We start from the raw sequence: 55,968 nt of genomic DNA, 5'->3' as shown, positions 1-55,968 counted from the left end.
CGCCGATCTGGTCGCCGTCGGTGACGACGCCGAGGATCTCCTCCTCGCCGTACTTGCCCTCGGTGAAGCGGGTGAAGCGGCCGTGTACGACGAGGTAGGCTTCGGTGACCGGCTGCCCGGCCTCGACCAGCACCTGGCCGGCCCGGACCTCACGCACCCGGAAGCGGGTCGCGACCTCCTTCAGCACGTCGAGGTCGGAGTAGCCGCGCAGGACCGGCAGTTCGGTGAGCGTCTGGGGGATGACCTTGATGTCGTCGGCGCCGTTCTGGTCGAACTGCACCCGGCCACGCCCCACCCGGAGCTGAAGACGCCGGTTGACGCGGTAGGTGCCGCCCTTGACGTCCACCCACGGCAGCATCTTCAGCAGCCATCGCGAGGAGATGGCCTGCATCTGGGGTTCGGACTTGGTGGTCGTCGCGAGCTGGCGCGCGGCCTGGGTGCTGAGACTGGTGAGCGGTCCGTCGGGGGCGGGGTCGTCGGCGGCGGGTCCGGTGACGCTCTCGGGTACGGACACTTAATCCCTCCCTGGAGGGTGATCAGGGGTGAGCGGAGTGGTCGATGACGACGGCAGCCTCTGGGCGCGACGACGGCGGCCTCGTGGCACGGGTGGGTCGTACGCGCCGCAGGGACAAGCCAAACAGCGCCGGTGGTGGGCCCGGTACGGCGTGAAGGGGGCGGCTTCACCACCTGCGTGGTGCAAACCCGCCCTCGAAGCGGAGGGCGCACGAGCCCGTCGTTTCACGCCGGTGGCGATCATCCCGACGGGCGGGCGCACGGGCGCGCGAGCCGCGGATCGCCCGTCCCGGCAGGCGCCGGGGGCGCACCAGGCTCAGGACAGGTCGTTCACCAGCACGGCCGCCCCGTCGAACCGGCCCGCCTTGAGATCCCGCAGCGCCTCGTCCGCCCGCGACAGCGGATACGTGTGCGTCGTGGCGTGCACCTGATGCTCCGCCGCGAGCGCCAGGAACTCACGGGCGTCCTCGCGGGTGTTGGAGGTGACGCTGCGCACCTGCTTCTCGTAGAAGAGCTCGCTCTCGTACGTCAGCGCCGGAATGTCGCTGAGGTGGATGCCCGCGATCGCCAGCGTTCCGCCCCGGTCGAGCGCCCGCAGCGCGACCGGCACCAGCTCACCGGCGGGCGCGAAGAGGATCGCGCTGTCCAGCGGCTCCGGCGGCATCTCGTGCGCGTCGCGGGCCGAGGCGGCACCGAGATCGAGCGCCAGCTTCCGCGCGGCCGCCCCGCGCGTGAGGACATGCACGGTGGCGCCTTCGGCCAGCGCCACCTGCGCGCACAGATGAGCGCTGCCTCCGAAGCCGTACAGCCCGAGCCGCCCGCCCGGCGGGAGCGCCGCCCGCCGCAGCGCGCGATGGCCGATGATCCCGGCGCACAGCAGCGGCGCGAGCGTCACATCGTCGACGCCGCCCGGCAGCCGGTGGGCGAACGCGGCCGGCACGGTCGTGTACTCGGCGTACCCGCCGTCGGCGTCCCAGCCGGTGTACGACGAGGCCGGGCACAGGTTCTCCGCGCCCCGCGCGCAGTAGCCGCACGTCCCGTCGGTCCGCCGCAGCCACGCCACCCCCACCCGCTCCCCGACGTCGAAGCCGCGCACCGCCGACCCGAACCCCGCCACCTCCCCGACGACCTCGTGTCCCGGAGTCACACCCTTCCGGTGCACCGGAAGGTCGCCCTCGGCGACATGCAGATCCGTACGGCACACCCCGCACGTCCGCACCCGCACCAGCAGCTCGTCGTCCCCCGGCACCGGTACCGGCTTCCCGGCCATCCGCAGCGGTCCCGCCTCGACCGGACCCGGCTCGAGAACCGACCACGCGCGCATCGTCCCGTCCGCCATGCCGAGTCCCGTCCGTCGACCGGTCGCCCCGCAACCCCAGTCTGGAACGGAACCGGGCATTCGGCGCGCGACCCGTCCGTCCGGTGACTAGCGTAAGAATCCGGACAACTCACCGAGCCGGGAGAGGGCCGCAGTCATGGCCGTGAAACCTGAAGGAACCCCCATCTGGGCCGACGCGATGTTCAGCGACATCGAGGGTGCCAAGAGCTTCTACGGCGACGTCCTGGGCTGGACGTTCGGCGAGCAGTCGTCGGAGTACGGCAACTACACCCAGGCCTACGCGGACGGCAAGGCCGCCGCCGCGGTCGTCCCGCCCATGCCGGGCCAGGAGGGCCAGTCGCAGTGGTGCCTCTACTTCGCCTCCCCCGACGCGACCGCCACCGCCGCCAAGATCCGTGAGAAAGGTGGCGAGATCCTTATGGAGCCGATGGCGGTCGGCGACTTCGGCAGCATGTGCCTGGCCCGCGACCCCGGTGGTGTCGTCTTCGGTGTCTGGCAGCCCGGCACCCACAAGGGCTTCGAGACGGAGATGGACCAGCCCGGTGCCTTCTGCTGGTCGGAGATCTTCACCCGCGAGCCGGAGAAGGCCGACGCCTTCTTCCCCGCAGTCTTCGGCTACGGGCAGCAGCAGATGGAAGACGCGGAGATGGACTTCCGGCTCTACACCCTCGGCAAGGAGAACATGGCCCTGGGCCGGATGAAGATGACGGAGGACTTCCCGAACGACATCCCGCCGTGGATCAACGTCTACTTCAACGTCCCCGACTGCGACGACGCCGTGGCCAAGGCCACCAAGCTCGGCGGGGTGCTGCGCTTCGGCCCGATGAGCAGCCCGTTCGGCCGGTTCGCCGCGCTGAGCGACCCACAGGGCGCGAACTTCTCGGTGATCGACACCACCACGACCGAGGGTGACATGCCCAAGCTCAGCGACGTCTCCTGACCGACGCCGCGACCGGGCGCCCGGCTCGCCCATGGCATGATCGGCACATGGGTGAACGTGTGGTGGCCGCGTGCGACGGGGCTTCGAAGGGAAACCCCGGGCCGGCGGGCTGGGCCTGGGTAGTCGCCGACGAGACGGAGACGCCGGCCCGCTGGGAGGCGGGCCCGCTCGGCAGGGCCACCAACAACGTCGCGGAACTCACCGCGCTGGAGCGCCTGCTGGCCGCGGTCGACCCCGGTGTGCCGCTGGAGATCCGCATGGACTCGCAGTACGCCATGAAGGCCGTCACCACCTGGCTGCCGGGATGGAAGCGCAACGGCTGGAAGACGTCGGCCGGCAAGCCGGTCGCCAACCAGGACCTGGTCGTACGCATCGACGAACTGCTCGACGGCCGCACCGTCGAGTTCCGCTACGTCCCGGCCCACCAGGTCGACGGTGACCCGCTGAACGACTTCGCGGACCGCGCCGCCAGCCAGGCGGCCACGGTGCAGGAGTCCGCCGGCAGCGAGCTCGGTTCACCTCAGCCGCCGCCCTCCCCGGACACCCCGCAGGCCAAGGCGCCGCGCCGCAAGTCCGCGGCGCCCCGGAAGAACGGCAGCTCATCGCGCACCATCAAGGCCAAGTTCCCCGGCCGCTGCCTCTGCGGTCGCGGCTACGCGGCGGGCGAGCCCATCGCCAAGAACGCTCAGGGCTGGGGCCACCCGGAGTGCCGTACCACCGAGGCCTGACCGACGGGTCGGCGGCTCAGGCCGCGTCGAAGGTGTAGTGCGGGGTGTGATCCAGCAGATCGGCCGGACGCACGTCGTTCCACGGCTTCATCGTGTCATTGAGGTCGATCACGTTCGGCGTCCCGGCCGCCGGCACATAGCGGGAGCCGGGGTGCCGCCGCTGCCAGTCCGCCCACAGCTTGTCGATGTAGGCGTGGTGCAGCCAGAACACCGGGTCGTTGGGCGACACACCGGTCGCCATCTGCCCGCCGACCCAGACATGGACCCGGTTGTGCAGATTGACGCCGCGCCAGCCTTCGAGGTGGTTGCGGAAACCGTCCGACCCGCTGTTCCAGGGCGCCATGTCGTACGTCGGCATGGCCAGCACGGACTCCACCTCGGCCCGGGTGGGCAGTTCCCGTACGGCGGTGCCGAGCGAGCGGCGCAGAAACGTGCGGCCGTCGACGCGCACATTGATCGGCCAGTTGCCGGTCGACGCCGCGAACGGCCCGTCCATCACCTGTCCGTCGCGACTGCGCCCGGTGCCGCCGAGGAAGTCGGGCGCCCACAGCGAGGAGCCTATGGAGCGGTCGGTGCTCCAGTCCCAGTACGGCAGCCCGACCGAGGCGTCCACCTCCTGCAACGCCCGCTCGAAGTCGAGCAGGAATCTGCGGTGCCAGGGCAGGAACGACGGTGAACGGTGGCCGGTGCGCTCGCCGTTGTCGGTGTCGCCGACGATGAAGCCGTTGTGCGTCGTGACGAAGGTGTCGTAGCGGCCATTGCGCTTCAACTCCAGGAGGGCGGCGACGAATCGGCGCTTCTCGTCGGCGGTCAGGGCGGCCTGGTTCTTGCGGACGGTCATGTTCGGAAGTGCTCCAAAGTGCGGGTGCGGCTGATCAGTTGGCGGGGAAGGGCAGGAGTGCGGCGCCCTGGAGTTCGTCCACGGCGGCGCGGGCGGCGGCGCGCGGGGTGGGCACCGGGTCGTAGTGGCTGACGACGCTGATCCAGCTGCCGTCGGCGTTGCGCATCACATGCAGCTCGACCCCGTCGACGGACACGGCATAACCGCCGCCGTGATGCTCGTGACCGCCGCCCGAGGCCGGTCGGCCCTGTATCCGGCGGCCCTTGTAGACCTCGTCGAAGGACGTCGGCGCGTGGTGGTCGTGCCCCGATGCGGGCACCGCGGGGGCGAGGGCCGTCTGGACACCGGCGGCGGTGGCGAGGGCGGCCGCGGCGGTGAGCGCACGGCGACGGCTGAGTTCCGGCATGCGGACCTCCTGGGTTCGTTCGGTCGTTCGTTCGGTTGCTGGCTCCGTATGCCTATCGGGCCGGATGAGAGCGGGAGAAATCGGCCGACAGTGGTTGGCTCCGATCCGGACAAGTGCCCACATGTCGTGCAAGGTTGAACAAAGATGATCTTGCTGTGGCGACCCCCGCAAACCCCCGGAACGGGAAATTCCTTCTCCTGGGGGCCGGGTTCCCGGTGGTCCTTGGCTGACGGAGGTGGCGGCAGTGGTGCACCTCACCCGCTGAAACTGGCGTGATCCGAAACGTCGCGGGACGGCGGCCCCGCCCTGCTACTCTGCGGAACCGAAATGTCCGTAATGGGTTATTGGTGGAGATGCGTGTGAAGGTCGTCTGTGCCGGCGGCGGGCCTGCCGGTCTGTATCTGTCGATCCTGCTCAAACTGCGGGACCCGTCCCACGACATCACCGTCCACGAACGCAACCCCGAGGGGTCCACCTATGGCTGGGGCGTCACGTACTGGCGCGGCCTGCTCGACACACTGCACGAGCACGACCCCGAGTCGGCAAGGGCCATCGAGACGAGCTCGGTCCGCTGGCACGAGGGCGTCGCGCACGTACGGGAGCTGACGACCCGCCAACCCGGCGACGAGGGACACGGCATCGGCCGCCACCGGCTGCTGGAGATCCTCGCCGAACGCGCCCGCTCACTGGGCGTACGTCTGGAGTTCGAGCACGGCATCACACCCGAGGACCTGCCCGCCGCCGACCTGGTCGTGGCGGCCGACGGCGTCCACAGCGCCCTGCGCACCCGGCATGCGGGCCACTTCGGCACGGAGATCGGCACCGGCCGCAACCACTATCTCTGGCTCGGCACCAGCAAGGTCTTCGACGCCTTCACCTTCGCCTTCGTCGAGACCGACCACGGCTGGATCTGGTGCTACGGCTACGGCTACGGCCCCGAGTCGAGCACCTGCGTCGTCGAATGCGCCCCCGAGACCTGGACCGGCCTCGGCCTCGACACCGCGAACGACGCAGACGGACTGGCCCTGCTGGAGAAGCTGTTCGCCGACGTCCTCGACGGCCATCCCCTCATCGGCCGCTCCTCCGGCGACGGCGGCTCACGGTGGCTGAACTTCCGCACCCTCACCAACCGCACCTGGCACCGCGACAACCTGGTCCTGATCGGCGACGCCGCCCACACCACCCACTACTCCATCGGTGCCGGTACGACGCTCGCCATGGAGGACGCCATCGCCCTGGCCGGCGCCCTGCACGAAGAGCCCGCCCTGCCGGGTGCCTTCCGCCGCTACGAACAGGAGCGCAAGCAGGCCCTGTTGTCCGTCCAGAGCGCGGCCCGCCACAGCGCACGGTGGTACGAGAACCTGCCCCGCTACATCCATCTGCCCCCGCAGCAGATGTTCGCCCTGCTCGGCCAGCGCCACTCGCCCCTGCTGCCCCACGTCCCGCCCCAGCTCTACTACCGGCTCGACAAGGCGGCCACCCAATCGGAGGCGCTGCGCAGCCTCAAGCGTTGGCTCGGACCGAGACTCGCGCGCACCGTGCAGGCCAGGGCATCCCGCCGATAGGCCGAGCTCACCCGAACAACCGGTCGAGAAAGGCGTTGCCGAACACACGATGGGGGTCGAGCCGCTCCAGTACCCCGCCCGCCTCCTGCCAGACACCCTCCCCGAAGCTGCCGGGCACGACCGAGTCCAGCACCTCGTCGTCGCGCCACGCGGCCTCGTCCGTGTAGGCCCAGCCCTTCGACCACTCGACCCGCGTCATGGCGTACCCGCCGTCGAAGGTGCGCAGAGCGAACCGCTCCATCTCGCGCAGGAAGGCCTCCGCGAACGGCGTCCCGGGCAGCGTCAGGACGTTCAGCCACACGACCGTGTCCCACTCGGGACGGTCGTCGCGCCGCCGCAGCGCGGACAGCAGCGGAGCCCGCGCACCTTCCAGGCCGACGTCGGCCGGATCGTCGACGCCCGTCACCCGGATCTCCACCGACCCGTTCACCGGGAACCGTCCCCGGGTGGCGTACGCCGCGAGCCGCTCCCGGTAGAACGCGGTGAACTCGGCCACGACGCGCTGCACTTGCGCCCGGCCCGTCAGCACCGCACACCCGTTCGTCGCGATCCTGAGCGTCGTCGGCCGCAGGTACAGCAACGTGTTCTTGGAGGGCCCCCAGATGTCCGCCGACAGCGTAGCCACCAGTCCGAGCGCCGCCGCGTCGTACTGCGCGGTGCCGAGCACGGGCGCCAGATACCACGCCCCGTCCGAGACGATGCGCCCGACGAGGTCCGCCACCAAGGGCGGGATGCTGTCGGAGAAGGGGTAGTTGTACGGCCTCGTCACGTGCCGCGAGGTCAGCGGCCGGGTGGGGGAGACGCTCCAGACCTTCAGCCACGGGTGTTCGGTGAAGGCGAACCAGATCGCCTCGACGCGTCCGGCCCGGTCGAGGAAGCTCTCGAAGGTGCGTCCGCCGGTGCCGGGCGCGGCGAAGAGTTCGCCGGCCGGAATGTCCGTACGGCTGACGCACCGCAGGGCGGTGTTCGCGCCCAGGCGCAGCACGACCTCGGTGACCAGCGAGCGGCCGAGGTGGGTGAGCAGTGCGGCGCAGTCGGCCTCGTCACGGTCGTAGGTCCGCAGTGTGTATGCGCCGCCGGCCTCGTCCCAGACGACGGCCGTGAGCGACAGCACGAGATTGCTCAGCGAGCCGTACGTATGACCGAGCAGCCGCCGCTCGCCCCGCGCCGGTACGGCGGTGCCGTGCGCGTCGATGGCCAATGCGCCGCCCAGGGTGAGGTTGCCGGGCGCGGGGGTGGCGGTGAGGCCGAGGCCGTGTTCCTCCAGGTGGGTGAGGAGAACCTCCAGCGTGACGCCGGTGCCCGCGCGCACCGAGGTCGGCGACGCCAGGGACAGGCCGGTGAGATGGGAGGCGGTGTCGACCAGGAGGACCGGCGCCTGCGACGGTGTGCCCTGGGTGATCGTCAGGGGCGACCAGCCGTGCGAGGAACCCCGGGCGCGCACCCTCCAGCCGTGCCGCCAGGCCCAGTTGACGGCCGCGACCACCTGGTCCGGGCCGGTCGGGGCGCAGGCCCACAGTCCGTCCGCGGTGATCTCGCCGACCCAGTTGCGATACGCCGAGCGGTACAGCGCCACATCCGGCGGGAAGTCCGGCAACTCCTGTGCCGCGACGGCCGGATCGGCCGGGAGGAGGGTCGGTACGGCGGCGAGGGCGGCGGCGGTGCGCAGGAAGCCCCTGCGGCTGAAGTCGTCGATCACAGGCCCAAGCTAGGATCGGCCCGACAGCAACCGCTTGCCCATCCAGCTGATTCACTCTTGTGGGTGAAGGATTCACAGGTGGCGAGGCGGCGGGCCCCGCTCCGCGCAGGCGGATGGTCAATGACACACTGAGGCCATGGACGAGCGTGTAATCGGTAGGTCGGGTCAGCGGGCATCCGTCGTCGGTCTCGGTACGTGGCAGCTGGGCGCCGACTGGGGCGACGTGGACGACAAGGAAGCCCTTTCCGTACTGGAGGCGGCCGTCGAGTCGGGGGTGACCTTCTTCGACACGGCCGACGTGTACGGCGACGGGCGCAGCGAGCAGACCATCGCCGGCTTCCTGCGCGGCAGGCCCGAGCTGGACATCTTCGTGGCGACCAAGATGGGCCGCCGCGTCGATCAGATCCCCGAGAACTACGTCCTCGACAACTTCCGCGCCTGGAACGACCGTTCACGGCGCAACCTCGGGGTGGACCGCCTGGACCTGGTCCAGCTGCACTGCCCGCCGACGCCCGTCTACTCGTCCGACGAGGTGTTCGACGCCCTGGACACGATGGTCCAGCAGGAGCGCATCGCGGCGTACGGCGTCAGCGTGGAGACCTGCGCCGAGGCGCTCACCGCCATCGCCCGGCCGGGCGTGGCCAGCGTGCAGATCATTCTCAACGCCTTCCGCATGAAGCCCCTCCTCGAGGTGCTGCCCGCCGCCCAGGAGGCGGGCGTCGGCATCATCGCCCGTGTGCCGCTGGCCTCCGGCCTGCTGTCGGGCAAGTACACCAAGGACACCGTCTTCCCCGAGAACGACCACCGCACCTACAACCGGCACGGCGAGTCCTTCGACCAGGGCGAGACCTTCTCCGGCGTCGACTACGACTCCGGAGTGGAGGCGGCCGTCGAGTTCGCCGCCCTCGCCCCGGAGGGCTTCACCCCGGCTCAGCTGGCACTGCGCTGGATCATCCAGCAGCCGGGTGTGACCAGCGTGATCCCGGGAGCACGTACGCCCGAGCAGGCCCGCGCCAACGCGGCCGTCGCGACGCTGCCGGAGCTGTCCGAGGACACGCTCACCGCGATCCGGGACCTCTATGTCCGGCGGATCAAGGACCAGGTGGAGAGCCGCTGGTAGACGCGGCACGGCGCCGGGGGCGGACGTCCCGCCGCCCCCGGAACCCCGCCGTTTGAGCACTCGGCGGCGCGGTTACCCGTATCGCATGACCGAACACGACAGACGCACCGGGCGCGACGAGAGCGCGGAGGAGCGGGCCGACCGCATGTGGGGCGAGCTCCTCCAAGAGGTCCGCGTGGCCCAGATGGGCGTCCAGATCCTGTTCGGTTTCCTGCTCACCGTCGTGTTCACCACGAAGTACGACACCCTCTCGGAAGCCAACCAGACCATCTACATCGTGACGGTCGTCCTCGGTGCCTCCGCCACCGGCGCCCTGATCGGCCCCGTGTCCCTGCACCGGCTGGTGTCCGGCCGGCGGATCAAGCCGCAGGCGGTCGAGTGGGCCTCTCGGTTGACGTTCGTCGGCCTGCTTCTGCTGCTCGCCACGATGGCGGGCTCGCTCCTGCTGATCCTGCGCGTCGCCACGCACGACGACTATGTGCCCTGGCTGGTCGCCGGCGTGGTCGTCTGGTACCTGGTGTGCTGGTTCGCGCTGCCGCTGTGGGCACGCCGCCGCCACACGGAGTGAGCGGCGGCACTCCGCCCCGAGGCCGGCTACTCCTGCGACGCCGACCCGCCCCGCGCCCCCTGAAGTGCGGCGATGCATGTGGCGATGGCCTGCTGGAGGTCCTCCAGCTGCTGGACCATGTCGTCCTCGACGAACTCCTGCACATCGTCGAAGGTCAGCTCCTCGAAGACCTTCGTCGCCCGCTGCAGGCTGTTGTAGAACTTCGTCCGCCGCTCCTGCACCCGCAGCTCGGGGTCGGCCTCCACCGCCTCCACGACGAGGGACTTCATGGTGTCGTAGGCGTCGGAGGCCCACTCGCCGGTGTCCTCGTCGTCCTCCAGCTCGTCGATGAGCGACAGATGCCGCTCGGCCTCCTGACGCAGGTCGACGGGCGCGTCCACGGTCTGCCCGGCCGGGGTCTTGATCTGGCCGGACTCGGCGATCTGGCGGACGTAGCCGATCCGGTCGGCCGACCGGCTCTCCGTGACGACGGCCTTCTTCAGGTCGTCGGTGCGTACGACGTCCCGCGCCAACTCGGCCTGCAGGTCCGGGTCCTCGCGCACCCGGTCGAGCAGTGCCTGGCGGGCCGCGCGGGCGGTGGAGGGGTCGGCGAGGATCGCGGCGCGCAGCGCGGTGGGGTTCTCGGCGACCTCCAGGGCCTTGGTCGGGCGGATGCCCTCGGCCTCGGCGGCCTCGGCGATGGCGGTGCCGCGCTCGGACGTGGCGCTGTTGCGGGAGACGTAGTAGCCGAGCCACACGTCGGCGTCCGGCAGCTCCACCTCCTGGCCCGGCGCGAGGGCCTCGAAGTGCGGGACGAGACCGTCGTCGGCGGCCCGGTCCCAGGCCTTGTAGTAGCGCATGACGCGGTCGGGCGAGCACCCGGCGAGCTCCGCGAACTCCTTCGCGGACACCTTGGGCGTCTCGTCCGCGCCCTGGCCGCCGGGCCGGACACTGCGCGCCACCATCAGACCGAAGGCCCACCCCCCGGTCCGCGCGTAGACCCCGAACTCGCGCGCGTCCCGCGCGACGAGATCGGACAGCGGGGCCTGCGGGGACGTCTCGGGCGGGACGAACGCCAGTGTCACGGGTGACTCTCCTGTAGGGCTGCTCGGACGGCAGAAGTGCCGACCGGCAGCTTATGGCACCCGCGGACGACGCTCGCCGCTGTCCCCGCGTCGCCCCGTGCGGTCGGCGTGCGGTCAGCCGAGGGCGTTCCGCAGCGCGGGCAGCAGCGTTGTCTGCGCCCAGTCGAGATAGGGCAGCTGCTCCTCGCCCCCGATCTGCACCAGCGCGATCTCGGTGAATCCCGCCTCGGCGTACGGGCGCACGGCTTCGACGAAGGCGTCGGGGTCGTCGCCGCAAGGGATCGACGCGGCGACGTCGTCCGGCGTGACGAACTGCGTCGCCGCGTCGAAGGAATCCGGGTGCGGCAGCTCCGAGTTGACCTTCCAGCCGCTGCCGAACCAGCGGAACTGGGAGTGGGCGCGTTTGATCGCGGTGTCCCGGTCGGGGTCGTAGCAGATCGGCAGCTGTCCCACGCGCGGCTTGCCCTCGCCGCCGTGCCGGTCGAACGCGGCCAGCAGGCCCGCCTTGGGCTCCGTGGCGATCACCAGGTCGCCGAGCCGGCCCGCGAGTTCGCACGACTGGTCACCGGAGACGGCGATGCCGATCGGCGGCGGGTGGTCCGGCAGGTCCCACAGGCGGGCCGACTCCACGTCGAAGTGCGTGCCGCGGTGGTTCACATGGCCGCCCTGGAAGAGCGCCCGGATGATCTGCACCGCCTCCTCGAACCTCTCGTGCCGCACATCCACGGACGGCCAACCACCGCCCACGACATGCTCGTTGAGATTCTCGCCGGAGCCGAGACCCAGCCGGAAGCGGCCCTCGGACAGCAACTGCATCGTGGCCGCCTTCTGCGCCACCACGGCCGGGTGGTAGCGGAACGTCGGACACGTCACGTAGGTCATCAGCGGAATCCGCGACGTGGCCTGGGCGGCCGCACCCAGCACACTCCACGCGTACGGCGCGTGACCCTGGGAGTCCAGCCACGGAAAGTAGTGGTCCGAGGTCACGGAGAAGTCGAAGCCGACCTCCTCGGCGCGGACCAGATGGTCCACCAGCGCACGGGGGCCGGCCTGCTCGGTCATCATCGTGTATCCGATCTGCACCATATGCGCCGAGTCCCCTGGCTACGGGTGGTGAAAACGGGACGGACGGGACGGGATGCCGGGGTCCGGGTGCGAAACCCCTCGATCATCGCCCGGGTCTCGGGAGAGGATGCCGGTATGTCTGCGCGCCCGTTGCCTTCGAGCACCCCCGCCGCCCAGGGTGTCGACGCCTCCGGCGTCCTCGCCTTCCTCGACGCACTCGACGCCGCCCCCGCGATAGAGCCGCACAGCCTGATGATCCTGCGCCACGGCAGCCTGGTCGCCTCCGGCTGGTGGGCGCCGTACACCCCCGAACGCCCGCATCTGCTGTACTCGATCAGCAAGAGCTTCACCGCGACCGCCGCCGGACTCGCCGCCGCGGAGGGGCTGATACGGCTCGACGATCCGGTGATCTCGTACTTCCCCGAGTTCGAGGCCGACATCACCGATCCACGCAGCCGCGCGATGCTGGTGCGGCATGTGGCGTCGATGGCGAGCGGCCACGATAGCGACACCATCTTCGAGGCACGCAAGCGCGACAGCGAGGACCTCGTGCGCGGCTTCCTCCAGGTACCGCCGCCCCGCGACCCGGGCACCGTCTTCGCGTACAACCAGCCCGCCACCTTCACGCTCTCCGCCATCGTCCAGCGCGCGAGCGGTGTGTCACTGACCGAGTATCTGCGGCCGCGCCTGCTGGATCCGCTCGGCATCGGCGACGTCGCCTGGCTGAAGGACCGCAGCGGCAGGGAGCTCGGCTTCAGCGGACTGCACGCCACCACCGACGCCGTCGCCCGGCTCGGCCGGCTCTATCTGCAGGGCGGGGTGTGGGAGGGCGAGCGGCTGCTGCCCGAGTGGTGGGTGACGGAGGCGACGCGCGCGCAGATCTCGAACTCTGAGGTCATGCCCGGGGACGACTGGCAACGGGGCTACGGCTTCAAGTTCTGGATGTCCCGGCACGGCTATCGCGGCGACGGCGCGTTCGGCCAGTTCTGTGTGGTGCTGCCCGAGCACGACGCCGTGATCGCGACGACCGCGGACACCTGGGACATGCAGGGCCTGCTGAACCTGGTCTGGGAGCATCTGCTGCCCGCGTTCCGGCAAGCACCGCTGACCGGCGGCGAGGAGGCGGACGCGGCCCTTGCGGAGCGCCTCGCCGGCCTGGCGCTGTCGCCCGCGTCCGGTGAGCCGGCACCTGCCGAGCGGGCCCGGTCCTGGTCCGCCGAGGCGTTCACCCCGGACGGCGGTCGCTGCGAGCAGCTGCCCAAGCTGACCGCCGTCGACCTCGCGCCGGACGGGGACGGCTGGACGCTGACACTCACCGAGGACGGCCACCGGCTTCCGCTGAGGCTCGGGGGCGCCGGCTGGACGGTCACCGAGGATCCGGTGCCCACCGCGGTGAGCGGCGGCTGGACCGACCCGGACACCCTCGTCGTGGACGTCGCCTTCCTGGAGACCCCGCACCATCTGGCCGTGACCTGCTCGCTCAAGGACCGTACGTTCACGGCCCGCTGGCGCACGGACCCGCTGCACGGACTGCCGCTGCGGGCGATGGGCGCACCCCGGGCGTCGGCCTGACTCAGTCCCCGGGAACCCGGAAGGTCCGCAGGAACAGGTCCAGGGCCTCCTGGTTCCCGGGGTCGTCCCAGTCTTCCTCCGGGGTGGTCCAGCGCAGTGAGTAGCCGCGGTGTTCGTCGATGAGGAAGCCGCGGCCGAAGGTACGGAAGCGGGTGCCGTCGTCCTTGTCGGAGACCCACTCCATGTCGGCGGCCTCGTATCCCTGGTACGTGGTCGCCTCGATGTCGCCGATCCGCTGGAAGCCGGTGCGCTCCTCCAGGTCGGGCTGGACGTCGTCGCGCCAGACGGCGACGGGGTCCGGGCCCAGGGCCTCGCTGTAGGTGACGGTCAGCCTGCGGTCGTCGCCGTCGGCACCGAAGAAGACGCGGTACGCCACGTCCGAGGCACGGCTGGTGGCCAGTGGCTTCCAGCCCTCGGGCAGGGCGACGGAGAATCCGTCCGGTGACTTGTACGTGTGGTAGCCGCCGGGCAGGCCCGGGTTCGAGGCGGACGCGGTGGGGCTTCCCGGATCCGTCGCTTCCGCGGTGGGGGACGCGCTGGGCGTGGACGAGGGGCCCTTGCCGGTCGGTGCGCCGGCGGAGGCGGACGGGCTGGGTGCCGTGCCCGTCGCCGACGAATCCGCGTCGTCGCCGCGGCTGTTGGTCACCACGAGGACGGCGGCCGCGACGGTGACCACGGCCAGGGCCGTGCCGAAGACCAAGGCGCGTCTGCCCCAGACGGGTCCGACGGCGCAGCGGCCGCGCACCCGGGGGCGCGCCATCGCCTGGGTCGCCGCCTCGGGGTCCTCGTTGAGGACGCGCGTGAACGCCTCGCGGATCACCGGTCTGCTCAGCCGCTCCCGGGAGTCCTTGCGCAGCAGCCCCTGCACCGCCTGGGTGAGCGGTCCGGCGCGCACCGGGGCGCGCAGCGGGAGCCGGTCCACTCCCTTCAACGTGGCCTCGGGACGGTCCCGTTCGCGGTACGGCGGACGCCCCTCGACCATCGTGTAGAGGATCGCGCCGAGCGCCCACATGTCGGACGCCGGCCCGATGCGCTCGTCGCGGGCCTGTTCCGGCGAGGCGTACGACGGCGCGGCCACGCGCGGCGCGAGGGTCGCACCGGCCAGTCCGAAGCCGGTGACCACGACGGACCCGTCGCCGCCGACGAACACCTGCCCCGGGCTCAGCTCGCCGTGCGTGATGCCGGCGACGTGCGCGGCCTCCAGCACATCGAGCAGTTCGAGACCGATGCGCGCGGCCCGCACGTAGTTGAACGAGCCCTGCTGGGCGATGAGTGCGCCCAGGGGCGTGCCGTCGATCCACTCGGTGACGATCCACAGGCTTCCGGACTCCTCGACGGCGTCCAGCACGGCGGCGACCCGGCCCGGGCGCAGCAGCCCGATCCGTTCGGACGTACGCAGGAGGCGCGAGGTGGCCCGGCGCCGGTCGTCCGGGCTCGAATCGTCGGGGAGCCCGATCTGGGTGAGGAGGCACGGGCGTTCGGTTTCCATGTCCTCGCCGTAGTAGCTGACGCGGTTCGTCTCGCGATGGACGACATCGACGAGCCGATACCTCGCGGCGACCAACTCGGCTGTGGAGACGCGCGCCTTGACCATGGCCATCCCTCGCTGAACCCGGGCTCTCATTTCTCACAGGAAGTACGAGAGGCATGACGGGAAGCGTTCAACGAAAACCCCAACTAAAGGGCGCCACTTTTCATTTGCATTCTGACGCAGGAGTAAGTTCGGGAAAAGCGCAGGGAAATTGAGTATGAATCCTTCAGCGGAGGCCGGAATCGGCTGCCCAGCGCAGCACGTCCGAAGTCGCCGCGTTGCCTCCGCACACCACCAGCCCGAGACGGGCGCCGTCCCCGACCCGCTCCAGGACCTGACGGGCCGCGGGCAGCAGACAGCCGGCCGCCGGCTCGGTCCACACCTTGGCATGCTCGGCGAGATCGAGCACGCCCCGCACCGCCTCCCGGTCCGGCACCACGAGCACCTCGTCGACCAGCTCGGACACATGGTCGTACGTCAACTGCGACACGGCCGGCGCGCTCAACGTGGACACGATCGACGACAGGGCCACCGGCACCGGCCCTCCCGCCGCCAGCGCCCGGGACATGGCCTCGGCGCCCTCGGTCTCCACGCCCCAGATCCGCAGGTCCGGACGGCGGGCCCGCAGGGCCACCGCGACACCGGCGATGAGCCCACCGCCCCCGACGCTCACGATCACGTCCGTAAGCTCACCGGCGTCGTCGGCCAGCTCCAGCCCGACGGTGCCCTGTCCGGCGATCACCAGGGCGTCGTCGAAGGGATGGACGAGTGTCAGTCCTTCGTCCCGCAGCCGGGTGACGAGCGAGAACGCGCTGTCCATGCCGTCGGTCAGCCGCACCGCCGCTCCGGCGTCCTCGACGATCCGGATGGAGCGGGCGGGCGCCGAACGCGGCATCACGACCGTCGCCTTCACATCGAGGACGGCGGCCGTCATCGCCAGGGCGATGCCGTGGTTGCCCCCGCTGACCGCCACGACCCCGGCGGCCCGCTGGGCCTCGCTCAGCGACAGCAGCTTCGCCGTCGCGCCGCGGGCCTTGAACGACCCGGTGCGCTGGAGGAGTTCGAGCTTCGCCGTGACCGGAACACCGAGCAGGGCCGTGAGGCCGGGGCTGGGCACGGTCGGGGTGTGCACGACGTGTCCGGCGATGAGGCCGGCCGCGGCTTCGACGTCCGAGATCCCGATCAAGGCAGTCACCTCTCCGGCGCGGGGCGGGGATCCGCGCCGTTCGGCACCCTGACGTGGGAGACGTCGCCGGTCAACCCGGTTTCGCCAAGGCGGCGAAAGACACCGCCGGACGGGTGCGGCGCGCTCTCACAGATCGCGCCGCACGAGGAAGTCCAGCAGCGACCGCAGTTCCTCGGTGGGCCCCTCCTGCAACGGTACGTCCGCCAGGGCCGCCTCGACGGCGGCCACATGACGCCGTGCCTCCGCCAGCGCGGCCGTGCGGCCGCCCGCCTCCTCGATCAGCGCGGCCACCTCGCCGGGGTCGGCGGGCGACTCCAGCAGCGTGGAGAGCCGTCCGGCCGCGGGGGAGTCGAGGGCGGCGAGCACGGGATAGGTCTTCTTGCGCTCCCGTAGATCGCCGTACACCGGCTTGCCGGTGACGGCCGGGTCACCCCAGATGCCCAGCAGATCGTCCATGATCTGGAAGGCGATGCCCAGATGCCGGCCCGTGCGGTCGAGGGCGGAGACCGTCGCGGGCGGCGCACCGCCGAGCAGGGCGCCCAGCGCGGCCGCGCAGCCCAGCAGGGCGCCCGTCTTGTGCTCCGCCATCGCCCGGTACTCCTCGGGCCGCACCCGCTCCGGCCCCGTCCAGGGACGCGTGGCGAACAGGAGGTCGTCCGCCTGTCCGCGGACGAGGTCCTGCAGCGCCACCGACAGCAGCCGTACGGCATCGGGGCCCGCCGGTGCCGCCGCGAGCGTCTCGACGGCCAGGGCGAACAGCGCGTCGCCCGCGAGAACGGCGGGGCCCGTGCCGTACGCCTTCCACACCGTGGGGCGCCGACGCCGTGCCTCGTCGCCGTCCATGATGTCGTCGTGCAGCAGCGAGAAGGCGTGCACCAGCTCCACCGCGACCGCCCCGGGCACCGCGCTCCGGCCGGGCGCACCGGCCGCCTCGGCGGCGAGCACGGCCAGCGCCTGCCGTACGCCCTTCCCGCCGGAGCCGGCGGACGGCGTGCCGCCCACCTCGCACCAGCCGAAGGAGTACGCGGCCATCTCACCGACCCAGGGATGCGTCCGCCCCACCGCCTCCCGCAGCGCGGGCCGCACCAAGGCACGGCAGCGGTCCAGGACTTGGCGTGCGTCGGCCGGAGCGTGCCCCGACGAGGAGTGCGGGTGGCCGTCGCACGGAGCTACAGCCGACGAGGAGTGCTCGTGACCGTCACACGGAGCCGGTGCCGACGAGGCGCGCCGGTGGGTGTCCGACGGAGTCCGGAGCGCCGAAGGGACCGCCGTCATCGTCCGACCACCGCCCCCGCGCCCGCCATCGCACCCTCGCCGATGCCGAACTCCTCCTGTGCCCGCGCCACCATCTGCCGCGCGTGCCGCAGGCCGATCCGCTCCAACACCCCGGCCAGTTCGCTCAGTTCGGCGGCCGTCTCGGTACGGTCGCGCCCCAGCCGGGCCCGCGACTTGGCCAGCCCCAGCCGGGACAGCGCCTCCCCGCGCGGCTCACTCATCGCGCGGAACTCCGCGAGCGCCTGCTCGTACAGCTCCCGGGCCTCGGCGTAGCGCGCGGCGCGATAGAGGACGTTGCCGCGCATCTTGTGGTTGTAGGCCAGCGCGCTGGAGAGCTTCATCGCACGGCATGTGGTCTCCGCCTCGGACAGCAGCGCCAGGGCCCGCTCCACATCGCCGTCGCGCACCGAGACGATGTCCGCCAGTCCGCGCAGCGCCCAGGCGTGCCCGCGCCGGTCCTCGGCCCGCGCCGCGATCTCGGCCGCCTCCTCGAACAGGGCGTACGCCGTGTCGTACGAGCCCGTGTTGCGATGGATCTGGGCGATGCCCTCCAGCGCCCACACGGTGTGCCGAGCCTCGCCGCGCCGCCGTGCCTCGGCCAGCAGTTGCTCGTGCAGCCGGTGGACGGCCTCGTAGTCCCCCTGGATGCGCCCGGTCTCCGCCAGACCGGCCAGCGAGTAGCCGCGTACGACGACGTCGCCGCCCCGCTCGCCGAAGTCCGCCGCGAGCTGAAGGAGCCGCCTGGCCAGGGGGAACGCGCCGCGCTGCCGGGCCAGTGTGCCGCCGCTCCACAGGGCCCAGGCCATCGCCGCGGTGTCGCCGGCCTCGCGGGCGGCGCGATAGCTGGCCTTCCATGCCCGCTCCGCGTCACCGACCTGTCCCAGCCGGCGATGCGCCTCCGCGACAGCGAGTCCCGAACGCGCCGCCTCGCCGTGCTGCCCGGTCCGCTCGGCCGCTCTCAACTGCTCGGTACCGGCGGCCAGTACGTCGGTGAGCGACGAGTTCACGGACAGGGTGGTCAGGGCCCCCTGGTACTCCGGGGCGAAAGCCTTGCCGTACATCGATACCTCTCGATCGATATACACGCCGTGTCTACGCGCTGTGTATACATAGAGTGTATACGTGACGGGTATACATGGCGTGTATAGAGCTTTCAAAACCGGCCCCGGCCGGAAAGATCGGCCGGGGCCTCATCTGTTGTCGATCAAGACGTCGGCAAGACGGACAGGGTTGCCTGTGAGGCGCAGATCACCTCAGGGGCGGCGCTTCAGTGCTGCTGCGGCTTCTGCGGCGTCGCCTCGCTCGGGCGTACGACGACATAGCCCTGACCTTGCAGCATCAGCTGCACGGCCTCTCCGGATCCGCCGCGCAGCATCGAGCCGAGGGACTGCGAGCGGTGAAGTGAGGACTGCAGTCCGGCGGTCCAGCCGACAATCGCGTCCGTGTCGACGTACACCGGGTACTCGGGCGAGACGGGGATGACCAGAGGATTGCCGTCACAGACCAGCCCGAGCCGGCCCTGGCCGGTGAAGACGCTGTTGAACAGGCCGCCACCGGCGATGCCCGACCCCTTCACCGTCGCTATCCGGTACGACAACGTCGCGTCGAAGCACAGGACATTGCGGCCGTTGACCGTGAACTCGTCGCCGGGGTCGACGTCCACGATGAAGCAGTTCTGCGCCTCGTGCGCGAACCAGGCCTCCCCTTGCCCGCGCACCGCCATCAGCGGCAGCCCCTCACCGGTCACCGCCCGCTTGAGCATCCCGCCCACGCCCTGGCCCTTGCGCTCGAACTGGAGGTTGCCGCGGTAGGCGACCATCGCACCCTGGCGGGCGTGCATCTCGCCGTTCACCGCGTACTTGATGCACTTGGCGTTCTCTGTCGTCATGCCCGGCGCCGTGGCGGGCTGGACCATGTGCTCGCTGGAAAAGAGGTCACCCTTCATAGGGGCATCCTGTCCCGGACGGTCCCCTTCCGCCTAGATCGCGGCGTGTCGCCGGTCTCGGGCCGTCAGCCGCCGAAGAGTTGGGTCCAGTAGGTGCCCGCCGGGCCGCCGCCCGCGAAGCCGATGCCTATGTGGGTGAAGTCCCGCTTGAGGATGTTGGCGCGATGGCCCGGACTGTTCATCCAGCCCTCCACGACCTCGGCGGGGGAGCGCTGGCCGCACGCGATGTTCTCGCCGATCGTGCGCATACGGGAGCCCGCGGCGGCCGCCCGGTCCCAGGGCTGCGTGCCCTCGGGCGAAGTGTGGGAGTAGAAGGCCCGGACCGCCATGTCGGTGCTGTAGGCCCGCGCCGCGGTGGCGAGCGTGGGATCGATGGCAAGGGGGTGCAGGCCGGCCCGGGTCCGCTCCCGGTTGGTCAGTTCGACGACCTCGGCCGCGGTGCGGGACAGATCGCCCGGCGTGAGCGGCCTCGCCCATAGCGCCGTCCAGTATGTGTCGCCCGACGGGCCGCCCGTGACATACGCCAGGGCGGCCTGGGTGAAGGCCGGGTCGTGCAGGGTGCTGCGGGAGCCTTCGGTGCGCAGGCAGTACGAGACGAACTCGCTCGGGGTGCGGGGACCGGACACCAGCTGCTCGCCGACGGTCACGTAGGTGTACCCGGCGGCGGTGATGCGCTGGTACACGGAGACGCCGTCGGGGCCCTCGATGCCGAGCCGTCCCGCCGAGGCCATGGCGGCGGCGTGGGCCCGTGCGGCGGAGGCGAGCCGGGTGTCGAGGCTGACGGGCGGCGAACCCGCGCCCGCGCGGGCGGAGTTGACCAGGCCCAGGAAGCCGTCGGGATCGGGGGAAGGGGTGTGCGGTACGCCGACGGAGGACAGGGTGTGCATCGACGGTCGTGCGGTGGGCATCGGTGGCGCGGTGGGCGCGGGCGGGGCAGATGTCCGCCGGGCCGGGGCCGGCGTCGCGTCCTCGATCACGTCCACCCCGAAATCGCGCGCCAGCCCCGCGAGGCCGTCCGCGTACCCCTGCCCCAGGGCCCGCACCTTCCAGCCGCCGCCACGCCGGTAGAGCTCCGCGAGCAGCAGCAACGTCTCCTGCCGTGGCCGGGGAGGGGCGAACCGGGCGATCGGCCGGCCGCCGGAGTCGGTGACCTGCAGCGAAGGGGCGGGCAGCCGGCCCAGGGGAGTCCCGGGGTCGGCGGGGCTGACGACCACCGTGACCCGGGTCGCCCCGGGGCGCAGACGCGGCGGGTCGACCGTCAGAGTGTCGCCCTGGAGCCGGGCGCCCGGCGCGGACGGCTGGTTGTAGAACACGAAGTCGGCGTCGCCCCGGACCTTGCCGCTGTCGTCGGTGATGAGCGCCGACACGTCGAAGGGGCCGGGCACCCGGACGGTCACGCTGCCGCCCGGGAGGGGCAGATTGCCCCCGGGAACCAACTCGCTCATCGGGCCGTCCTGGTGGGTGGTTCGAGATCCGGTGGGGATGACCGGAGAACGCGCACCGGATCTCGAGGGTTCCCACCCGGCGCGCGCCCTCAGTTCGCGTCGAGGTCCAGCGGGTTCCCCGGTGCGATGTCCTCGTGCCGTTCGACGGGTGTGGCGGTCCGCCCCGGCTTCTTGGCACGCTTGCCGCAGAACACCGACTCCAGCGTGGTCAGCATCGTGTTGTGCACCGCGCCGTTGTTGGAGGCGTTGGCGAGCGCGGCGAAGGCGCGCTTGCCGTCCTTGGATGCGAACGCGTAGGAGTAGTAGCCCTGCACGGCGCCCGTGTGGCCGTAGACCGAGATCCCGCACGACAGATCGCGCCGCCTCAGCCCGAGCCCGTACGCCTGTGTGCTGCCCGCCGGCACCCACCGTTGCATCTGGGCCAGCTGCGCCCGGGAGGTCAGGCGGCCGCCGAGCAGCGCCGACAGGAAGGTGTTGAGGTCCCGGGTGCTGGAGATGACCGCGCCCGCGCTCTGCGCCCAGGACGCCGTCTGCTCGGTGGCGTCGACCAGTGCCGCGCCCGCGGTGTCCGGGGTGAGATAGCCGTGGGCGTGCCGGCCGGGGATCTTCGTGCCGGGGTGCACATAGAAGGTGTCGCCCAGGTTCAGCGGCTCGATGATCCGGTCGCGGTACTCCGTCGCCACGGAGTGCCCGGTCAGCTTCTCGATGAGCAGGCCGGCGACGACGAAATTGGTGTTGGAGTACGAGTACGCGCCGCCGGGCTTGGTGGTGCGCGGCTTGCTCAGGGAGCGGTTCACCAGCTGCCGGTAGGTGAAGACCTTCTTGCGGACCGCCTCGAAGCCGGGAACCGTCCGCGCGAACATCTCATTGGTGTAGTCGTGCAGGCCGCTGCGGTGGCTGAGCACATGGCGCACCGTGATGCGGTCGTCGGGCAGCAGCCCCGGCAGATAGCGGTTGACCGGGGCGTCGAGCTTCAGCTTCCTCTCATCCGCGAGTTGCAGCAGGACGACGGCCGAGAAGATCTTGGTGACACTGCCGATGCGGAACCGGTCGGCGTTGCTGAGCGCCCGTCCGGTCCGCCGGTCGGCGACGCCCACCGCCGCCCAGCGGACCGTGTCGCGGTCGTCGAGCCGCGCCATCGCACCGGGTGCGCCCTGCCGCCTCGCGGTGCGCAGCACGTTCCACAGGCCCGTGACATCCGGAGCGGCCGGCGCGCCCGCCGAGGCCTTGACCGTGGTGACGCCGGGTTCCTGGGGTGCGGCCTGTGCGGGGACCGCCAGGAGCGACACAAGGGCCGCCCCCACCGCCGTACCTCTGACCACCGCTGTTGAAAGCATCCGGATTCCTCCCGCTCGGGTCGATGTGCTGCTGATACGAGAACGATCATCTTGGTGCGGGGCAACCTTCTCGCATCGCGTCACATCGCCACAGACGACGCACAGTTGGACAGACGCCGATCACTGAGTGGGAGTCCTTCGGTGTTCCTTCAACTAATCCTGCTTCTTTTATTGACGGCGGAAATTAAGGGTCATAGGTTCCGCACATGTCTTCGACCCGCCGTGCCGAGACGTTCCCGGCGAACACGCCGGCCGCCTCGCAGATCTTCACCACGGTCCTCAGCCATGGGCCCCTCACCCGCCTGGAGGTGGCCCGGCGGGCGGGACTGTCCCCGGCCGCCGTCACCAAGGCGGTACGACCCCTCATAGAGGCCGGCTACCTGGTGGAGGACGTGGACGAGACGGCCCGCCCCACGCTCGGCCGGCCCGCCAACCCGGTGCGGGTCGACGGCGGACGGGCGTTGTTCATCGGCGTCAAGGTGACCGGCGACGAGATCATCGGCGTGCTCACCGACCTGTGCTGCCGGATCCGCGTCGCCCGGCACGCCCCGCTCCCGGACCCGGAACCCAAGGGCGTGCTGGCCTCGGTCACGGAGCTGGCGGGCGAACTGCTGGCGGAAGCCGGCGACTTGGGCATCCCGGTCCTCGGCCTCGGCGTCGCCGTCTCCGGAGACGTGGACCGTGGCGCGGGCGTCGTCCGCTACTCGCCGTTCCTGGAGTGGCGGGAGGTGCCCCTCGCCGAACTCGCCGCCGCGACCACCGGGCTGCCGGTCACCGTCGACAACGACGTCCGCGCCCTCACCGTCGCGGAGCAGTGGTTCGGCGCCGGTGTGGGGCTGTCCGACTTCGCCGTGGTGACCGTCGGCGCCGGCATCGGCTGCGGCCTCGTGGTGCACGGCCGGGTGGTGGCCGGTGCGCATGGCGTGGCGGGCGAGATCGGCCATGTGACCGTCGACCCGGCCGGGCCGCCCTGCCACTGCGGCAACCGCGGTTGTGTGGAGGCCATCGCGGGAGACGCGGCGATCCTGCGGCGGATCCGCGAGACCACCGGCCTCGAAGTCGCCGACACCGCCGAGGCCGTGGCGCTGGCCCACCAGGGGATCGCCGGGGCACGCGAAGCCTACGCCCGCGCGGGCGAGGCGATCGGCCGCGGTATCGCCACCGTGGCCAACCTGCTCGGCCCCGAGCGGGTGATCATCTCCGGCGAGGGCCTCGCCGCCCACGATCTGTTCGCCGAACAGATCCGCGACGCCTTCGCCGCGGCCGCGTTCGGCTCCGCCGACCGGTGCGACGTACAGACCCGCCCACTGCCCTTCGAGGAGTGGGCGCGCGGGGCCGCGGCCACCGCGATCCAGTCCTTCATCAGAGCCGACGACCAGCGCCAGAACCGCTGAACCAACCCAGGGAGGTACGACCCATGCGGTCATCCTCGTACTCCGTCATGCCCGCACGAGCCCTGAGAGCCACGGTGGTCCTGGCCCTCACCGCCGGTGCCATCGCCGCGGTCCCCGCGGCCCGGGCCGAGACCGCCACGCCCCCGGCCGCCCCGGCCACCACCACGGTGGCCGCCAAGCCGTACATGGGCTGGACGAGCTGGACCATGCAGTCGTCGAAGTACCCGGGCCTCAACCCGAAGGGCGACTACAGCTATCTGTCCGAGGCGAACATCGCCAAGCAGACCGACGCCATGGCCGCCAAGCTGAAGAAGTACGGCTACGAGTACGTCAACATAGACGCCGGCTGGTGGATGGACTGGTCCTGGAAGTCGCAGTTCGACGAGTACGGCCGGCAGAAGGCCGACCCGGTGCGCTTCCCCAGCGGTATGAAGGCCGTCGCCGACCGCATCCACTCCAAGGGCCTGAAGGCCGGCATCTACCTCCCGGTCGGCCTGGAGAAGGGGGCGTACAACGACGGCAAGAACCCGATCTGGAACGCCGAGGGCTGCACCACCGGCGACATCGTCTACGACGACCTGCGCACCACCAACGGCTGGGACAGCGCCTACAAGATCGATTTCTCGGACCCCTGCGCCCAGAAGTACATCGATTCCCAGGCCCAGATGTTCGCCGACTGGGGCTACGACTTCCTGAAGCTCGACGGCGTGGGCCCCGGCTCCTTCAAGAACGGCGACAACTACAACAACGTCGCCGATGTCGCCGCCTGGCAGAAGGCCATCGAGACCGCCGGCCGCCCGATCCACCTGGAGCTGTCCTGGTCCCTCGACTACGGGCACGTCGAGGACTGGAAGAAGTACTCCAACGGCTGGCGCATCGACACCGACGTCGAGTGCTACTGCAACACCCTGGTCACCTGGGAGAACTCGGTCGACGACCGCTGGGACGACGCCCCGGCCTGGACCGCGCACGCCGGCCCCGGCGGCTGGAACGACCTCGACTCCCTCAACGTCGGCAACGGCGAGATGGACGGCCTCACCAAGGCCGAGCGGCAGAGCTACGCCACCCTGTGGGCGATCGCCAAGTCCCCGCTGTTCACCGGTGACGACGTCACCAAGCTCGACTCCTACGGCCTTTCGCTGCTCACCAACCGCGAGGTCATCGCGATCAACCAGAGCAGCGCCCCGCCCGCCGAGCCCGTCACCGCATCCGACCCGCAGCAGGTCTGGGCCGCGAAGAACCCCGACGGCACCTACACCGTCGCGCTGTTCAACCTCTCCGACGCCCCCGCCTCGGTGACCGCCAGCTGGTCCGCCCTCGGCTTCAAGGGCAAGGCCGCGGTGCGCGACGTATGGAACAAGGAAGGCCTCGGCACCTACACCGACAAGATCATCCAGGCCCTGCCGGCCCACGGCTCCCGGCTCTTCACCGTCACCCCGCGCGGCACGGACCTCGCCTGGACCGGCTACGAGGCCGAGGCGGGCTCCAACACACTGAGCGGCAACGCCTCCGTGGCCGACTGCTCCGCCTGCTCCGACGGCCACAAGGTCGGCAACCTCTACACGGGCGGCAAGGTCACCGTCAACGATGTCGTGGTGGCCAAGGCCGGCACCTACCAGATCAAGGTCTCCTACGTCAGCGGTGACTCCCGTTCGGCCCTCGTCTCGGCCAACGGAGGCGGTGCCACTTCGCACAAATTCGCGTCCACCGGTGACTGGGGGACCGTCAACAGCGTCTACGTGCCGGTGAAGCTCAAGGCGGGGGCGAACACCATCACGTTCGACAGCGGCACCGGCTACGCGCCGGACCTCGACCGGATCGACGTTCAGAAGTCTCTCTGACCTTCCTCTGTGCGGGGCCCGGCCGTGCGCCGGGCCCCGCCCCAGCCGCCCCCGGAGCCGCACATGGACACCAGCACGAACGAGCCGAGCAGAAGATCCGTCCTCTCCCTGGCCACCACCGCCGGCCTCACCGCCGCCCTCGGCACCCTGCCCGCCTTCACCGCCTCCGCCGCGCCCGCCCGCCCCGCCGAGGTCCCGTTGCCCGCCGACGCCTCCCGCCACCGGCTCTGGTGGCAGGCACCCGGCGATGAAGGGTCCCTGATCGAACAGGGCCTGCCCGTCGGCAACGGCCGCATCGGAGCCCTCGCGAGCAACGACCCCGGCCGCGAACTGCTGCTCATCACCGACGCCACCATGTGGACCGGCGGCCTCAACGACACCCTCGACCAGGACGGCCAGTTCCCCTACGGCCGCGCCGACTTCGGCTCGTTCACACTGCTCGCCAAGCTCACCGTCGACATCCCCGACCACGACCTCGGCGCCGTGAGCGGCTACCGCCGCACCCTCGACCTCGCCCAGGGCCTGGTCACCAGCTCCTACGTCCGCTCCGGCGTCACCTACCGGCGCGAGATGTACGCCAGCCGGCCCGACGACGCCATCGTTGTGCACTTCACCCAGAGCGGCGGCGGCCGCTACACCGGCAGCATCACCCTCACCGGCACCCACGGCGAGCACCCCACCGCCGCCGAGTCCTTCGGCGCGACCCTCCCCAACGGCCTGCGCTACGGCGCCGCAGTCAAGGCCCGCGGCGACGGCGGCAAGGTCACCGTCCACGGCCCCCGCATTGACTTCTCCGGCTGCAAGAGCCTCACCGTGGTGGTCAGCGCCGGCACCAACTACGCGCCCGACGCCGAGGCCGGCTTCCGCGACCCCTCCCTCGACCCCGAGCGACTGGCCCGCACGAAGGCCCGCGCCGCCGCCGCGGAATCGGCCGACGCCCTGCGGCGCACCCACGTCGCCGACTACCGCGCCCTGTACGGACGGCTCGACCTCTCCCTCGGCACGTCCACGGCCGAGCAGCGCGAACTGGACACCTGGGAGCGTCTGCACGCCCGCACCCGCGATCCCGAACCCGACCCCGAGCTGGAGGCGGCCTACCTGCAGTTCGGCCGCTACCTGATGATCTGCGGCTCGCGCGACAGCCTGCCCCTGGGCCTCCAGGGCCTGTGGCTGGACGGCAACGACCCGGACTGGATGGGCGACTACCACACCGACATCAACATCCAGATGAACTACTGGATGGCCGACCGCACGGGCCTGTCCCCCTGTTTCGACGCCTTCACGGACTACTGCATCGCCCAGCTCCCGTCCTGGAACGACCTCACCCGCCGCCTGTTCAACGACCCCCGCAACCGCTACCGCAACTCCAGCGGCAAGAACGCCGGCTGGGCCGTCGCCTTCTCCACCAACCCCTTCGGTGGCAACGGCTGGTGGTGGCATCCGGCGGGGAACGCCTGGCTGTGCACCACCCTGTGGGAGCACTACGAGTACACCGGGTCACGCGAGTACCTGAAAAAGATCTACCCGCTCCTCAAGGGCGCGTGCGAGTTCTGGGAGGCGCGGCTGCTCACGATCACCCTCCCCGGCACCTCGAGAGAGGTGCTCGTGGACGACAGCGACTGGTCCCCGGAGCACGGCCCGCAGGACGCCAAGGGCATCACCTATGCTCAGGAAGTCGTGTGGACACTCTTCGGGAACTACTGCACCGCGGCCGCCGATCTCCGGCGGGACACCGACTACGCGGATACGATCGCCTCACTGCGCAGAAAGCTCTATCTGCCGCAGGTCAGCCCGACCACCGGCTGGCTGGAGGAGTGGATGTCGCCCGACAATCTAGGTGAGACCACGCACCGCCACCTGTCGCCGCTGATCAACCTGTTCCCCGGCGACCGTATCCGCCCGGACGGCTCCACCCCGGCCGACATCGTGGCCGGCGCCACCGCCCTGCTGGGCGCGCGGGGCATGGAGAGCTTCGGCTGGGCGAACGCCTGGCGGAGCCTGTGCTGGGCCCGCCTGAAGGATGCCGACAAGGCCTACCAGCTGGTCGTCAACAACCTCCGCCCGTCGACCGACGGCAGCAACGGTACGGCGTTCAACCTCTTCGACATCTACGAGGTGGAGCGCGGCCGGGGCATCTTCCAGATCGACGCCAACTTCGGTACGCCGGCCGCGATGGTGGAGATGCTGCTGTACTCCCGGCCGGGACACCTCGAACTGCTCCCGGCCCTCCCCGACGCCTGGGCCGCCACCGGCTTCGTCAAGGGCGTCCCCGCGCGAGGCGGCTTCGAGGTCGACCTGCGCTGGCGCGACGGGAAACCGACCGAGGCGCGGATCCACAGCGTCGGCGGCCGCACCACGACGGTCGCGTACGGCGACGTCTCGCGCACGGTGACCCTCGAGCGGGGCGCGTCCGTCACGCTGAAGGACTTCTCCTGATGAGGGCCGCGCTCCCGCTGGCCGCCGTCCTGCTGACGGTGGTCGCCTGCCAGTCCGCGCCCGCCGAGGCGACCGGCGACCCCAGCGGCGTCGTCACCTGGGGCGCCGGCGCCGATCGGATGAGCGAGGGCGTCGCCGGCCGCAGCTACCGGCTCGTCGTGCACACCAGCGTCGGCGGCACCGGCGTCCGGGTCCGGCTCTCCAACGCCTTCGGCGACCGGCCGATCACCTTCGACAGCGTCTACGCGGGCGTCCAGAAGCAGGGCGCCGAGCTGCGGGCGGGCAGCAACCGGCGCCTGGCCTTCGGCGGTGAGCGCTCGGTCACCGTGCCGGCGGGCGAGACCGTGTGGAGCGACCCGCTGCCCGGCCGGCTGCCCGCGGCGACCAACCTCGTCGTCAGCCTGCACAGCCCGGACGCGGGCGGCCCGGTGAGCGGCCACTGGATGGCCATGCAGACGTCGTACGCCACCCAGGGCGACCACACCGCCGAGGACAGCGGGGACGCCTGGACGATCCCGACCGGCTCCTGGTTCTACCTCGACGCCGTCTCCGTGCACGCCCCCGCGCGCACCGGAGCGGTGGTCGCCCTCGGCGACTCCATCACCGACGGCTGGCAGTCCACCTCGGACCTCAACCGCCGCTGGCCCGACTACCTGGCGCGCCGGCTGCAGAAGTCGGACACGGCGGTGAAGGGCGTGGCCAACGAGGGGATCTCCGGGAACAAGGTCCTCGCGGACGGCCCCGGCCAGAGCGCCCTGAACCGGCTGGACCGGGACGTGCTGTCCCAGCCGGGTGTGCGGACGGTGTTCCTCTTCCAGGGCGTGAACGACATCAAGGCCCATTCGGGCGTCACGGCCGAGGATCTGATCGAGGGTTACCGCGAGATCGTCGACCGGGCGCACGCGGCCGGCAAGTGCGTCGTCGGCGCGACCGTGGGCCCCTTCAAGGGCTGGCACGAATGGGACCCGGCCGCCGAGGCCGTACGCCAGGAGGTCAACGCCTTCATCCGCACCGGCGGCGAGTTCGACGCCGTCACCGACTTCGACCGCATCCTGCGCAGCCCCTACGACCAGGCGAGGATGCTGCCCGCCCTCGACGGCGGCGACCACATACACCCCAACGACAAGGGCATGCAGGCGATGGCCGACGCCGTCGACCTGACCGCCCTCGACTGCGACACCAGCGGGTGAGGGGCGTCAGCCCACGGTCTCCTCGCGGGTGATCAGCCCCTCCCGATAGGCGATGGCAACCGCCTCCGTACGGCTCGCCGCGCCGAGCTTGGCGAGGATGTTGGAGACATGGACGCTCGCCGTCTTGCCGGTGATGTACAGCTCTTCGCCGATCTGCCGGTTGCTGCGGCCGAGGGCGAGGAGATGCAGTACGTCCTGCTCGCGGGCCGTGAGCGGGGAGGAGCGGTCGGCCGTGGTCTCCGCGAGGCGGCCACGGCGGACCAGGGCGTCCACGCGCTCCAGCAGCGGCGTCGCGCCGAGCCGGGCCGCCGTCTCCCGGGCGGCCCGTGCCTCGGCGGCCGCCGCCTCACGGTCCTCCGCCGCCAGCAGGGCCTCGGCGTGGCGCAGCCGGCACCGGGCCCGCTCGTAGTCGTCGCCGTAGTCGAACGCGGCCACCGCCTTCGCCCACGCGTGAACGTCCGGCCCGGTCACGGCCCGCGCCCACTCCGCCTCCGCGCGGGCCAGCCACGCCATGCCTTCCGGGCCCTGCGGTGTGCCGTCCCCGCCACGGACGGCCGTCGTCCGCGCCAGCTCGACCAGCTCGGTCGCCGTGTCCGCCCAGCGGCGCGCCCCGGTCCCGTCACCGGTCAGACGCAGTTCGGCGGCCAGGTCGGCGACCGCGGACAGCGCGAGGGCGGCGAGCCGTACCGTGGCGTCCGGCAGCGTTCCCGCGTCGTCGGTGAGGGCGGCGACGGTGGACCGCATCTGCTCCACGGCCGCCTCCGCGTCACCGCGCAGCGCCGCGGCGTCGGTGAGCGCGATGCCCGCGACGAGCGTGCCCATCCAGTCGAACGGTCCCCGCAGCAGCACACGGGCCCGCTCGGCGGCCTCGAAGTCTCCGCGCGCCAGCGCGACGTACAGCGCCGGAGCGGCGGTGTAACCGCCCGCCGCGGGCAGCACCTCGGTGTCGGCCGCCGCGGCGGTCAGGCACTCGTCCCAGCGACCCAGCGTGTACAGCATCAGCAGCTGCAGATACCGCATCTCCAGCGGGTACGGCGAGGACAGCAACCCCGCACGCCGGGCGCGGTCCAGCCCCTCCGTCAGCCAGGGCAGACACCCCTCCAGGTCACCGGACTCGAAACAGCCGACGGCGAGGTTGAACAGGGCGCGCATCTCGACCGGTGCGTTTCCCGAACGCCGCGCCAACTCCCGGGCCTCACGCAGCCGTTCACGGCCCTCGGGTGTGCGCCGGCCGCCGCCCTCCAGCCCGGCCAGCGAGATGAGCAGGTCGGCCCGGGCATCCGTCACCTGGAGTTGCTCCGCGGTGCGCAGGGCCTCGCGGGCGACCCGCAGCGCCGTCTCGTTCTCCCCGACCTGGCGTGCCGCCAGGACATGTGTGGCCGCCGCCCACACCCACGTCCGCGACGGTGGCTCCGCCGGGATCAGGGAGAGCGCCTCGCTGCTGTAGGCGAAGGCCGCCGTCAGGCTGTCCACGTCGAGGAGATTGCCGGCCAGCGTGTAGCGGACCCGGGCGGCGAGTTCGTTGTCCGTGTCATGGCCGACGCCCGCGAGTGCGGAGCGGGTGAGGGAGACCGCCCGGTGCGACTCCCCGGCGTGCGCCGCGGCCGCCGACGCGCGCAGCGTCAGCGTCACCCGGTCGTTGCCCTCGCCCGAGGGCCGTGCCGCGGGCTCCACCGACGACCACAGGTCCAGCGCCGTCTCCAGATGCCGTAGCTCCTCGGCCGGCGCGCCGACCCGGTGCGCGTGGGCGGCGGCCTCCAGCGAGGCGGCCAGGGCCTCGGCCAGGTCATGGCTCTCGCGGTAGTGGTGGGCACGCTCCGCCGCCGTGTCGTCCGGACGGCCGCGCCCGGCGAGCAGGCGGGCGAACGTGCCGTGCAGCCGGGCCCGTTCACCGGGCAGCAGATCGGCGTAGACGGCCTCACGCGCGAGGGCGTGCCGGAAGGCGTACGTGTCCCCGTCGCCCGGCACGAGCAGCTGCCGCCCGACGGCCTCGCGCAGCGCCGACTCCAGCTCCTCCTCCGGAATGCCCACGGCACCCCGCAACAGGTCGTCCTCGACGCGACGCCCCGCGACCGCCGCCGTGCGCAGCACCTGCTGGGCGGTGTCGGACAGCTGCTCGAACCGGATGAGGAGGACATCGGCCAGCCCGCTGGGCACCCCGCCGGCCTCCGTGTCGGTGGCCGCGACCAGTTCCTCGGCGTAGAAGGCGTTGCCCTCGGCCCGCTCGACGATCCGCCGGACCGTGGTGTCCGGCAGCGGCTGCTCCTGCACGGCCCGCACCAGCTCCGTGACTTCGGCGTCGGCCATGGGCCGCAGCTCCAGCCGCTCGACGGCGGGCAGCCGCACCAGCTCGGCGAGCAGCGGCCGCAGCGGATGACGCCGGTGCAGATCGTCCGCGCGGTACGACGCGAACACGGCGAGCCGATGCGCGGGCGCCCCGCTCGCCGCCCGCTGCAGGATCCCGCGACTCAGCAGGAACCGCAGCAGATCCCGCGACGACTGGTCGGCCCAGTGCAGATCCTCCAGGACCAGCAGCACCGGTGCGATGTCCGCCAGATCGGCCAGCAGCCCGGCGATGCCCTCGAACAACCGCAGCCGGTCGCTCACGGCGTCCGTCCCACCGCCCAGCAGCCGGCCCACGACGGGATGCGCGGCGAGGACACCCGCGAACCGGTCGTCCCCGGCGACCACACCCAGGACCTCGGTGAACGGCAGATACGGCAGCCCGACGTCCCCGAGATCGACACAGTGCCCGGTCAGCACGATCATCCCGTCGGCGCGGGCCCGCCCCGCGGCCTCGTCCAGCACCCGGGTCTTGCCTACCCCGGCGTCCCCGGCGACCAGAACGGCCCGGGCGTCACCGCCCCGGGCACGCTCCAGCACCCCGGCGAGCCGGGCGAATTCGTCGTCCCGGCCGATGAGCGGGGTGCTGAAGGAGGCTTGCGACACGAACACATCCTGCCACTTGCCACTGACAGAGCTCGTGTCGTTGCGGGCGCGGGGAACTGCGTCTATCCACGCAAGGTCTTGGCCCAGTCCGCCGGCACCCGGCCCGCCGGCCCCGGCGTCGGCTGGTCCGCCGGATGGCTCGCCGGGGGAGCCAGGTCGGGCCCCGACTCGAACATTTCATTGGTGTCGTAGTTCCAGTACCAGGCCTCGCCGGGCTCGAAGCTCTGCACCAGGGGATGTCCGGTGTCCTGGAAATGCGCCGTCGCGTGCTTCGCGGGCGAGCTGTCGCAACACCCGACATGCCCGCACTGCGCGCACCGACGCAGATGGAACCACCATCCGCCGGCCTTGTCGCACTCCGGACACCCGCTGCCGCTCGGCGGCACGCTCGGATCGATACCGTTGATGTCGGTCATGAGGCCTCCTCGGAGGTGAGCGGGAGCAGCACCTGGAAACGTGTGTCGCCCGGCTCGGACTCCACCTGGATGGTGCCGTGGTGCTTGTTGGTCACGATCCGCCAGGAGATGTCGAGGCCGAGCCCGGTGCCCTCGCCCACGGGCTTGGTGGTGAAGAAGGGATCGAAGATCCGCCCCCGGTTCTCCGCCGGGATGCCGACCCCCGTGTCGCGGAACTCCACCAGCAGCCGGTCGTGATCCGGCGCCGTCCGCACCGTCAGCGTCCCCTCACCGCCCGCACTCTTGATCGCCGCGACCGCGTTGTCGATCAGGTTCGTCCACACCTGGTTGAGCTCCGCCGGGTAGGCCGGGATCTTCGGCAGCGTACGGTCGTAGTCCTTGACGACGTCGATCCGCTGCCCGATCTTGCCCGACAGCATCAGCAGGGTGCTGTCGAGGAGTTCGTGGACGTCGGCGTTCTGGAAGGGCGCGCGGTCGAGCTGGGAGTACTGCTTGGCCGCGTCGACGAGATGCGAGATGCGGGTGGTCGAGTCGTTGATCTCGTCCATCAACAGCTCGGTCTCGACGGTGTAGTTGAGCCAGCCGATCGCGCTCGGCAGGATCTCCTCGTCCACCGCCGCCGCGACCTGGTCCAGCCAGTCCTCGTCGAGACCGGCCTGGACGAAGGTGGGCGCGATCCGCCAGCCGTCCTGGATGTCGTGGTCGTCGAGCCAGTCGGTGACCGTGTCCTCGCGGTCGGCGGCCTCCAGCGGACTGAGCGTGGGGGCCTTGGCGACCCGCTCGGCGGTGCGCTCCTGGAGGTCGATGAGGTTCGCCATGACCTCGGGGGAGTACGAGCCCTGAGCGATGATCGCCAGCTTGTGCCGCATCTTGCCGACCCGCTCGCGCAGCGTCGCGGTCGCCCGAACGGCCGCCGCGGCGGGGTTGTTGAGCTCGTGCGTGAGCCCGGCGGACAACGAGCCCAGCGCCAGCAGCCGTTCGCGCTGTCCGATGGCCTGCTGGGTGCTCTTCGAACCGAAGAAGAGTCCCTCCAGCAGATGCACCGCCATCGGGAACCACTCCTGCATGATGTCCGCGAACGTGTCGGCGGGCAGCACGAAGAACCGTGTCGGCTCGGTGACGTGCATGGAGTTGTTGTAGACCTGCCGCACCCGGTCACCGAGGTACGCCTGCATGGACCCGGCGTACACCCCGCGCTGGGAGGTCCGGGTCACCTCCACATCGTCCCCGGCGACCCGCCGGTACAGCACGACCGTGCCCTCGATCATCACGTAGAAGCAGGTGGCGGGATCGCCCTCCGTGTACACCGGGCCGGGCTCGTACTTCTCCACCCGTCCCTCGCTGCACAGCCGGCCGAGCTGCTCCGGCGTGAGCTTCTCGAAGAGGAACAGCGACCCGATCTCCGCGGGCTCGCACGGGATCAACTGCTCGCTCATGACTGCTCCAGGTAGCGGTGGACGAGCATCACGGCCATGGCTCCCTCTCCGACGGCGGACGCGACACGCTTGGCGGACTCGGAGCGCGCGTCGCCCGCCACGAACACGCCGGGCACATTGGTCTCCAGGTGGTACGGCGGCCGGTCCAGCTCCCAGCCGGCCGGCGGCCGCCCGTCGGCGGCGAGGTCGGGTCCCGCCAGGATGAACCCGCGCTCGTCCCGCAGCACCGCCTCGTCCAGCCAGTCGGTCAGCGGGGCCGCGCCGATGAACACGAACATCCACTCGGCGTCGACGAGTTCGGTGCGCCCGCTGTCCACGTCGCGCAGGGTCACCTGCTCCAGGTGGCCGGAGCCGTGCGCGGACTCGACGACCGTCCGGGGGCGCACCGAGATGTTGGGCGCCTCCTCGATCTGCTGCACCAGGTAGTGCGACATGGACGCCGACAGCGACCCCCCGCGCACCAGCAGCGTCACCGACTTGGCGCCCCGCGCCAGATACATCGCCGCCTGTCCGGCGGAGTTGGCGCCGCCGACGATGTACACATCCTGACCCTGACAGGCGGGCGCCTCCGTGAGCGCCGACCCGTAGTACAGCCCGCGGCCGGTCAGGTCCTCACAGCCCGGCGCCTGCAACTGCCGGTAGGACACACCGGTCGCCAGGATCACGCTGTGCGCGGCGACCGCCGACCCGTCCGAGAACCGTACGATCCGGGCGGAGCCGCTCACCTCCAGTCCCGTCACCTCGCGCGCGGTGAGGATCTCGGCGCCGAACCTCGTCGCCTGACGCCGGGCCCGTTCGGTGAGCTGGGCGCCCGACACGCCGTCCGGGAAGCCGAGGTAGTTCTCGATCCGTGAGCTCTGCCCGGCCTGCCCGCCGGTCGCCGACCGTTCCACCAGCACGGTCCGCAGCCCCTCCGACGCCCCGTACACGGCCGCGCCGAGCCCGGCCGGGCCGCCGCCGATGACGACGAGGTCGTAGAAGTCGGCCGTCGGCGTCGTCGCCAGACCCACCTTCGCGGCCAGCTCGGGTGCCTCCGGCGCCACGAGGGGCGTCCCGTCGGGCGTCACCACCAGCGGCAGCCGCTGCCCGTCCTGCTCGGCGGCGGCCAGCAGCCGTTGTCCCTCCGGCTCGTCGGCGGAGTACCAGCGGTAGGGCACCTGGTTGCGGGCCAGGAACTCCCGCACCTCCGAGGAGCGCGCCGACCAGCGGTGCCCGACCACCTTGGTGCTGGGCACGGGCCGGTAGTCGCTGCGCCGCCACGCCTCCAGCAGGTCGTCCAGGACGGGGTAGAGCTTCTCCTCCGGCGGGTCCCACGGCTTGAGCAGGTAGTGGTCGACGTCGACGACATTGATCGCGTCGATCGCCGCGCTCGTGTCCGCGTACGCGGTCAGCAGCACCCGCCGCGCACCCGGGTACACGTCCAGGGCCTGTTCCAGGAACTCGATGCCGTTCATCTGGGGCATGCGGTAGTCGGCCAGGATCACGGCGACGAGGTCGCCGCGCAGCTTCAGCTCGCGCAGCGCCTCCAGCGCGGACTCGCCGGACTCAGCGCGCACGATCCGGTGCGACTCGCCGTAGCGCCGCCGCAGATCGCGGGCGACCGCCCGGGAGACTCCCGGGTCGTCGTCCACGGTCAGGATGACGGTCCGCGCTGCTTCGGCGGCCTGTGCCATACGTCTCCCACCCCGAGAGTCCGGTGTCGGGGCACGGCGCCCCGTCGTCACCGGCCCGGTCCTGCCCATCGTATGTTCGATCGCCCCGCTCCGCGCGGGTATGCCGGACCCTGTCGGTGTCAGCCTCGGCGCGGCCCGAGCACGCAGAACTCGTTGCCCTCGGGGTCCGCCAGCGTGACCCACGGCTCCTCGCCGGTCTGCCCGACGTCGGCGTGGCGCGCGCCGAGCGCGAGGAGGCGGCCGACCTCCGCGTCCTGGTCGTCGGGACGGAAGTCGAGATGGAGACGGTTCTTGATCGTCTTGCCCTCCGGGACCGGCCCGAAGATCAGTCCGGGCAGCCGGTCCCTCTCCTCCCGGATCTCGTACTCCTCGGCCGAGTCGTTCAGCACGACCCAGCCGAGTGCCTCGGCCCACCAACGGCCCAGGGCCACGGGATCGGCCGCGTCCACGTTCACCTGCTCCCACTGCAACGTCATGGCCGCAGCGTAGTGAAGACTGGGTGCGACGGACGTGACCGCGACACGAGGAGGCAGCCGGAATGACGCGCCCGATCACCGCAGGGGTGGACGGATCGGAGGAGAGCCTCGCCGGGCTGGCCTGGGCCGCCCGCGAAGCCGTCCGCCGCGGGCTCGCCCTGCGGGTGGTGCACGCCTGGCGGTTCCAGCAGCACGACGCGATCGACGCGGGGGACGAGCGCACCCAGGCCGAGTGGGTGCGCGACGGGCTGGCCGAGGCGGCCCGCACCGTCACCGAGCGGCACCCGGGCCTGGACGTGACCACCGACGTCGTCGAGGGTGCGCCCGCCGACGCGCTCGTCGCCGCCGCGGGCGAGGCCGAGATGCTGGTGCTGGGCTCGCGCGGCCACGGCCGGGTCGTCGGGTTCCTGCTGGGCTCCGTCGGGCAGCAGGTGATCGCCGGCGCCACGCGGCCCGTGGTGCGGGTGCGGGCCGGGGACGAGCCGTCCGGCGAGGCCGCCGGACGCGAGATAGTCGTGGGACAGCAGGGCGAGGCCGAGGACAGCGCCGCCATACTGAGGTTCGCCTTCGAGACGGCCGCGGCGCGTGGCGCGACCGTGCGCGCCGTGCGGGCCTGGACCCTGCCGCCGCTGTTCGCCTACAGCCCGGGATCCCTGAAGCTGCTGGACGAGGCCGGGGGACTGGAGCCGTACGAGAAGAAGGCATTGGGCGAGGCGCTGCGGCCGTGGCGGGAGCGCTTCCCCGACGTCCCCGTCGTCGAGCACGTGGAGATGGGCAGCGGCGGGCAGGTGCTGCTGTCGGTCTCCGGGCGGGCCCAGCTGCTGGTCGTCGGGCGCCGTGTCCGCCGCACGGCCGTGGGCGCCCGGATCGGCTCGGTGGCGAACGGCATGCTGCACCTCGCGGACTGCCCCGTGGCCGTGGTGCCGCACGACTGAGTCAGCCGGACCGCTGTCAGACCTCAGTCGGACATCGTCGGCTGCAGCGTCTCGCGGGCCGTGGGCAGGATGTTCTTGATGTAGTCCTCGACCACCGTGTCCAGGCCTATGTCGTGCTGCGCCCGCTCGGACAGGTACCAGCGGTGTTCGAGCAGCTCGTGGTAGATCTCGGCCGAGTCCATGGCGCCGCGCAGTGCCGGCGGCACGGCCCGCACGGTGGGCCGGAAGACGTCCCGCACCCAGCGGTGCGCGAGCACCTCCGGGCTGGCGCCGAGGGGGTCACCCGGGTCGTAGTCGTCCTGGGTGGCCATCCAGCTCTCCAGGTCGTTCAGCAGCCGCCGGGCCTGGTTCTCCTCGGTGTCCAGGCCCGTCAGGCGCAGCAACTGGCGCTGGTGGTGGCCGGCGTCGACGACCTTCGGCACGAACGTGACCGTGTCGCCGTTCGCCGCGTGCTCGATCTGCATCTCGGCCACGTCGAAACCGAGGTCGTTCAGTCGGCGTATCCGCCGCTCTATGTAGTGGTACTTGCCCGCCGGGTAGACGGAGGTGCGGGTCAGCTCCTGCCACAGGCTCTGATAGCGGGCGCAGATCTCGGTGCCGAACTCGATCGGGTCGACGGAGGGGTGGAGCGCCCCCGAGGCCTCCAGGTCCAGCAGCTCGCCGCTGATGTTGACCCGGGCGAGGTCCAGGTCGTAGTCGCGCTGGCCGACGCTCAGCTGCGGATGCAGATCGCCGGTCTCCGCGTCCACCAGATACGCGGCGTAGGCGCCCGCGTCGCGCCGGAACAGGGTGTTGGACAGCGAGCAGTCGCCCCAGGCGAACCCGGCGAGATGGAGGCGGACCAGCAGCACGGCCAGCGCGTCCATCAGCCGGTGCATGGTCGCCGGGCGCATGGTCGTCTCGAACATCGAGCGGTACGGCTGCGACCCGCGCAGATGGCGGGTGACCAGGACCGACTCCAGCGGGCCACCGCCGGCGTCGGTGCGGCCGGTGACCACGGCCAGCGGGTCGACCGCGGGAATGCCGAGACGGTCCAGGTCGCGCAGCAGCTCGTACTCCCGCAGGGCCGGGCGCTCGGCGAGCTCCTTGACGGCGATCACCTCGCTGCCGGCCCGGGCGTAGCGCACGATGTGGCGGGAGATGCCGCGCGGGAGCGGGACGAGGACTTCCTCCGGCCATTCCTCCAGCGGCAGCTGCCAGGGCAGCTCCAGCAGCAGGGCGGGGTGCTCCGGATTGGTCGCGCTGATCTGGAGTGCCATGGGCCGTTCGTCCTCGCCTCGCGGTGATCGTCAGCTCACCCTAAAGGGCGCGCTCCCGGGCCTGAAGAGCAGCTTCCCGCACCGGGCCCCGGTGCAGCGGCCCGTGTCCGGGCAGGAGTACGTCGCCCTTGAGGCCTTCGAACACGGCCAGCGACGCCACGGCCTTCGCCCGCTCGTGGTGGAACATGTCCGGCAGCAGCTGCGGCCCCTTGATCCGCGAGGTGGGGTGCCCGCTCACCAGCGCGTCGCCCGCGATCACCACACCGGCGTCCGGGAGGTGGAAGGCGCAGTGGCCGTCGGTGTGGCCGGGCGTGTGCACCGGCACGGGGCGGCCGGGCAGATCCAGCGGGCCGGCCGACGGGAACGCCTCGGGGGAGGTCACCGGGACGTGCGCGGTGCCGCCGGATCGGATCGCGTGGATCGCCCAGGGCAGGACACCCGGCCGCCAGCCGTTGCGCAGGACCGTCCCGACGTTCACCTGGTGCAGGAACTCCCGCCGGGCGTGCGGCACTTCGGCCTCGTGGAGGTATATCGGCGTGGCGTACGTGGTGCGCAGGTACTCGGCGTTGCCCAGGTGGTCGGTGTGCGCGTGCGTGATCAGTACGGCCGTGACCGCCTCCGGTGAGCTGCCCACCTCCGCCAGCGAGGCGAGCAGCTTCGGCCGGTCCCCGGGATAGCCGGTGTCGATCAGCGTGACCGCGTCCCCCTCGGTCAGGATCACCCAGTTCGTGTTGCTGCCGTGCACCAGATAGGTGCCGTCCGCGACTTGCTGCACATCTGCCCGCATGATCGTCCCGCGTGGTGAGGTCTGTGCCCGACGGACACAGCAAAGCAGATCAACGTGACGGTGTGACCGGTGGGTCGGGACGCATCCCGAACAGGAACCTCGTCAGCCGCGTTCTGCGCACCACACCCTCGTACAGGGCGAGGATCACCACCAGTGAACCGGTCACGATCACCGCGTACTCGACCACGATCGGCGCCGGCCGGCCCACCACGCCGTACGCCAGCGCGACCACCACCGGCTGGTGCAGCACGTACAGGGGCAGCGCGGCGATCCCGAGGTAGACCATCGCCCGTGACGGCGCCCGGGCCTCGCGCGGCCGGTCCAGCAGCCCGAGGATCGCCATGACCCAGCACCAGCCCGCCGCCCCGAACACGGCCCGCGTCACCAGCGCGAACGGGCTCCCGTCGGTGAACGGGTCGTCCAGCGAGACGAACCCGGGCGCGGTTCCCGCGAACAGCACGAGCCCGGCCACGCCCACCGGCACGGCGAGCCTGCGCAGCGCGGCACGCACGCGCGCGTCGTCGGCGAGGGTGTGGCCGAAGACGAAGAACACCAGGTAGGCCCAGCGGTTCCAGCCCGCGAAACCCTCCTCCATGCCCAGGAACGCGTTGATCACGGCGACCAGGAGGAGGGGCAGGAGCAGCAGGGCAGGGCGCCGCTCGACCGTCTGCCCCACCGCCTCCGCCCGTGCCGCCAGCGGCGCCGCGACCGGGGCGAGGAGCAGGCTGAAGGTGAGCAGGAGCACGACGAACCACAGATGGCCCGTCTCGAAGTGCTCCCCGGCAAGGATGAAGGGGAAGTCGGCCGCGTCCAGGTGGACCGTGAGGAAGCGGGGCCAGAAACGCCAGTACGACTCGTCGTAGCCCGGGTCGGCGGCCCGCAGCCGCAGCCACTGGGGGAGCGGGCACAGGAAGAGCGTGCCGAAGACCAGCGGAACGCCCAGGCGCAGCAGGCGCTCCCGGGCGAAGGACGCGGATCCGCGCCGGCGGATCGAGTGGCGGGAGCCGAGCCCGGCGACGAGGAACAGCATGGGCATCGCCCACACGACCCCGAACCCGGCGAGCACGGTGACGGCCTCGGTCGTCTGCGTGTTCTTGACGTAGAAGTCGTCGTCCGGCGAGAACACCAGCGAGGAGTGGAAGAAGACCAGACCGAGGACGACCAGGACGCGCAGCGTGTCGAGTTCGCCGCGACGGGGAGCGGTGGCCGGGAGCTGCGTCTGGGCGCTCATCCGGACCAGTGTGGAGGCGCGGCGGGGCTTCGCCCAGAGGAAGGGCTGCCTCCGGCACCGTCCGCCGGAGGCAGCCCCCGCGTGCGCCCGAAGCGGCCGCCTCTCCGCCTCAGTGCACGCCGTGCGGGCGGAACTGCACGCTGATGCGCGGTCCCGTGGCGCGTGTGGTCTTCGGTATCGAGTGCTCCCAGGTCCGCTGGCAGGAGCCGCCCATCACGATGAGGTCGCCGTGCCCCAGCGGCCGGCGCACCGTCTCGCCACCGCCCCGCATCGGGCGCAGCAGCAGATCCCGGGGCGCGCCCACGGAGAGGATCGCGACCATGGTGTTCTCGCGGGCGCCCCGCCCGATCCGGTCCCCGTGCCAGGCGACACTGTCCCGGCCGTCGCGGTAGTAGCAGAGCCCCGCCGTCGTGAACGGCTCGCCCAGTTCCTCGGCGTAGTGCGCGGACAGCGTGTCCCGGGCCTCGGCGAGGACGGGGTGCGGCAGTGCGTCGTCGGCGCCGTAGAAGGCGAGCAGTCGCGGTACGTCGACCACGTGGTCGTACATCGTGCGCCGTTCGGCACGCCAGGGGACCTCGCCGGCCAGCGCTTCGAACAACGCGTCGGCCCCGCTGAGCCAGCCGGGCAGGACGTCGATCCATGCGCCATGCGCGAGCCGGGTGCGGCGGATCCCGGGGAGGGAGCCGAGCCGCAGCTCGTCGGTCTGATCGAACAGGGAGCCCTGGAGGTGCGTGGCCATGCTTTCAGCGTACCCGTGAATCGAAAATCTGTTCCCATCAATTTCTTCGTACGTTCCGGCTCTTTGGATACATTGCTGTATCGGATACATTCACGTATCGAACGGAGGTGCCGGCATGACGGTCCAGGAAACGACCAAGCGCGTCACCAGGCGTCGCGTCCGCACGCGGGCCAATCTCCTCGACGCCGCGTTCGCCGTGTTCGCCGCCAAGGGGTTCGGCCGCGTCTCCATCGAGGAGGTCTGTGAGGCCGCCGGGTACAGCAGGGGCGCCTTCTACTCCAACTTCGACAGCTTGGACGAGCTGTTCTTCGCTCTCTACGGGGAGCGCGCCGACGTGATCGCGGAGCAGGTGTCCGGAGCGCTCGCCCTGGACGGTCCGGACCTGGACGTGCCGGCCGCCGTGGACCGGGTGACCGACGTGCTGCTGCTGGACCGCGACTGGCTGCTGGTGAAGACGGACTTCCTGGTGCACGCCGCCCGCCACCCGGCCGTCGCGCAGACCCTGCTGGAGCATCGCGCCCGGCTGCGCGGGGCCATCGCCGAACGGCTCGCCCGCGCGGCGGGTCACACCGAACTGCCCGCCGTCCTCGGCGACATCGACGGCGCAGCCCGCGCGGTCGTCGCCGCGTACGACGGAGTCACCACCCAACTGCTGCTGGACAAGGACGTCGAGCACGCTCGGGAGTGGCTGGGGCAACTGCTCACCGCGCTGCTCACCGACGGCAGCGACACCACCCGATGAGGACATGAGGAAGGGACGGTCGCCATGGATGCCGACGTCATCGTCGTCGGAGCGGGACTCGCGGGCCTGGTCGCCGCGAGCGAACTGACCAGCCGGGGCCGCAGGGTCGCGCTGGTGGACCAGGAGAACGCCGCCAACCTCGGCGGGCAGGCCTTCTGGTCCTTCGGCGGGCTCTTCCTCGTCGACTCCCCGGAGCAGCGGCGCCTGGGCATCAAGGACTCCCTCGACCTGGCCTGGAACGACTGGCAGGGCAGCGCCCAGTTCGACCGGGCGGACGACGAGGACTCCTGGGCGGTGCGCTGGGCGCGTGCGTACGTCGAGTTCGCGGCGGGCGAGAAGCGGGCCTGGCTGGACACGCACGGCATCAAGTTCCTGCCGACGGTGGGCTGGGCCGAGCGCGGCGACCTGCGTGCCGACGGCCACGGCAACTCCGTGCCCCGGTTCCACATCGCCTGGGGCACCGGCACCGGCGTCGTGGAGCCGTTCGTCCGGTACGCCAAGCAGGCCCAGAGCGACGGGCTGCTCACCTTCTACCACCGGTACCAGGTCGACGAGCTGGTCATCGAGGACGGCGCGGCGCGCGGCGTGCGCGGCACGGTCCTGGCCGAGGACCACTCGCCCCGGGGCGTCGCCTCCAACCGCGACCAGGTCGGAGAGTTCGAGCTCACCGCCCAGGCCGTGATCGTCACCTCCGGCGGCATCGGCGCCAACCACGACATCGTCCGCCGCCACTGGCCCGAGCGCCTCGGCACCGCGCCCACCGAGATGGTCACCGGCGTCCCCGCCTACGTCGACGGGCGGATGCTCGACATCAGCGACCGGGCGGGCGTACGGCTGGTCAACCGCGACCGCATGTGGCACTACACCGAGGGCCTGCAGAACTGGGACCCGATCTGGCCCGGCCACGGCATCCGCATCCTGCCCGGACCGTCCTCCATGTGGTTCGACGCCCTCGGCCGCCGCCTGCCCGACCCCTGCCTGCCGGGCTACGACACCCTCGGCACGCTCAAGCACCTGCGCACCGACGCGGACATCGCCGACCACGACCACTCCTGGTTCATCCTCACCCAGAAGATCATCGAGAAGGAGTTCGCGCTCTCGGGCTCCGAGCAGAACCCCGACATCACCGCCAAGGACCGCGCCGGGTTCCTCAAGGAGCGGGTGCTCGGCAAGGGCGCCCCTGGACCCGTTTCAGCGTTCCTGCGCAACGGCGCGGACTTCGTGACCGCCTCCAACCTGGAGCAACTGGTCGGCAAGATGAACCAGTTGACGGACAAACCGCTCCTCGACGCGGAGGGCATCCGGCGCCAGATCGAGGCCCGCGACCTGCAGATCGCCAACCCCTACAGCAAGGACGCCCAGGTGCAGGGCATCCGCAACGCCCGCCGCTACATCGGCGACCGTCTCGGCCGCGTCGCCACCCCGCACCGCATCCTCGACCCTGCGGCCGGCCCGCTGATCGGCGTCAAGCTGCACGTCCTGACCCGCAAGACCCTCGGCGGCGTCCAGACCGACCTCGACTCCCGCGCGCTCGGAGCCGACGGCACGCCCATCGACGGTCTGTACGCGGCGGGCGAGGTCGCCGGTTTCGGCGGCGGCGGTGTCCACGGCTACAACGCCCTGGAGGGCACCTTCCTCGGCGGCTGTCTGTTCTCGGGCCGGGCGGCGGGCCGGGCGGCGGCGCGGCAGACGGCCTGACCGTGGTGTGCGGCCCGTCTCCTCACGCCTGGAGGAGACGGGCCAGCACCGCGGCGTGACTCTCCTCGGGGGACTTCGACGCGGTCAGCAGCGTCACTTCGCCCTTGCTCGCCAGCTCCCGCACATGACCGACGAGTTCGGCCGCCTCGGGCTCGGCCAGCTCCGCACCGTAACGGCCCGCGAACTCCTCGTAGGACGCCTCACCCGCGTGATACCAACGCCGCAGCTCGGTGGACGGGGTGAGCCCCTTGGGCCACTCGTCCACCCGCGCCGCGTCCTTCGACAGACCGCGCGGCCACAGCCGGTCGACCAGGACGCGCACTCCGTCCTCGGGCTCGGGTGCTTCGTAGACGCGACGGATACGAACGCTCATGGCCGGGCCCTTCTCGGGTGCGAGTTCTCGGGTGTGTGCTCTCGGTGCGGCGGGCAACCCGTCGGTCCTGACGAGTTCCTCACAAGTGTCGGTCAGGGTCGACTCATGATCACGTACAAGCCCCGTGTCGCCCTGCTGGCCGCGTCGCTGCTGATGACCGGCTGCGGCGTCGGTGCCGCGGCGACGCCGGACCACGAACCCGCCGCCGTCAGGCCCACGACCGGTAAGCCCATGCCCGACATCGCCCTCGAAGCGGCCCCGCAGCAACTGCCGGGCCTGGGCCCCGGCACCTGGGCGAAAGTGCCCTCCGAGGCCCGGCAGGCGGTCGTGGTGACCGGACAGGGCAGGAACTCCGCACGGTCCACGGTCGTCCTGTACGAGCGCACCGACACCGGCTGGGAGGCCGGCGCCGAGTGGCCCGCCCACAACGCCCTGCGCGGCTGGACCGAGCGGCACCGCGCCGGTGATCTGCGTTCGCCCATCGGCGTCTTCACGCTCACGGACGCCGGAGGCCTGCGGCGCGACCCCGGCAGCAGACTGCCGTACGACCACGGCGTCGGATTCACCGCGACCGGCAGCGGCTTCGAGGGCGAGCCCCTCGCGGGCTCCTTCGACTACGTGATCGCCATCGACTACAACCGTGAGCCCGGCAAGTCCCCCCTCGACTGGACCCGCCCGCTCGGCGCCGGACGCGGCGGCGGCATATGGCTGCACGTCGACCACGGCGGGCCCACGCAGGGCTGCGTCAGCATCGCGCGCGAGCACATGAGGGAACTGCTGCTCGCACTCGACCCCGACCGGCATCCCGTCGTCGTCATGGGCGACGCCGGCTCGCTGGCCCGCTGAAACCCGGGCCGCTTAGGATTCCGCCGCGTGTGCGCACATGTGCTGGTCGCCGAGGACGATGAGATGCAGGCCGAACTCATCCGCCGCACCCTGCTGGCGGAGGGTCACACCGCCACCGTGGTCCACGACGGGCCCGCCGCCCTGGACGCGGTCCGGCGGCAGCGGCCCGACCTGGTGGTGCTGGACCTCATGCTGCCGGTGATCGACGGCTTCGGGGTGTGCCGGGTGCTGCGCCGGGACGACGACGTCCCGGTGCTGATGCTGACGGCCCGCTCGGCCGAGGACGATGTGCTGCTCGGTCTCGAACTCGGCGCCGACGACTACATGACCAAGCCGTACAGCCCGCGCGAGCTGATGGCCCGCATCCGTACGGTGCTGCGCCGCAGCGGGCGGGCCACCGGGCGGCGGGAGGAGCCCGTCGTACGCGCGGCGGGCATCGCCGTCGACCCCGTACGGCACGAGGTGCGGTGCGACGGGGCGGCGGTGGAGTGCACGCCCGCCGAGTTCGAGATCCTGCTGGCCATGGTCGCCGAACCCGAACGGGTCTTCTCCCGGCGGCAGTTGCTGGAGTGCACCCGGGGCACCGACCGGGCCTCCACCGAACGGGCCGTCGATGTCCACATCATGAACCTGCGCAAGAAGGTCGAGGCCGACCCGCGCAGGCCCGCGCGGCTGCTGACCGTCTTCGGCGTCGGCTACAAGCTCAGTGGAGGCCGCGGATGACCGCCCGGATACCGCTGCGCAAGCGTCTGCTGGTCCGGCTGCTGATCGCCTCGGTGCTGATCGCCGTGTGTTCGGTGGCGGCGACGGCCTGGCTGGCGGTGGAGACCACCACCCGGGCGCTGCGGGAGGAACAGGGACAGGTCCTCGCCGAGGACATGGACGTCCTCGCCCGGCTCAGCGGTCATGCCGCCACCCACGCCGACTGGAAGGGGGTCGAGGAGACGGTCCGTGAGCTGTCCGCGCGGACCGGTCGCCGGATCGCCCTCACCACCACCGACCGCCGGACCATCACCGACTCGGCGCCGCGCGGCACCTCGCTGCCACCGCGCGCCGCCGCCACGGTCGATCCCCTGCACATCGACACCTACACGGAGCGGGGAGCGCAGCGGGGCGGAGTCGATCCGCGTGTCGTGGGCCCGTACCGCGTGACCGACCAGGAGCGGGCCCGGCTGGAGAAGCTCGCCGATCTGCGGCAGCGGTGCTTCGCCCGCAACGGCTACGAGGCCACCGTCGTGCAGACGCCGAGCGGCCGGCCGGTCGTCACCGACCACGACGGACCCGTCGCGGGCGGAGTCGTGCCCGACGAGTGCGCCGACGGACTGCTCAACACTCCCACGCCGACCGAGGAAAAGGCCCTGTCCGACCTGAACGAGCGCGCCCGCGGCTGTCTCGAACGGCACGGACTGAGCGGCTCGGACGCATTCGTCGCGGTCGACGTGACCGAGAAGCAACTCGGCACCCGCTACCTCATGGGCAAGACGGTCAGGGCCGGCGACCGGGCGGCGCTGCGCGAGGCGGACCGCTGCGTCGACGAGGCACGCCGCGCCCAGCTCGACCCGTACGTCGCCCCCGTGGCCGAGCTGTACCTGGGCGGCGGGGAAACCTCCGCCGTCCGGTTCGACATGTCACCGGCCAACAAGGCCAAGGTCGTCGGCGCCGCCGGACTCGTCCTGGCCGTCACCGTGGCCGTGACGGCCGTCGTCGCCACCCGGCTCGTCCGCCCGCTGCGGGCACTGACGGAGGCGGCCCAGCAGCCGCCCGAACTGCATGTGCGGGTCCCCGTCACCACCCGCGACGAGACCGGCATCCTCGCCTCGGCCTTCAACGAACTCTCCGAGCGCCGGGAGCGGTTGGAGGCCCAGCGCAAGGCGATGGTCAGCGATGTCGCCCATGAACTGCGCACCCCGCTGACCAATATCCGCGGCTGGCTGGAGGTCACCCGGGACGGCCTCGTCGACCCGGATCCCGCGCTGCTCGCGTCCCTGCACGAGGAGGCCCTCGTCCTCCAGCGCGTCATCGACGACCTGCAGGACCTGGCCGCCGCCGACGCCGGCACACTGCGCCTGCACCGCGAGCCCGTCCGCGCCGACGAACTCCTCGACCAGGTCGCCGCCGCCCACCGCGTCGCCGCCGACACGGCCGGCGTCACCCTGCGCACCACGGCGGACGGCACGCCCTGGCTGGATGCCGACCCTGTCCGGATGCGCCAGGCGCTCGGCAACCTCGTCTCCAACGCCCTGCGCCACACTCCGGCCGACGGCACGGTGACGCTCGCCGTCCGGCGCGACGGAGACGACGTCGTCCTCGACGTCACCGACACGGGCACCGGTATCGACCCCGCAGACCTGCCGTATGTCTTCGACCGGTTCTGGCGTGCGGAGAAGTCCCGCAGCCGGCGTACCGGAGGCAGCGGGCTGGGTCTGCCGATCGTGCGGCACCTGGTCGCCGCGCACGACGGCACGGTCGAGGCGGCGAGCGAGCCCGGAGCCGGTTCGGTGTTCACGCTGCGGCTGCCGGCCGCCGCGGCGCCGGAGTGAGCCGGGCGGCCGCGAGAGCGGGCAATCACCCGGCCCGCTGCCGCAGCGCCCTTCGCTCGGCCTCGCTCTTGCCACCCCAGATCCCGATGAACTGGTCCATGTCCAGCGCCCAGCGCAGACACTGGTCCCGGACCGAGCAGCGCCGGCAGACGGCCTTCGCCTGTTCCGTCTGGAGCACCGTCGGTCCCGATGTGCCGATCGGGTAGAAGAGGTCGGGGTCCTCATGGCGACAGGCGGCCTGGTTTCGCCAGTCGTTCATCAAAGTCACCTGCGATCGTCGAACGTGCCCTCGTGGGATGCACTACTCGTTTTCGAGTCGCCTGTCGATGCGCAAGTGAAACCCCGTTGGATCCCGGCAGATCCGGTCACTGTTCCCGCATGCCCCACGGGGAGCCGTACGCGGTGAGCAGGTCCAGGAAGGGCCGGGCCGGGAAGGCCTCCGGGCCCAGCACACCCGCGCCCGACCAGGCGCCGCTGGCGAGGAGTTCGAGCGCGACGACCGGGTTGAGGGCGGTCTGCCACACCACCGCCTGGCTGCCGTACTCCGCCATGGACCACTGGTTGTCGACCACGTGGTACAGGTACACCTCGCGCGGCTGTCCGTCCTTCACGCCCCGCACCCAGGTGCCGGCGCAGGTCTTGCCGTGCATCCGCTCGCCCAGTGTCGCCGGGTCGGGCAGGCACGCGGCGACGACATCCCGGGGCGAGACCCGCACCGGCCCCTCGGCACCGGGCACGGTCACCGGCTCGGTGCTGTCCAGGCCCAGCAGGTGCAGCGTCTTCAGCGTGCTGACGAACTCCTCGCCCAGGCCGTACTTGAACGTCACCCGGCGCGCGTCGACCCAGCGCGGGACCAGCAGCACCTCCTCGTGCTCCACGTTCACACACTCGACCGGACCGATGCCCTCGGGGAAGTCGAACACCTCCGGCTCGCTGAAGGGCTCCGTGGTGAACCAGCCGCGCCCGCTCTCGTAGACCACCGGCGGATTGAGGCACTCCTCGATCGTGGTCCAGATGCTGAAGGACGGCGCGAAGTCATAGCCGTCCACGGTGAGGTTGGCGCCGTCCCGGATGCCGATCTCCCCGATCTCGTCGAACAGCTCATCGGCGGCGTACCGGGCGAAGACGTCCGACAGACCCGGCTCCACGCCCATGCCGACCAGCGCCAGCGCGCCCGCCTTCTCCCAGTCGGCCGCCTGCTCGAACTGGGCATCGCCCAGCTTGACCCCGCACTCCTCGTACGGCCGCTCCGGATGCGGCCGCGACAGCGACATCGCCATGTCGACATATGTGGCCCCGGCCGTGCGCGCGGCCTGGAACAGCGGCATCACGAAGCGCGGGTCGGTGGCGTTGAGGAGCACGTCGCAGGCGTGCCGCTGCAGCAGCGCGGTCACCGCCGCCTCGTCGCTCGCGTCGACGCGCTCCGCCAGGAAGCGGGCGTCACCGCCGAGGGCCGCGACGGCCGCCTCGGCACGCGCGGGGTCGTAGTCGGCGACCACCATCGCCTCGAAGAACGGACGCCGGGCGGCGATCCGGGTGACGGCGGTACCCACCCCGCCGGCGCCCACGAGCAGTACACGCATGACAAGTCTCCCTCGACTGAAGGTCCACTGAAAGGTCTACGACGTGGTGGGGCCCCGCCGGTGATACAACGCCGTCCCGTCACGTAAGGTCAATGGCGTTGGCATAAGAATGGAGGACGCGATGCCGAAACCGGTCGTACCGGAGGAAAAGCGGCGTCGGCGTCGTCCCACCAAGAGTGGCACCGTGCTGTCGGAGCGGCTGATAGTCGACACGGCGTTGCGCATGCTGCGCGAGCACGGCAGCGCCGGCCTGACCGCCCGCCGTCTCGGCCTGGCCCTGGACGCCGACCCGAGCACGCTGTACCGGTACTTCCGCGGCATGGACGAACTGATCCTGGCCATCGGCGACGCCCTCATGGGCCAGGCGCTCGAGGGCTGGGAGCCGACGGGGGAGTGGCGTGCGGACCTGCGCGCCGTCGGCCTGCGCATCCACGCCGCGTACCTGGCCCATCCGCAGGCCGCCGTGCTGACCACCAGCCGGGTCACCGGCCGGGCCAACGAACTCGCCGCCGACGAGGCCGTCCTGGACATCCTGCGCGGGGCCGGGTTCCCGTTGCCGGAAACCGTCCGCATCTACCACGCCTTCATCGACCAGACGCTTGCCTTCGCGGCGCTCGACGCGGCGTCGCTGGCGCTGCCGAGCGATGCGCTGCGCGCCGACGAGGACATGTGGCGGTCGACGTATGCGCGGCTGCCTCGCACGACGCATCCTCGGATCGCCGAGGCGGCCACGCTGCTGGCGGCGCGGATGGTGAACAGCGCGTATCCGACGGCACTGGAGATGCTGCTGGACAGTGCCGCCGGCCGGCTCGCGGCGCCCCGCTGACTGTCTGCGGCGCCGCAGGACGGTCCTCCGGCGCGCTCAGCCGCGCAGTGCCTGGGCCGCCGTCGCCGTCACCGCCTCGGTCACCGCCGCCAGCGCGGGCGAGTCCAGCTTCCACTGCTGCCAGTACAGCGGGACATCGACCGGGCGGTCCGGGGCGAGCTGCACCAGGCGGCCCGCCCGCAGGTGCGGTTCCGCCTGGGCCTCGGGGAGCAGGCCCCAGCCGAGTCCCGCGACCACGGACGACAGGAAGCCCTCCGAGGTGGGCACCTGGTGCCGTACCGCACTCGCGCCCGTGCGGGTGCGCCGCAGCCTGCGGACGAAGGCGTCCTGGAGGTCGTCGCTGCGGTCGAAGGTCATCACCGGCGCCCGCACGAGCGCGTCCCCCAGCGAGCCGCCGAGATGCCGCTCGGTGAACTCCGGGCTGGCAGCGGCCAGATAGCGCATCCGGCCCAGCGGACGCACCGAACAGCCCGCCACCGCGTCCGGTGACGAGGTCACCGCCGCCATCACCAGCCCCTCGCGCAGCAGCGTCGCCGTACGGCTCTCGTCCTCCCGGCGCAGCTCGAAGCAGAGCCGCGGCTCCTCGGGTACACGGGTGAGCGCCGCCAGGAACCACGTGGCCAGCGAGTCGGCGTTGACCGCGATCGACACCGGGGTCGCGTCCCCCGCTCCGCTCAGCCCCAGTTCGGCACGGGCGTCGCGCTCCAGCCGGGCGAGCTGGCGGGCGAACCGGACGACGACCCCGCCCGACTCGGTCGCCCGCACCGGCTTCGTCCGCACCAGCAGCACCCGCCCCGTGCGCTGCTCCAGCGCCTTCACCCGCTGGCTCACCGCCGACGGCGTCACATGCAGCGCGGCGGCCGCCGCGTCGAAGGTGCCCTCGTCCACCACCGCCAGCAGCGTCCGCACCTGGTCGAGAGGAAGCTCGGTCAGCTCTGTCTTCATATCTGCTAAAGATACGTAAGAATCTTTAGCTGTACGTCAAGAGATCGCTTCCTTAGCGTCAATGGCATGACAAACGCCTTGACCACCGCCGCCGCCGGATTCGGCACGGGCCTCTCCCTGATCGTCGCCATCGGTGCGCAGAACGCCTTCGTCCTGCGCCAGGGGATCCGCCGTGACGCGGTCCTCGCCGTCGTCGGCATCTGCGCCCTGTCCGACGCCCTTCTGATCACCCTGGGCGTGGCCGGCGTCGGCGCGCTGGTCGTGGCGTGGCCGGGAGTGCTGACGGCGGTCGCGTGGATCGGCGGGGCGTTCCTGCTCTGCTACGGCGTCCTCGCCGCACGCCGGGTCTTCAAGCCGGGCGGCGCGCTGCTCACGGACGGCGACGCGGCGGGGTCACGGCGGCGGGCGGTGCTGACCTGCCTCGCCATGACCTGGCTCAACCCGCACGTCTACCTCGACACCGTCTTCCTGCTCGGCACGATCGCCGCCGACCGCGGACCGCTGCGCTGGACGTTCGGAATCGGGGCCGTGCTCGCCAGCCTGTGCTGGTTCGCGGCGCTCGGCTTCGGGGCCCGGCTGCTGAGCCGTCACCTCGCCAAGCCCGTCGCCTGGCGCGTCCTGGACGGAGTGATCGCCGTGACGATGATCGCCCTCGGCGCCTCCCTCATCGCCGGAAGCTGAGACGCCCGTCCGAACGCCCGGCCGGTGCTGCCATAGTGATCCCCGACGAGAAAGATGTAACGAGCATCCAGGAAGCGCGTGGACACCAGCGAGAGCAGTACCGATCCCCAGGAGACCGATCCCCGGGAGAAGGACCCCTCCCCGGTGCCGCCCCGGCGACGCGGCTGGCGTCGCTGGGCCATGGACACCCGGCCGCTGCGCCGCCCGGCCTACCGCCGCCTGTGGTCCTCGACCATCGTCACGGCCGTCGGCAGCCAGCTCACCGCGGTCGCCGTGCCCAAGCAGGTCTACGACATCACCGGGTCCTCGGCCTGGGTCGGAGCCGCCAGCCTCGCCGGACTGCTGCCGCTCGCGGTGTTCGCCCTGTGGGGCGGGGCCATCGCCGACAGCATGGACCGCCGCAAGCTGCTGCTGATCACCAACAGCGGCATCGCGGTGACCTCGCTGCTGTTCTGGCTCCAGGCCGTCACCGGGCTGGAGTCGGTGGCGGTGCTGATGGTGCTGCTCGCCGTGCAGCAGGCGTTCTGGGGGATCAACGCCCCCGCCCGCAACGCCTCCATCGCCCGCCTGGTGCCGGCCGGTGAACTGGCCGCCGCCAACGCCCTCGGCTCGACCGTCATGCAGACCGGCCAGGTGCTGGGCCCGTTGCTGGCGGGCGTCCTCATACCCGTCATCGGCCTGGCCGAGCTGTACCTCATCGACGCGCTCGCCCTGTGCGTCACGGTGTGGGCGGTCGTACGGCTGCCCGCGCTTCCGCCCCTGGCTGCCGCCGTGCAACGCCGCGCGGGCGTACGCGAGATCGCCGCGGGCTTCCGCTACATCGCCCTGCACAAGGTGCTGTTGCTGTCCTTCCTGGCCGACATCATCGCGATGGTCTTCGGCATGCCCCGCGCCCTGTTCCCCCAACTGGCCGGCCAGACCTACGCGTCGTACGGCGAAGGGCTCGCCCTCGGGCTGCTGTTCGCGGCGATCCCGATCGGCGCGGTGGCCGGCGGGCTGTTCTCCGGCACGTTCTCCCGGGCCCGCCGGCACGGCTGGATGGTGATCGGCGCGGTCGTCGTCTGGGGCGCCGCCATCACCGGTTTCGGGCTGAGCGGCAGTCTGTGGCTCGCGGTGATGTTCCTGGCCCTCGCCGGGGTCGCCGACATGGTCTCCATGGTCTTCCGCGGGGCGATCCTGCTGTCCGCCGCCAGCGACGAGATGCGCGGTCGGATGCAGGGCGTCTTCACGGTCGTGGTCGCGGGCGGCCCGCGTCTCGCCGACGTCCTGCACGGCACGGCGGGCTCGGCCTTCGGGGCCCGTACGGCGACCGTGGGCGGCGGCCTGCTGGTCGTCGTCCTCATGCTGGGGCTGGCCGCCGCGGTGCCCGCCCTGCGGCGCTATCGCGTCTGACGCTCAGAGCACGCTGCGCCGGTGCTGCCGGTACTGCTCCATCAGCTTGCCCCGGGTCATCTCCAGCCGGTACGCGAGGATTTCGGCGACGTGCCGCACCAGCGTCAGACCGAGTTCGGGATCCTCCTCGCACAGCCGCAGGACCGCAGCCGCGTCGAACTCGTAGGCGCGCACCGGGCTGAACGCCTCCGCGCCGAAGTCCCACTGGAACGGGGGGAACAGCCAGGACCACCCGAGCAGATCGCCCGCGCCGAGGCTGGCGACGGTGACCCGCTGCAGCGACGACAGGCGCTGGTCGAGGGAGACGGCGCCCGAGCGGATCACCCAGAAGCGGTCGGCCGTGCCGCCCGGCTCGAAGATCCGGGCGTCCTCCGGGAAGGAGACCTCCTGGGCCAGCGACATCAGGTGCCCGCGCTGCGGCGGCGGAAGGGCGGTGAGCAGTTTGATCGCTTTGGTCATGACACGGGGCTCCTCGCCGAGGACTGAGGTTCCGGTGCGTTCCCTGCGTCCATTTCAGCGGCTGCCGCCGCCCTGAGCACCTCGGCGGAGGGTGATTACCGGCGGATTCTTGCCCACAGGTCGTCGAGGGCATGAAAAAGCCCTGGCTGGACGGGGGAGGCCAGCCAGGGCCGTAGATGGTGGTGCAGGGGGGACGGATGCTGTCTACCCCGAGACCACGTATGGATGAACCGTAAACCATCTAGGGGGATCGCGCGTAACCGAGACCGGGGTACGTGACCGGTTTCGCTGGGCTGCGGGTTTCAGGTGCCGATCTCCGGTGCGCGTCCCGGAGGCGGCTTTCAGGTCCGCTCGGCGTGCCTGCCCGGGGTCAGGATCTCGTCCAGGACCGCGATCACGGTCTCGAAGGCCAGCGTCCGTACGCCGGCGTCGCGGGCCGCCTCCGGGTCGGTCGCCCTCAGGGTCTCGCTCCGTGCCCGCCATGTCCGCTCCTCCTGCCGGGCACAGGCCCTGGCGCGCTGCATCCGTCGCAGCAGTTCGTCTGAGTCCACGACATCGGTCATGAGTTCCGCGTACCCAGTTATCGGCCCGACGTGCGGTCATCCTTCCGGCGCCCGCACGGGCACGCCGAGGGGTCGGGCCAGACCGGTCACGCCCTCGTCGAGGCGTTGCAGGTGCCGCAGGACGCGATCGGTGACCCGGCCGTAGCGCGGTGCGCCGGGGCTCGTCGGTCCCAGCAGGGAGGCGATGCTCGGTCCGGTCTCGATCTCATCCTTGGCATGTTCGTCGGTGACGTGCGCGGTGATCGCGTCGAGGTTGTGCGTGATGCGACCCGCGGCGCGGCGCAGCCGGGGATCCGCCGCGATCGAGGGATGGGTGGGCAGCAGCTCGGCGGTCGCCGCCAGCGTCCTCGCGTGGTAGGCGCACGTCTCCAGCAGGGCCACGACATAGCGGGCGGTCTCCCGCCGGGCCCGCAGCGGTGTCACCGGATGCGTGAGCGGCTGGATGGCGGCCCGCAGGTCGGCCAGTGCCTGGTCCAGGTCGCGCGATTCGTCGAGCAGTTCGACCGGCGGCCCGCCGCTGAGCTGTTCGACGGCGCTGCGGGTGACGTTGCCGAGATGTTCCAGCACGGTGGCGAGGAGTTCGTTGGTGCGGCGGTCCGTCTGCACCGGCAGCACGAAGGCCGCCGCGATCACTCCGCAGGCCGCGCCCAGCGCCGTCTCCTCGATGCGCAGCACGAGCACCGAGAGGCTGTAGGTGTGCAGCAGGGTGTAGAGCAGCCCCAGCGCAGCCGTCACGAAGAACGACGACAGCGTGTAGGACAGCGGCGCCGAGTAGAACACCGCGAAGACGAACAGCAGCACCAGCACGAACGCCGTCCAGGTGTGGTGTCCTACGGCGCCCGCCAGCACGATTCCGGCCAGCACGCCGAGCACGGTGCCCAGCAGCCGGCGATAGCCCTTGACCAGGATCTCGCCGGTGGAAGCGGTGTTGAGGAACACGATCCAGCAGGTCAGCACCGCCCAGTACCAGCGGTCGCGGGACAGCAGCTCACCGCCGACCATGGCCAGCGCCGACCCCACGGCCACCTGCACGGCGGCCCGGGTGGTGGGCCGCTGCAGTCCGCCCGGCTCCTCGGTGGGGGCCTCCTCCTCGGCGTCGAGCACGGCGTCCTCCGCGTCCAGCTCCTCGCGGGAACGGGCGGTGGCCGGGGAGTCGTCCGACTCGTCCTGGGCCCCGCCGAGCGCGATGCGCAGCCCGAGCACGGCACGAGCGGTCTCGCCGACGGCCCGGAAGACGTCCTGCACGGGGGGCGGGGCGACCGGCAGGTTCTCCTCGTCGCGGTAGCCGAGCAGCCGGTTGCGCAGGTGGGACACCGAGGCTCCGGCGGCGACGGGGCGCAGGACGAGCAGCCGCAGCGCGTCGAGGTCCCGGCGCAGGGTCGCGGTCGCCGCGTCCTGTACGGGCTGGCGCCCGCCCGAGGGGACGGGCGCCCCCGGCAGATGCAGGGCCAGCGTGTCCACCCGCTCGGCACCGCGTGCGCGCAGCAGCGACAGTCCCAGGCGCTCCGCGGCGATCTCGGCGTCCGCGACACGGCGTTGCACGAGCCGGGCCAGGGCCTGGTCGGCGGCCCCGGCGTCCAGCCGGCCCTGGATCAGCAGTGCCGTCTCATGCAGGCGCGCGGTGCCCTCGCGTACGTGCTCCAGGGCCCGGTCCGCCTCCTCGGGACCGGCGTCGAGCAGGTCGAGCTGGGCGGACAGCAGCTGGGCCAGGCGGGCACGGAAGGCCTCGCGCAGCCGCTGGAGCACTCCCGTCGGTGTCTCGAAGACGAGCAGGAAACGCACCACGGCGCTGCACGCGAAGGCCACGGCGACCGAGCGGAACAGCGCGGGCAGGTCGCTCACGGTGGCGCCGACGAAGAGGGACACGAAGTAGATCTGGAAACCGATCAGGCCGAGTGCGGTGCCGCGTTCGCCGAACCGGCGGCCGTAGACGGCACAGAAGATGAGCGTGACGAAGACCAGGTCCCCGGCCAGGACGTTGCTGTGCAGCGCCGCCGCCAGGGTCATGGACGCCAGCGCCACCGGAAGTCCCAGGGCGAGCGTGACCGCCTGCTGTTCGCGCTGCTTCTCCCGGATGGCGAAGGTGGAGACCATCGCCGCCAGCGCCCCCGCCACCAGATGGGTCACATCGGTGCCCAGCAGGGCGAGCACGGCGACGGAGAGGGCGATCGAGCCCGCCGCGCGCAGGCCCGCCGCCAGCCTCAGCAGGCCGGGGTCCGACGCGGCGACACGGTGGCGCAACCGCGGCCGGACCGGCTCTCCCGCTGACTTCACGCCGTCGTACTCTCTCCCGCTCTCTTCGTGGTCACGGCGTGGGGGGGGAGGGGGGGGGGGGGAAAACCCACCCCCCCCCCCCCCCCCCACACCCCCCCCCCCCCCCCCCCCCCCCCCCCCCCCCCCCCCCCCCCCCCCCCCCCCT

Annotated in this window: 49 protein-coding genes (1 of these 49 cut by a window edge); 19 read left to right on the top strand and 30 right to left on the bottom strand. The window is 71.6% G+C overall.

Going from position 1 to position 55,968, the window contains the following annotated elements:
• Together ACFQ6S_RS09115 and ACFQ6S_RS09110 are read right to left on the bottom strand one after the other, a co-directional pair.
• Positions 1–514, bottom strand: partial view of a family 2B encapsulin nanocompartment shell protein gene (locus ACFQ6S_RS09115; RefSeq protein WP_383405350.1) — the beginning only. Its footprint begins 917 nt before the window's first position; the window shows 514 of its 1,431 coding nt (coding positions 1–514); the start codon lies at positions 512–514; its stop codon lies beyond the left edge, outside the window.
• 315 nt (positions 515–829) lie between these two features.
• Positions 830–1,837, bottom strand: coding sequence for a zinc-binding alcohol dehydrogenase family protein (locus ACFQ6S_RS09110; RefSeq protein ID WP_383406515.1), 1,008 nt, complete (start codon positions 1,835–1,837; stop codon positions 830–832).
• Positions 1,838–1,988: 151 nt separating this feature from the next.
• Here ACFQ6S_RS09110 and ACFQ6S_RS09105 point away from each other — a divergent pair, with 151 nt between their 5' ends.
• Both ACFQ6S_RS09105 and ACFQ6S_RS09100 read left to right on the top strand, forming a co-directional pair.
• The gene (locus ACFQ6S_RS09105; protein WP_383405348.1) at positions 1,989–2,792 is read left to right on the top strand and encodes a VOC family protein; all 804 of its coding nucleotides are present in this window, start codon (positions 1,989–1,991) and stop codon (positions 2,790–2,792) included.
• A 47-nt stretch (positions 2,793–2,839) separates the two neighbouring features.
• Positions 2,840–3,520 (top strand): ribonuclease H, encoded by a 681-nt coding sequence (locus ACFQ6S_RS09100; RefSeq protein ID WP_383405346.1) that lies wholly within the window; start codon positions 2,840–2,842, stop codon positions 3,518–3,520.
• A 16-nt stretch (positions 3,521–3,536) separates the two neighbouring features.
• On the opposite strand, the gene ACFQ6S_RS09095 is transcribed toward ACFQ6S_RS09100, so the two are convergent.
• Both ACFQ6S_RS09095 and ACFQ6S_RS09090 read right to left on the bottom strand, forming a co-directional pair.
• Complete coding sequence (locus ACFQ6S_RS09095) at positions 3,537–4,361, bottom strand: tyrosinase family protein (RefSeq protein ID WP_383405344.1); 825 nt, start codon at positions 4,359–4,361, stop codon at positions 3,537–3,539.
• 34 nt (positions 4,362–4,395) lie between these two features.
• Positions 4,396–4,767, bottom strand: coding sequence for a tyrosinase cofactor (locus ACFQ6S_RS09090; RefSeq protein WP_383405343.1), 372 nt, complete (start codon positions 4,765–4,767; stop codon positions 4,396–4,398).
• Between the two features lie 353 nt (positions 4,768–5,120).
• On the opposite strand from ACFQ6S_RS09090, the gene ACFQ6S_RS09085 reads away from it, so the two are divergent.
• A complete protein-coding gene (locus tag ACFQ6S_RS09085; protein ID WP_383406512.1) occupies positions 5,121–6,332 on the top strand; it encodes an FAD-dependent monooxygenase in 1,212 nt (403 codons plus the stop codon).
• Between the two features lie 7 nt (positions 6,333–6,339).
• Here the strand turns inward: ACFQ6S_RS09085 and ACFQ6S_RS09080 are convergent, their stop codons facing one another.
• Positions 6,340–8,031 carry a cholesterol oxidase substrate-binding domain-containing protein gene (locus ACFQ6S_RS09080; RefSeq protein WP_383405341.1) on the bottom strand — a complete coding sequence of 564 codons (1,692 nt, stop codon included), beginning with the start codon at positions 8,029–8,031 and terminating at the stop codon, positions 6,340–6,342.
• Between the two features lie 136 nt (positions 8,032–8,167).
• On the opposite strand from ACFQ6S_RS09080, the gene ACFQ6S_RS09075 reads away from it, so the two are divergent.
• Positions 8,168–9,151, top strand: coding sequence for an aldo/keto reductase (locus tag ACFQ6S_RS09075; protein ID WP_383405339.1), 984 nt, complete (start codon positions 8,168–8,170; stop codon positions 9,149–9,151).
• Between the two features lie 85 nt (positions 9,152–9,236).
• Complete coding sequence (locus ACFQ6S_RS09070; RefSeq protein WP_383405337.1) at positions 9,237–9,719, top strand: DUF6328 family protein; 483 nt, start codon at positions 9,237–9,239, stop codon at positions 9,717–9,719.
• Between the two features lie 26 nt (positions 9,720–9,745).
• Here ACFQ6S_RS09070 and ACFQ6S_RS09065 read toward each other — a convergent pair whose 3' ends face one another.
• Positions 9,746–10,783 carry a hypothetical protein gene (locus ACFQ6S_RS09065; RefSeq protein ID WP_383405335.1) on the bottom strand — a complete coding sequence of 346 codons (1,038 nt, stop codon included), beginning with the start codon at positions 10,781–10,783 and terminating at the stop codon, positions 9,746–9,748.
• A 114-nt stretch (positions 10,784–10,897) separates the two neighbouring features.
• The gene (locus ACFQ6S_RS09060; RefSeq protein WP_383405333.1) at positions 10,898–11,869 is read right to left on the bottom strand and encodes an LLM class F420-dependent oxidoreductase; all 972 of its coding nucleotides are present in this window, start codon (positions 11,867–11,869) and stop codon (positions 10,898–10,900) included.
• Between the two features lie 114 nt (positions 11,870–11,983).
• On the opposite strand from ACFQ6S_RS09060, the gene ACFQ6S_RS09055 reads away from it, so the two are divergent.
• Positions 11,984–13,420, top strand: coding sequence for a serine hydrolase domain-containing protein (locus ACFQ6S_RS09055; protein WP_383405331.1), 1,437 nt, complete (start codon positions 11,984–11,986; stop codon positions 13,418–13,420).
• Between the two features lies 1 nt (position 13,421).
• Here the strand turns inward: ACFQ6S_RS09055 and ACFQ6S_RS09050 are convergent, their stop codons facing one another.
• The 7 genes from ACFQ6S_RS09050 to ACFQ6S_RS09020 all read right to left on the bottom strand — a co-directional run bounded on the left by ACFQ6S_RS09050 (position 13,422) and on the right by ACFQ6S_RS09020 (position 22,139).
• Complete coding sequence (locus tag ACFQ6S_RS09050) at positions 13,422–15,020, bottom strand: serine/threonine protein kinase (protein WP_383406509.1); 1,599 nt, start codon at positions 15,018–15,020, stop codon at positions 13,422–13,424.
• 157 nt (positions 15,021–15,177) lie between these two features.
• Complete coding sequence (locus ACFQ6S_RS09045) at positions 15,178–16,137, bottom strand: threonine/serine dehydratase (protein ID WP_383405329.1); 960 nt, start codon at positions 16,135–16,137, stop codon at positions 15,178–15,180.
• A 126-nt stretch (positions 16,138–16,263) separates the two neighbouring features.
• Positions 16,264–17,412, bottom strand: coding sequence for a polyprenyl synthetase family protein (locus ACFQ6S_RS09040; RefSeq protein WP_383405327.1), 1,149 nt, complete (start codon positions 17,410–17,412; stop codon positions 16,264–16,266).
• Positions 17,409–18,473, bottom strand: coding sequence for a tetratricopeptide repeat protein (locus tag ACFQ6S_RS09035; RefSeq protein ID WP_383405325.1), 1,065 nt, complete (start codon positions 18,471–18,473; stop codon positions 17,409–17,411). Before ACFQ6S_RS09035 ends, ACFQ6S_RS09040 begins: the two co-directional genes overlap by 4 nt.
• A 206-nt stretch (positions 18,474–18,679) precedes the next feature.
• Positions 18,680–19,357, bottom strand: a complete 678-nt coding sequence (locus ACFQ6S_RS09030) for an AIM24 family protein (RefSeq protein ID WP_383405323.1) — start codon at positions 19,355–19,357, stop codon at positions 18,680–18,682.
• Positions 19,358–19,422: 65 nt separating this feature from the next.
• Positions 19,423–20,802 (bottom strand): CAP domain-containing protein, encoded by a 1,380-nt coding sequence (locus ACFQ6S_RS09025; protein WP_383405321.1) that lies wholly within the window; start codon positions 20,800–20,802, stop codon positions 19,423–19,425.
• 89 nt (positions 20,803–20,891) lie between these two features.
• Positions 20,892–22,139, bottom strand: coding sequence for a serine hydrolase domain-containing protein (locus tag ACFQ6S_RS09020; RefSeq protein WP_383405319.1), 1,248 nt, complete (start codon positions 22,137–22,139; stop codon positions 20,892–20,894).
• A gap of 206 nt (positions 22,140–22,345) precedes the next feature.
• On the opposite strand from ACFQ6S_RS09020, the gene ACFQ6S_RS09015 reads away from it, so the two are divergent.
• The 4 genes from ACFQ6S_RS09015 (at position 22,346) to ACFQ6S_RS09000 (ending at position 29,000) form a co-directional block, all read left to right on the top strand.
• Positions 22,346–23,533: an ROK family protein gene (locus ACFQ6S_RS09015; RefSeq protein ID WP_383405317.1), complete on the top strand. Its 1,188-nt coding sequence runs from the start codon at positions 22,346–22,348 to the stop codon at positions 23,531–23,533.
• A gap of 23 nt (positions 23,534–23,556) precedes the next feature.
• The gene (locus ACFQ6S_RS09010; RefSeq protein ID WP_383405315.1) at positions 23,557–25,374 is read left to right on the top strand and encodes an alpha-galactosidase D; all 1,818 of its coding nucleotides are present in this window, start codon (positions 23,557–23,559) and stop codon (positions 25,372–25,374) included.
• Between the two features lie 63 nt (positions 25,375–25,437).
• Positions 25,438–27,810 (top strand): glycoside hydrolase N-terminal domain-containing protein, encoded by a 2,373-nt coding sequence (locus tag ACFQ6S_RS09005; protein ID WP_383405314.1) that lies wholly within the window; start codon positions 25,438–25,440, stop codon positions 27,808–27,810.
• Complete coding sequence (locus ACFQ6S_RS09000) at positions 27,810–29,000, top strand: SGNH/GDSL hydrolase family protein (RefSeq protein WP_383405312.1); 1,191 nt, start codon at positions 27,810–27,812, stop codon at positions 28,998–29,000. The genes ACFQ6S_RS09005 and ACFQ6S_RS09000 overlap by 1 nt, the downstream gene beginning before the upstream one ends.
• 6 nt (positions 29,001–29,006) lie before the next feature.
• Here ACFQ6S_RS09000 and ACFQ6S_RS08995 read toward each other — a convergent pair whose 3' ends face one another.
• From ACFQ6S_RS08995 to ACFQ6S_RS08975, 5 genes are all read right to left on the bottom strand, one after another.
• Positions 29,007–31,949, bottom strand: a complete 2,943-nt coding sequence (locus tag ACFQ6S_RS08995) for an ATP-binding protein (protein WP_383405310.1) — start codon at positions 31,947–31,949, stop codon at positions 29,007–29,009.
• A 62-nt stretch (positions 31,950–32,011) separates the two neighbouring features.
• Positions 32,012–32,365: a UBP-type zinc finger domain-containing protein gene (locus ACFQ6S_RS08990; protein WP_383405308.1), complete on the bottom strand. Its 354-nt coding sequence runs from the start codon at positions 32,363–32,365 to the stop codon at positions 32,012–32,014.
• Complete coding sequence (locus ACFQ6S_RS08985) at positions 32,362–33,801, bottom strand: ATP-binding protein (RefSeq protein ID WP_383405306.1); 1,440 nt, start codon at positions 33,799–33,801, stop codon at positions 32,362–32,364. The genes ACFQ6S_RS08990 and ACFQ6S_RS08985 overlap by 4 nt, the downstream gene beginning before the upstream one ends.
• On the bottom strand, positions 33,798–35,474 hold the full coding sequence (locus ACFQ6S_RS08980) for an FAD-dependent oxidoreductase (RefSeq protein WP_383405304.1): 1,677 nt from the start codon (positions 35,472–35,474) through the stop codon (positions 33,798–33,800). Before ACFQ6S_RS08980 ends, ACFQ6S_RS08985 begins: the two co-directional genes overlap by 4 nt.
• Before the next feature lie 119 nt (positions 35,475–35,593).
• Positions 35,594–35,950, bottom strand: coding sequence for a VOC family protein (locus ACFQ6S_RS08975; protein ID WP_383405302.1), 357 nt, complete (start codon positions 35,948–35,950; stop codon positions 35,594–35,596).
• A gap of 62 nt (positions 35,951–36,012) precedes the next feature.
• Between ACFQ6S_RS08975 and ACFQ6S_RS08970 the strand changes: the two genes are divergently transcribed.
• Complete coding sequence (locus tag ACFQ6S_RS08970) at positions 36,013–36,885, top strand: universal stress protein (protein ID WP_383405300.1); 873 nt, start codon at positions 36,013–36,015, stop codon at positions 36,883–36,885.
• Between the two features lie 23 nt (positions 36,886–36,908).
• Here ACFQ6S_RS08970 and ACFQ6S_RS08965 read toward each other — a convergent pair whose 3' ends face one another.
• The 4 genes from ACFQ6S_RS08965 to ACFQ6S_RS08950 form a co-directional block, all read right to left on the bottom strand.
• The gene (locus ACFQ6S_RS08965; protein ID WP_383405298.1) at positions 36,909–38,144 is read right to left on the bottom strand and encodes a DUF4032 domain-containing protein; all 1,236 of its coding nucleotides are present in this window, start codon (positions 38,142–38,144) and stop codon (positions 36,909–36,911) included.
• 40 nt (positions 38,145–38,184) lie between these two features.
• Positions 38,185–38,931 (bottom strand): MBL fold metallo-hydrolase, encoded by a 747-nt coding sequence (locus ACFQ6S_RS08960; protein ID WP_383405296.1) that lies wholly within the window; start codon positions 38,929–38,931, stop codon positions 38,185–38,187.
• A 49-nt stretch (positions 38,932–38,980) separates the two neighbouring features.
• Complete coding sequence (locus ACFQ6S_RS08955; RefSeq protein ID WP_383405294.1) at positions 38,981–40,162, bottom strand: acyltransferase family protein; 1,182 nt, start codon at positions 40,160–40,162, stop codon at positions 38,981–38,983.
• A 109-nt stretch (positions 40,163–40,271) separates the two neighbouring features.
• Positions 40,272–40,901: an alpha-ketoglutarate-dependent dioxygenase AlkB family protein gene (locus ACFQ6S_RS08950; protein ID WP_383405292.1), complete on the bottom strand. Its 630-nt coding sequence runs from the start codon at positions 40,899–40,901 to the stop codon at positions 40,272–40,274.
• Between the two features lie 115 nt (positions 40,902–41,016).
• Between ACFQ6S_RS08950 and ACFQ6S_RS08945 the strand changes: the two genes are divergently transcribed.
• Both ACFQ6S_RS08945 and ACFQ6S_RS08940 read left to right on the top strand, forming a co-directional pair.
• Positions 41,017–41,643 carry a TetR/AcrR family transcriptional regulator gene (locus tag ACFQ6S_RS08945; RefSeq protein WP_383405290.1) on the top strand — a complete coding sequence of 209 codons (627 nt, stop codon included), beginning with the start codon at positions 41,017–41,019 and terminating at the stop codon, positions 41,641–41,643.
• A gap of 24 nt (positions 41,644–41,667) precedes the next feature.
• The gene (locus tag ACFQ6S_RS08940) at positions 41,668–43,341 is read left to right on the top strand and encodes an FAD-binding dehydrogenase (protein WP_383405288.1); all 1,674 of its coding nucleotides are present in this window, start codon (positions 41,668–41,670) and stop codon (positions 43,339–43,341) included.
• 22 nt (positions 43,342–43,363) lie between these two features.
• Here ACFQ6S_RS08940 and ACFQ6S_RS08935 read toward each other — a convergent pair whose 3' ends face one another.
• On the bottom strand, positions 43,364–43,714 hold the full coding sequence (locus ACFQ6S_RS08935; protein ID WP_383405286.1) for a DUF488 domain-containing protein: 351 nt from the start codon (positions 43,712–43,714) through the stop codon (positions 43,364–43,366).
• Between the two features lie 105 nt (positions 43,715–43,819).
• On the opposite strand from ACFQ6S_RS08935, the gene ACFQ6S_RS08930 reads away from it, so the two are divergent.
• From ACFQ6S_RS08930 to ACFQ6S_RS08920, 3 genes are read left to right on the top strand one after another with little or no spacing between them, the layout of a single operon-like run.
• On the top strand, positions 43,820–44,560 hold the full coding sequence (locus ACFQ6S_RS08930; RefSeq protein ID WP_383405284.1) for a hypothetical protein: 741 nt from the start codon (positions 43,820–43,822) through the stop codon (positions 44,558–44,560).
• A gap of 27 nt (positions 44,561–44,587) precedes the next feature.
• Positions 44,588–45,283 (top strand): response regulator, encoded by a 696-nt coding sequence (locus tag ACFQ6S_RS08925; protein WP_383405282.1) that lies wholly within the window; start codon positions 44,588–44,590, stop codon positions 45,281–45,283.
• A complete protein-coding gene (locus tag ACFQ6S_RS08920; protein ID WP_383405280.1) occupies positions 45,280–47,100 on the top strand; it encodes an ATP-binding protein in 1,821 nt (606 codons plus the stop codon). Before ACFQ6S_RS08925 ends, ACFQ6S_RS08920 begins: the two co-directional genes overlap by 4 nt.
• Before the next feature lie 25 nt (positions 47,101–47,125).
• Here the strand turns inward: ACFQ6S_RS08920 and ACFQ6S_RS08915 are convergent, their stop codons facing one another.
• Together ACFQ6S_RS08915 and ACFQ6S_RS08910 are read right to left on the bottom strand one after the other, a co-directional pair.
• Positions 47,126–47,359, bottom strand: coding sequence for a WhiB family transcriptional regulator (locus ACFQ6S_RS08915; RefSeq protein WP_383405278.1), 234 nt, complete (start codon positions 47,357–47,359; stop codon positions 47,126–47,128).
• 106 nt (positions 47,360–47,465) lie between these two features.
• Positions 47,466–48,683 (bottom strand): saccharopine dehydrogenase family protein, encoded by a 1,218-nt coding sequence (locus ACFQ6S_RS08910; RefSeq protein ID WP_383405276.1) that lies wholly within the window; start codon positions 48,681–48,683, stop codon positions 47,466–47,468.
• 121 nt (positions 48,684–48,804) lie between these two features.
• On the opposite strand from ACFQ6S_RS08910, the gene ACFQ6S_RS08905 reads away from it, so the two are divergent.
• Positions 48,805–49,509, top strand: a complete 705-nt coding sequence (locus tag ACFQ6S_RS08905; protein WP_383405275.1) for a TetR/AcrR family transcriptional regulator — start codon at positions 48,805–48,807, stop codon at positions 49,507–49,509.
• Positions 49,510–49,545: 36 nt separating this feature from the next.
• On the opposite strand, the gene ACFQ6S_RS08900 is transcribed toward ACFQ6S_RS08905, so the two are convergent.
• A complete protein-coding gene (locus tag ACFQ6S_RS08900) occupies positions 49,546–50,454 on the bottom strand; it encodes a LysR family transcriptional regulator ArgP (protein ID WP_383405273.1) in 909 nt (302 codons plus the stop codon).
• Between the two features lie 66 nt (positions 50,455–50,520).
• On the opposite strand from ACFQ6S_RS08900, the gene ACFQ6S_RS08895 reads away from it, so the two are divergent.
• Positions 50,521–51,135: a LysE/ArgO family amino acid transporter gene (locus ACFQ6S_RS08895; protein ID WP_383405271.1), complete on the top strand. Its 615-nt coding sequence runs from the start codon at positions 50,521–50,523 to the stop codon at positions 51,133–51,135.
• Positions 51,136–51,213: 78 nt separating this feature from the next.
• Positions 51,214–52,527 (top strand): MFS transporter, encoded by a 1,314-nt coding sequence (locus tag ACFQ6S_RS08890; protein ID WP_383405269.1) that lies wholly within the window; start codon positions 51,214–51,216, stop codon positions 52,525–52,527.
• 3 nt (positions 52,528–52,530) lie between these two features.
• Here ACFQ6S_RS08890 and ACFQ6S_RS08885 read toward each other — a convergent pair whose 3' ends face one another.
• From ACFQ6S_RS08885 to ACFQ6S_RS08875, 3 genes are all read right to left on the bottom strand, one after another.
• Positions 52,531–52,986, bottom strand: coding sequence for a cyclic nucleotide-binding domain-containing protein (locus ACFQ6S_RS08885; protein ID WP_383405267.1), 456 nt, complete (start codon positions 52,984–52,986; stop codon positions 52,531–52,533).
• A 341-nt stretch (positions 52,987–53,327) separates the two neighbouring features.
• Positions 53,328–53,549 carry a hypothetical protein gene (locus ACFQ6S_RS08880; protein WP_383405265.1) on the bottom strand — a complete coding sequence of 74 codons (222 nt, stop codon included), beginning with the start codon at positions 53,547–53,549 and terminating at the stop codon, positions 53,328–53,330.
• A gap of 36 nt (positions 53,550–53,585) precedes the next feature.
• Positions 53,586–55,823 (bottom strand): FUSC family protein, encoded by a 2,238-nt coding sequence (locus ACFQ6S_RS08875; RefSeq protein WP_383405263.1) that lies wholly within the window; start codon positions 55,821–55,823, stop codon positions 53,586–53,588.
• Positions 55,824–55,968 lie beyond the last annotated feature (145 nt).

This window comes from Streptomyces sp. NPDC056479 (assembly GCF_042795335.1).
Taxonomy (GTDB): Bacteria; Actinomycetota; Actinomycetes; order Streptomycetales; family Streptomycetaceae; genus Streptomyces.
Note: the sequence above shows the minus strand (reverse complement) of the source record. Positions and strands in the feature narration are given on the sequence as shown.

What these genes read in the sequence shown, in the direction of transcription:
- ACFQ6S_RS08930 (WP_383405284.1), top strand. Translation starts at nt 43,820, where the DNA reads ATGATCACGTACAAGCCCCGTGTCGCCCTGCTGGCCGCGTCGCTGCTG.
- ACFQ6S_RS09095 (WP_383405344.1), bottom strand. Translation starts at nt 4,361, where the DNA reads ATGACCGTCCGCAAGAACCAGGCCGCCCTGACCGCCGACGAGAAGCGC.
- ACFQ6S_RS08880 (WP_383405265.1), bottom strand. Translation starts at nt 53,549, where the DNA reads ATGACCGATGTCGTGGACTCAGACGAACTGCTGCGACGGATGCAGCGC.
- ACFQ6S_RS09070 (WP_383405337.1), top strand. Translation starts at nt 9,237, where the DNA reads ATGACCGAACACGACAGACGCACCGGGCGCGACGAGAGCGCGGAGGAG.
- ACFQ6S_RS08905 (WP_383405275.1), top strand. Translation starts at nt 48,805, where the DNA reads ATGCCGAAACCGGTCGTACCGGAGGAAAAGCGGCGTCGGCGTCGTCCC.
- ACFQ6S_RS08980 (WP_383405304.1), bottom strand. Translation starts at nt 35,474, where the DNA reads ATGGCACAGGCCGCCGAAGCAGCGCGGACCGTCATCCTGACCGTGGAC.
- ACFQ6S_RS08935 (WP_383405286.1), bottom strand. Translation starts at nt 43,714, where the DNA reads ATGAGCGTTCGTATCCGTCGCGTCTACGAAGCACCCGAGCCCGAGGAC.
- ACFQ6S_RS08990 (WP_383405308.1), bottom strand. Translation starts at nt 32,365, where the DNA reads ATGACCGACATCAACGGTATCGATCCGAGCGTGCCGCCGAGCGGCAGC.
- ACFQ6S_RS09000 (WP_383405312.1), top strand. Translation starts at nt 27,810, where the DNA reads ATGAGGGCCGCGCTCCCGCTGGCCGCCGTCCTGCTGACGGTGGTCGCC.
- ACFQ6S_RS08985 (WP_383405306.1), bottom strand. Translation starts at nt 33,801, where the DNA reads ATGAGCGAGCAGTTGATCCCGTGCGAGCCCGCGGAGATCGGGTCGCTG.
- ACFQ6S_RS09085 (WP_383406512.1), top strand. Translation starts at nt 5,121, where the DNA reads ATGCGTGTGAAGGTCGTCTGTGCCGGCGGCGGGCCTGCCGGTCTGTAT.
- ACFQ6S_RS08950 (WP_383405292.1), bottom strand. Translation starts at nt 40,901, where the DNA reads ATGGCCACGCACCTCCAGGGCTCCCTGTTCGATCAGACCGACGAGCTG.
- ACFQ6S_RS08945 (WP_383405290.1), top strand. Translation starts at nt 41,017, where the DNA reads ATGACGGTCCAGGAAACGACCAAGCGCGTCACCAGGCGTCGCGTCCGC.
- ACFQ6S_RS09090 (WP_383405343.1), bottom strand. Translation starts at nt 4,767, where the DNA reads ATGCCGGAACTCAGCCGTCGCCGTGCGCTCACCGCCGCGGCCGCCCTC.
- ACFQ6S_RS08885 (WP_383405267.1), bottom strand. Translation starts at nt 52,986, where the DNA reads ATGACCAAAGCGATCAAACTGCTCACCGCCCTTCCGCCGCCGCAGCGC.
- ACFQ6S_RS09015 (WP_383405317.1), top strand. Translation starts at nt 22,346, where the DNA reads ATGTCTTCGACCCGCCGTGCCGAGACGTTCCCGGCGAACACGCCGGCC.
- ACFQ6S_RS08910 (WP_383405276.1), bottom strand. Translation starts at nt 48,683, where the DNA reads ATGCGTGTACTGCTCGTGGGCGCCGGCGGGGTGGGTACCGCCGTCACC.
- ACFQ6S_RS08900 (WP_383405273.1), bottom strand. Translation starts at nt 50,454, where the DNA reads ATGAAGACAGAGCTGACCGAGCTTCCTCTCGACCAGGTGCGGACGCTG.
- ACFQ6S_RS08915 (WP_383405278.1), bottom strand. Translation starts at nt 47,359, where the DNA reads ATGAACGACTGGCGAAACCAGGCCGCCTGTCGCCATGAGGACCCCGAC.
- ACFQ6S_RS09075 (WP_383405339.1), top strand. Translation starts at nt 8,168, where the DNA reads ATGGACGAGCGTGTAATCGGTAGGTCGGGTCAGCGGGCATCCGTCGTC.
- ACFQ6S_RS09040 (WP_383405327.1), bottom strand. Translation starts at nt 17,412, where the DNA reads ATGACGGCGGTCCCTTCGGCGCTCCGGACTCCGTCGGACACCCACCGG.
- ACFQ6S_RS08960 (WP_383405296.1), bottom strand. Translation starts at nt 38,931, where the DNA reads ATGCGGGCAGATGTGCAGCAAGTCGCGGACGGCACCTATCTGGTGCAC.
- ACFQ6S_RS08965 (WP_383405298.1), bottom strand. Translation starts at nt 38,144, where the DNA reads ATGGCACTCCAGATCAGCGCGACCAATCCGGAGCACCCCGCCCTGCTG.
- ACFQ6S_RS09005 (WP_383405314.1), top strand. Translation starts at nt 25,438, where the DNA reads ATGGACACCAGCACGAACGAGCCGAGCAGAAGATCCGTCCTCTCCCTG.
- ACFQ6S_RS09100 (WP_383405346.1), top strand. Translation starts at nt 2,840, where the DNA reads ATGGGTGAACGTGTGGTGGCCGCGTGCGACGGGGCTTCGAAGGGAAAC.
- ACFQ6S_RS09025 (WP_383405321.1), bottom strand. Translation starts at nt 20,802, where the DNA reads ATGAGCGAGTTGGTTCCCGGGGGCAATCTGCCCCTCCCGGGCGGCAGC.
- ACFQ6S_RS09110 (WP_383406515.1), bottom strand. Translation starts at nt 1,837, where the DNA reads ATGCGCGCGTGGTCGGTTCTCGAGCCGGGTCCGGTCGAGGCGGGACCG.
- ACFQ6S_RS08895 (WP_383405271.1), top strand. Translation starts at nt 50,521, where the DNA reads ATGACAAACGCCTTGACCACCGCCGCCGCCGGATTCGGCACGGGCCTC.
- ACFQ6S_RS09030 (WP_383405323.1), bottom strand. Translation starts at nt 19,357, where the DNA reads ATGAAGGGTGACCTCTTTTCCAGCGAGCACATGGTCCAGCCCGCCACG.
- ACFQ6S_RS08955 (WP_383405294.1), bottom strand. Translation starts at nt 40,162, where the DNA reads ATGAGCGCCCAGACGCAGCTCCCGGCCACCGCTCCCCGTCGCGGCGAA.
- ACFQ6S_RS09020 (WP_383405319.1), bottom strand. Translation starts at nt 22,139, where the DNA reads ATGCTTTCAACAGCGGTGGTCAGAGGTACGGCGGTGGGGGCGGCCCTT.
- ACFQ6S_RS09055 (WP_383405331.1), top strand. Translation starts at nt 11,984, where the DNA reads ATGTCTGCGCGCCCGTTGCCTTCGAGCACCCCCGCCGCCCAGGGTGTC.
- ACFQ6S_RS09105 (WP_383405348.1), top strand. Translation starts at nt 1,989, where the DNA reads ATGGCCGTGAAACCTGAAGGAACCCCCATCTGGGCCGACGCGATGTTC.
- ACFQ6S_RS08920 (WP_383405280.1), top strand. Translation starts at nt 45,280, where the DNA reads ATGACCGCCCGGATACCGCTGCGCAAGCGTCTGCTGGTCCGGCTGCTG.
- ACFQ6S_RS08970 (WP_383405300.1), top strand. Translation starts at nt 36,013, where the DNA reads ATGACGCGCCCGATCACCGCAGGGGTGGACGGATCGGAGGAGAGCCTC.
- ACFQ6S_RS09010 (WP_383405315.1), top strand. Translation starts at nt 23,557, where the DNA reads ATGCGGTCATCCTCGTACTCCGTCATGCCCGCACGAGCCCTGAGAGCC.
- ACFQ6S_RS09050 (WP_383406509.1), bottom strand. Translation starts at nt 15,020, where the DNA reads ATGGCCATGGTCAAGGCGCGCGTCTCCACAGCCGAGTTGGTCGCCGCG.
- ACFQ6S_RS09035 (WP_383405325.1), bottom strand. Translation starts at nt 18,473, where the DNA reads ATGTACGGCAAGGCTTTCGCCCCGGAGTACCAGGGGGCCCTGACCACC.
- ACFQ6S_RS09060 (WP_383405333.1), bottom strand. Translation starts at nt 11,869, where the DNA reads ATGGTGCAGATCGGATACACGATGATGACCGAGCAGGCCGGCCCCCGT.
- ACFQ6S_RS08975 (WP_383405302.1), bottom strand. Translation starts at nt 35,950, where the DNA reads ATGACGTTGCAGTGGGAGCAGGTGAACGTGGACGCGGCCGATCCCGTG.
- ACFQ6S_RS08940 (WP_383405288.1), top strand. Translation starts at nt 41,668, where the DNA reads ATGGATGCCGACGTCATCGTCGTCGGAGCGGGACTCGCGGGCCTGGTC.